Genomic DNA, 57,671 nt, shown 5'->3' on the forward strand with positions numbered 1-57,671 from the left:
CCCCGGTGCCCGGCCCCCGGCCGGGCCCGCGAGAGCGCGAGAACACCGAAGGAACCCACCGTGAGCCCATCACGTCCCACCCGGGTGTCCGTCCAGGCCCCCGCCACCAGCGCCAACCTGGGACCGGGCTTCGACGCCCTGGGCCTGGCACTGCGCCTGTACAACACGTTCGAGGCGTCCCTCCGAGAGGACGGCGAGCTGCGCGTGCGCGTCGAGGGGGAGGGCGCCGGTGAGGTCCCCCTCGACGAGCGCCACCTCGTGGTGCGCGCCATGCGCGAGACCTTCGAACGGGCCGGGGAACAACTGCCCGGGCTCGACCTGACCTGCGTCAACGGAGTCCCGCACGCGCGCGGTCTGGGCTCCTCCTCCTCGGCGATCGTCGGCGGCGTGGCCGCCGCCAGCGCCCTGCTGGGGCGCACCGGCCCCGACGGCGGACCGGACCGCGACGGCGTCTACCAGATCGCCGCGGACATCGAGGGCCACCCCGACAACGTGGCCCCCTGCGTCTACGGCGGCTACACGGTCGCCTACCGCGACGGCGACCGCTGGGGCGCGGTGTCCCTGGCCCCGGACCCCCGCGTCCTGCCGGTGCTGTGCGTGCCCGAGTGGCGGCTGTCCACCGAGCGGGCCCGCGGGCTGCTGCCCGAACGGGTGCCCCACGGCGACGCCGCGTTCAACGCCGGGCGCGCCGCGCTGATGACCGCGGCCGTTTGTGGCCATCCCGAGGCCCTGTACGCGGCCACGCGGGATCGGCTACACGAGTCCTACCGCGCCCCGGCCATGCCGGACACCCTCGACCTCATCCGTGACCTGCGGCAACACGAGAAACTGCCCGCGGTGGTCTCCGGGGCGGGGCCGACGGTCCTGGTCCTGTGCTCCACGGGTGCGGGGGAGGCGTCCGCGGATTCGCCGGAAATCGCGGACCAGGTTGATTCGATCCGCCGGAGGGCGGGTAAGAATTGGGACATACGCCCCCTGCTCGTGGAGCTGGCGGGGGTGCGGTCCCCATCTCCCCATCCGTAGCACCTGTGTCGAGGAATAGCCGTGGCCTGTGGTGGTGTTAGGCTAGGTGAAGCACCAGATGCCCCGTTGCGGGGCGAGTGCTCATCCGCCACAACGGCCTTCGCGTCCCATACTCCGGTGGTCCGGTCCCACGACCAACCGGAAGCGGCGGCCGACGTGTCGAGTCCGCGGTTCTCCCGCGACTGTCGCCAACGTCATCGCAGCCCGCTCCTCCTCGGATGAGCGTGTCTCCACGATGGACGGGCAACACCACCGAGCCATCCGCCCCGACGTCTGGCTGTACCCAGAGCCCGTCGCGATTGGGTACGGGACCGCCTTCACGCCGGTTTCCGAACATCCACGTGGGGCACGCCCTACCCGGCCCTGCCGGTTCGCACCACCGGGCCGGCCGCTCCAGCACCCGCTGACGGCCGACGCCCGCTCCTTGGGAAGGACCCTTAGTGAGCGACACCACCGAACTCCGAACGGACGCGGCGGTCGAAGACAAAGCCACCACCGGCGTTTCCGTGACGGAGGCTGGCGATGGCGCGCCGACAGCCACGCCCTCGCGGTCCCGCACGGCGTCGCGCGGCACCGGTCTCGCGGCCCTGAAGCTCCCCGAGCTCCAGAAGCTCGCGTCCAGCCTGGGTATCACCGGTACGGGGCGCATGCGCAAGAGCGACGTCATCGCCGCGATCGAGGCCAAGCAGGGCGGCCCGGTCGGCGGCCCCACGAAGGCCAAAACAGCAAAGAGCGCAGAGACGGCGTCCAAGGCCGGTAAGGTCGAGGCAACCGACGGCCGGGCCGAGGCTCCCGAGACGCCGGGCTCGGACGAGGCCCCGCGCAAGCGCGCGGACAAGCAGCCGTCGGACCAGGCCGTGACCGACCCCCAGGGCGGACGGGGCGACAAGCCCTCCCGCGGTCGTCGTTCGTCCCGCCGACGCGGTGACGAGCCCGGCGACCAGCCCCGGGCGGTGGACGGCGCCGAATCCTCTACCTCCGCGAGCAGCGTGACCAAGACATCCAGCACCCCCCAGAAGAACGGCCCCGACTCCGCCGAGGACCGTGACAACAGGTCCGGGCAGGGTCGCGAGCGCCAGCGCAACCGCCGCAACCGCAACCGCGGCGGTGACGACCAGAACGCGAACAGCAACGCCCAGCAGGGTGGTGGCGGCCAGAACCAGGGCCGCGGCTCCGGTGGTGGCGGTGGTGGCGACGACGACGACTTCGGCGGACGCCGCCGCGGGCGCCGCCGGGACCGCCGGGACCGCCGCGGACGCGGCGGGGGCCAGGAGCCGGAGCCGGTGATCGGCGAGGACGACGTCCTGCTGCCGGTCGCGGGCATCCTCGACATCCTGGACAACTACGCCTTCGTGCGCACCACCGGCTACCTCCCCGGCCAGAGCGACGTCTACGTCTCCCTGGCCCAGGTCCGCAAGCACGGCCTGCGCAAGGGCGACCACATCATCGGCGCGGTCCGCCAGCCCAAGGACGGCGAGCGCAGGGAGAAGTTCAACGCCCTGGTGCGCCTGGACTCGGTCAACGGCATGTCGCCCGACCAGGCCCGGGGCCGCCAGGAGTTCTCCAAGCTGGTCCCCCTGTACCCCCAGGAGCGCCTGCGCCTGGAGACCGAGCCGCAGATCCTCACCACGCGCATCATCGACCTGGTGGCGCCGATCGGCAAGGGCCAGCGCGGGCTGATCGTCTCCCCGCCCAAGGCGGGCAAGACGATGGTGGTGCAGGCGATCGCCAACGCCATCACCGAGAACAACCCCGAGTGCTACCTGATGGTGATCCTGGTCGACGAGCGGCCCGAGGAAGTCACCGACATGCAGCGCACGGTCAAGGGCGAGGTCATCCACTCGACCTTCGACCGGCCCGCCGAGGACCACACGGTCGTCGCCGACCTGGCCATCGAGCGGGCCAAGCGGCTCGTGGAGATGGGCATGGACGTCGTCGTCCTGCTGGACTCCATCACCCGCCTGGGCCGCGCCTACAACCTGGCCGCCCCGGCCAGCGGGCGCATCATGTCCGGCGGTGTGGACTCCACGGCGCTCTACCCGCCCAAGCGCTTCTTCGGCGCGGCCCGCAACATCGAGGGCGGCGGCTCGCTGACCATCCTGGCCACGGCGCTGGTCGAGACCGGCTCGCGCGCCGACGAGGTGATCTTCGAGGAGTTCAAGGGCACCGGCAACATGGAGCTCAAGCTCAACCGGAGCCTGGCCGACAAGCGGATCTTCCCGGCGGTGGACGTGGACGCGTCCAGCACCCGCAAGGAGGAGATCCTCATGTCGTCCGAGGAGCTCAACGTGGTCTGGAAGCTGCGCCGGGTGCTGCACGCGCTCGACACCCAGCAGGCCATCGAGCTGCTCCTGGACAAGATGAAGGAGTCCAAGAGCAACGCCGAGTTCCTGCTCCAGATCCAGAAGACCACCGTGGGCCCCGAGCGCTGACCCGCGACCCCCGGTCGAAGCAAGGCCCCTCTCCCGTTCCGGGAGGGGGGCTTCGTCGTGTCCGCGTGGAACAACGCGCCCGCCCCGGGCGGAGTCCCGCGCGGGCCCGCGCCCGACCGGTCGCTTCCGCCACCGCTCTCCTTTCGAATCGCGGAAGAACGAGCCCGTGAGGCGAAAAAGATCACTACTGTGTTGCGGATCACAGAAGGGTGTATCCCGCGGCAGGAAAACGATCTAGGGTCGCGCCGTCGAGTAGTCCCCGCACCAGGGAGCCGCCCGGATGGACAACCTCGCCCTACTCAGCCTCCTCGCGCTCGCCCCGATCGTCCTCGTCGGCGTCCTGCTCGTCGGGTTCCGCCTCCCGGCCATGTACGCGATGCCCGCCGGATACGTTGTCGTGGTCGCCGTCGCCGTCCTCTTCTGGCGGACCGACTGGGTCGCGATCGCGGCCTCCACCGTCCAGGGACTCATCCTCGCGATCGGTCTGCTCTACATCATCTTCGGCGCGCTCCTGCTGCTGTCCACCCTCACCAAGAGCGGCGCCGTCGCCACCATCCGCGCCACCTTCACCGACATCAGCCCCGACCGCCGCGTCCAGGCGATCATCATCGGCTGGCTGTTCGGCAGCTTCATCGAGGGCGCCTCCGGCTTCGGCACCCCCGCGGCCGTGGCCGCGCCGCTCCTGCTCGCCCTGGGCTTCCCCGCGATGGCCGCCGTCATGGTCGGCCTGGTCATCCAGAGCACGCCGGTCAGCTTCGGCGCGGTGGGCACACCCATCCTCGTCGGCGTCTCCGGAGGGCTGGAGGGCTCGTCCGCGGTCGCCGCGCGCGCCGCCGAACTCGGCCTGGACGTGCCCGGGTTCGTCAGCCTCATCGGGTTCCAGACCGTCCTGCTGCACGCCGTCGCCGGAGCCCTCGTCCCGCTCTTCATCTGCTGCATGCTCTGCGGCTTCTACGGCGGGAACCGGCGCTTCTCCGACGGCCTCGGGGTGTGGAGGTTCGCGCTGTTCGCGGCCTTCGCCATGACCGTCCCCTCGGTCCTGTACAACCACTTCCTCGGCGTGGAGTTCACCAGCCTCCTCGGCGGTCTCACCGGCCTGGTCATCGTCGTCCTGGCCGCGCGCAAGGGCTTCCTCATGCCCAAGCGGACCTGGGACTTCCCGCCCCGCGAGGACTGGCTGGCCCGCTGGAGCGGCACGCTCTCCCCGGGGGACGGCGAGACCGCTCCCGCCGACGGCAGGCGCGTCGGCTTCCTGGCCGCCTGGGCGCCCTACCTCATGGTCGCCGCGCTGCTGGTGGCCACCCGCACCGTCACGCCCCTGGAGAACTGGCTGACCGGCGTCACAGTCGGAGCCACCGACATCTTCGGCACCCCCGTCTCCCAGCTCGTCGAACCCCTCTACTCTCCCGGCGCGACCTTCATCCTCGTCTGCCTGCTCACCTACGGCCTGCACCGCATGACGCGCCGCCAGATCCTCGACTCCTGGCGGATGGCCGGATCGCAGCTGGCCGGGGCGGCCGTCGCCCTGCTCTTCGCCGTCCCGCTCGTCCGCGTCTTCATCAACACCGGAGGCGACTTCGGCGACACCGCCATGGAGAGCATGCCGCTCACCCTCGCCGCCGGAGCCGCCGAACTGGGCGGGACCACCTGGCCGCTCTACGCCCCCTGGATCGGCGCCCTGGGCGCCTTCGTCGCGGGCTCCAACACCGTGTCCAACCTGATGTTCTCCCTCTTCCAGTTCTCCACCGCCGAACGCATCGGCATTCCGCCCGAGACCGTCGTGGCCACCCAGGCCGTGGGCGGCGCCGCAGGCAACATGATCACCGTGCACAACGTGGTCGCCGCCTCCGCGGTGGTCGGCCTGGCCGGGCGCGAGGGCGACCTCATCCGCCAGAGCCTCCTGCCCATGACCTACTACGTGCTGCTGGCGGGATCGGTGAGCTACGTCTTCGTCTACGGGTTCGGTCCCAACGCCGGCACCGTCATGCTCCTCCTGGTCCTCGCCGCGCTCGCCTCCCTCGTCCTCCTCATGCGCAGGGCCGACGCGAACAGGCCCCCCTCCCGCACCGCCGGAACCGCCCCGGAGGCAGGCCGCCGGAAGGGGGAGGAATAGGTACTGGTCCCGGCAACGTTGTGGGTCTGGCAAACTGGTAGCGGGGAGTGGCCCGCCCCTGCTTCGGCGGGGCCCGCCGCCCCGTTACCCGGATCGCCGCGACACCGGTTCGCGCATGGCCCACGACGACCGACCCGCCCCCCGGCGGCCCGGCCAGTCATGCGTCCGGCGGTCGCGCCCCTGATGAGGAGACACACATGAAGGCCGACATCCACCCCGAGTACGTCGCTACCGAGGTGACCTGCACCTGCGGTGCCCACTTCACCACCCGCAGCACCGTCACCGAGGGCAAGATCCGCGCCGAGGTGTGCTCCGAGTGCCACCCGTTCTACACGGGCAAGCAGAAGATCCTGGACACCGGCGGCCGCGTCGCCCGCTTCGAGAAGCGCTTCGGCAAGCGCAAGTAGCGCCGCCCGCCGTCCCGCGGGGCCCTCATCCGGCTCCGCGGGACCAGGCTGACCCCCGAGGGGGAGACGGACAGGCGAGGCAGGCACAACACGACGGGGGCGGGCGAACGTGAAGCTGGACGACCTACTGGGGGAGTACTACGAGCTGGAACAGCAGCTCGCCGACCCCGAGGTGCACGCAGACCAGGCCAGGGCGCGCACGCTGGGCAAACGCTACGCGCAGCTCACCCCCATCATCGAGACCTACCGTGCGCTCAAGGAGGTCGAGAGCGACATCGACGCCGCGCGCGAGCTCGCCGCCGAGGACTCCTCCTTCGCCGAGGAGGCCGAGCGCCTGACCGAGGAGGCCGAGCGCCTCACCGAGCGCCTGCGCGTCCTGCTCATCCCCCGCGACCCCGCCGACGACAAGAACCTCATCATGGAGGTCAAGGCGGGCGAGGGCGGTGAGGAGTCCGCCCTCTTCGCCGGCGACCTGGTGCGCATGTACCTGCGCTACGCCGAGCGCCAGGGCTGGAAGACCGAGGTCATCGACTCCACCCACTCCGACCTCGGCGGGTACAAGGACATCACGATCGCCTTCAAGAACAAGGGCACCCCCGAGCCCGGTTCGGGCGTGTGGCCGATGCTCAAGTTCGAGGGCGGCGTGCACCGCGTGCAGCGCGTCCCCGTCACCGAGTCCCAGGGCCGCATCCACACCTCCGCCGCCGGTGTGCTGGTGGTTCCCGAGGCCGAGGACATCGAGGTCGAGATCCACGAGAAGGACCTTCGCGTGGACGTCTACCGCTCCTCCGGGCCCGGCGGCCAGAGCGTCAACACCACCGACTCCGCCGTGCGCATCACCCACCTGCCGACCGGCATCGTCGCCTCGTGCCAGAACGAGAAGAGCCAGCTCCAGAACAAGGAGCAGGCCATGCGCATCCTGCGCGCCCGCATCTACGCAGAGGCCCAGGCCAGCGCGGACGCCGAGGCCGCCGCCGAGCGCAAGAGCCAGGTCCGTACGGTGGACCGGTCCGAGCGCGTGCGCACCTACAATTTCCCCGAGAACCGCATCTCCGACCACCGGGTCGGCTACAAGGCCTACAACCTCGACCAGGTCCTCGACGGGGAACTCGGCGGGGTCGTCAAGGCCCTGGTGGACGCGGACACCAAGGAAAGGCTCGAAGCGGCTCAGTCGTCATGAACGTCCTGCTCGACGAGGTCGCCCGCGCGACGCGCAGACTCGCGGAGGCGGGCGTGGCCTCACCTCGCGCCGACGCCGAGGAACTCGCGGCGTTCGTGCACGGTGTCCGTCGAGGGGAGCTGCACACGGTCGCCGACTCCGACTTCGACGCCCGCTACTGGGAGTGCGTCTCCCGGCGCGAGGCCCGCGAACCCCTCCAGCACATCACCGGCCGCGCCTACTTCCGCTACCTCGAACTCCGCGTCGGACCCGGGGTCTTCGTGCCCCGCCCCGAGACCGAGATCATGGTGGACTGGGCCATCCAGACCCTGCGCGCCATGGACGTCGCCGACCCCTTGGTGGTCGACCTCGGCACCGGCTCGGGAGCCATCGCCATCTCCATCGCGCAGGAGGTGCCGCGCTCGCGCGTGCACACGGTGGAGGTCGACCCCGACGCCCTGGCCTGGGCCCGGCGCAACATCGACGCCAGCGGCCACGCCGACCGGGTCACCTCCCACCACGGCGACATGCGCACCGCCCTTCCCCAGCTCAACGGGCGCGTGGACCTGCTCATCAGCAACCCCCCCTACGTCCCCACCCGCGAGGCCGGAGCCATCCCGCCCGAGGTGCGCGACTACGACCCCGCCCCCGCGCTGTGGTCCGGTGAGGACGGCCTGGACATGATCCGCGCGCTGGAGGCGGTCGGCCGCAGGCTGCTGCGCCCCGGCGGCGCGATGGCCGTGGAGCACCACGACGGCCAGGGCATCGACATCCCCTGGCTCTTCCCCGAGGACAGGGGCTGGCGCGACGTCCTCAACCGCAAGGACCTGGCCCGGCGCGACCGCTTCGTGGTCATGCGCCGCGCCGACGGGGACGGCTGATCGCGTTGTCCGGTTCGCTTCGCCCACGCGCTCTGGCGCCCGAAGGGCGGGAACGGGTCGCGGGAAACACAGCGGCGTCTCCCGTGCCCGGCTCCTTCGTCGCTGGCGGCACGTCCGACTCCTCCAGAACCCCGCCGGCGCCCGAGCGTCACTGGCGCCCCCCCGTATCCCGGTCCGACCGTGAACCCGGTGGACTCCGTCAAAGAGTGAGGTAACGGGATCCCGGCCTTAAGGCCGAGTTGCCAGCCCACGTGGTTGACAGCCGCCGTTACCAGACCCAGCCATCATCCATGGAGGAGGTGACTTTGATGGCTACGTTCCGTGTAGGACAGAAGACCCACCAGGCCGTGCTTCCTCAGCGGCCTGCTCTGGAATCCGCGTCAGCAGACACTCCCCGGATCGGGAACGAAACGGGGCGCGGACACCACACACGTGTGGTAACCGGCACGGAACATGGTCGAGGGGAGACCGCCAGCGGTTCACCTGCCGTGGGCGGCGTCACCCCCGTGCCCTCCGGGGCAGGGGAGCCGGGCCGTGAGGCCCACACCGTTCAACAAGTCCATTCGTCCGTGTTCGTCCTGGACAAACACGGCACCCCGTTGCAACCCTGTTCGCCCGCGCGGGCTCGCATGCTCTTGGCGAAGGGGCGCGCCGTCGTCGCACACCACACCCCTTTCGTAATCCGTTTGAAGGACCGTGTTGCCGCCGATTCGGAGATCGATGGGGTCGAACTGGGCGTCGACCCTGGCAGCAAGCACACCGGTATCGCCGTGTTCACCCAGGAAACCGGAGAACGGCGGGGCCGGTACTCGATCCAGCTCGACCATCGGGGTGCCCAGGTCCGTAGGAAGGTGCAGCAGCGCGCCGCGTACCGACGTGGACGTCGTACACGGAACCTGCGTTACCGGTCCCCCCGGTTCGCCAACCGCGTTCGCCCGAAGGGATGGTTGCCCCCGTCACTTCGGCACCGTGTGGATACCACCATCTCCTGGGTGAATCGTCTGGCCCGGTGGTCACCCGTCAGGGGCGTGTATGTGGAGAGGGTGGCGTTCGACACCCACGTCCTCTCCATTGGTCGGACGCTGGAGGGAGTCGAATACCAATACGGCACTCTGTGCGGATTCGAGGTACGCGAGTACCTGCTTGCCAAGTTCAGCCGAACCTGTGTCTACTGCGGCGTGACCGGGGTGCCGGTCAACGTCGACCACGTCCACCCCCGCTCCAGGGGAGGCACGGACCGTGTCTCCAATCTGGTCCTGGCATGTGTGCCCTGCAATCAGGCCAAGGGCGACCGGCCGGTGGAGGAGTTCGTGAACAGCCCGAAGATCCTGGCCCGAATCAGGTCCCGGACCAAGGCGCCGCTGCGAGACGCCGCCGCTGTACAGTCGATCCGGTGGGTGCTGTGGCGCCTTCTTGATGAGCGCCTACCCACCCGCGTCGCGACGGGCGGGCGTACCAAGTGGAACCGTATGCGTAATCACCTACCAAAGACCCACACGTTGGACGCGCTCTCCGTCGGCAAGGTAGCCACCATCACCGAGGCGGTCAGTACCGCCTTGACTGTGAGCTGCTCGGGACGCGGGTCGTATGCCAGGACGACCCCGGACCGGTACGGGTTTCCCCAGTTGCGGCGGGATCGGGCCAAACGCCACTACGGCTTCACCACTGGGGACCTGGTGCACGCCGTTGTCCCTGCCGGAAAGAGGCGGGGCACCCACACCGGCCGAGTCCTGGTCCGCGCCAAGGGTAACTTCGACATCATGACCGCGAACGGCCGTCAGCCGGGCATCAATCACAGGTACGTCCGCCTGCTCCAACGTGCGGATGGCTACGCCTACACCTTCAGGAAGGAGACGGGCGTTCCCTCCCCGGCCTGAAGGCCAGAGCTTCCACGCCCGACGATCATATGAGCCGCATCTACGACTGCGCGGACGAGACCGCCCGCAAGGACGGCATCGCCGACGCCGCGTCCGCGGTACGCCGAGGCGACCTTGTGGTGCTGCCCACGGACACCGTGTACGGCATCGGCACCGACGCCTTCAGCCCGACCGCGGTGGCCAGGCTGCTCGCCACCAAGGGCCGGGGCCGCGAGATGCCCCCGCCAGTGCTGGTCGGCTCGATGCGCGCCGCCAACGCCCTCGTCGACGACCTGGGCAACCACGGCCGCGACCTCATGGAGGAGTTCTGGCCCGGCCCGCTCACCCTGGTCTGCACCGCCACCCCCAGCCTGTCCTGGGACCTGGGCGACACCAAGGGCACCGTGGGCGTGCGCATGCCGATGGACCCGGTCGCCCTGGACCTGCTCAAGGAGGTCGGGCCGATGGCGGTGAGCAGCGCCAACAAGTCCGGCCAGCCCTCCGCGACCCGCGTGGAGGAGGCCGTCGAGCAGCTCGGTGACGAGGACGTCGCCGTCTACCTGGACGGCGGCGAGACCGAGTCCCGCGTCTCCTCCACCATCGTCGACCTGACCTACGCCGTCCCGCGCGTGCTGCGCGCGGGCGCCATCTCCATCGAACAGCTGCGCGCGGTGTGCGGCACCGTGATCGGCGAGCTGCGCAAGGGGCCGCGCAAGCCCGCGCGGCCGGAGGGCGCCGAGGCCGAGGACGCGGGGGAGGCCCCGGCTCCGGAGCCGCAGGCCCCGCGCGAGGAGGGCCGGGGCGCTCCCGGGACCGCCCCCGACGGCGACAAGAACTAGAGGGGCCAGGACGTGCGTGAGTACGCGCTCACCTTCGTCATCGCCGCCGCGGTGACCTACCTGCTCGTTCCGCTGGTGCGCCGGTTCGCCATCGCCTTCGGCGCCACGCCGCCGGTGCGCGACCGCGACGTGCACACCGAGCCCATCCCGCGACTGGGCGGGCTGGCCATCTACGGGGGGTTCGCCGCCGCCCTGCTGATCTCGGCCCAGCTGCCCCACCTCCAGGACGTCTTCCTCGCCGACACCTGGATGGGCCTGCTGCTCGCGGGCGGGCTCATCACCATCGTCGGCGTCATCGACGACCGCTGGGGCATGGACGCGCTGAGCAAGCTCGCCGGGCAGACCGCCGCCGCGGGCATCCTGGTCTGGCAGGGGGTGCAGCTGCTGTGGCTGCCGCTGCCCGGCACCCAGCTCTCCCTCGGGCCGTGGCTGGGCGCGATGATCTCGATCCTGCTGATCGTGGTGACCATCAACGCGGTCAACTTCGCCGACGGCCTCGACGGCCTGGCGGCGGGCATCGTCGCCATCTCCTCCCTGGCCTTCTTCGCCTACTACTACGTCGTCGCGGTGGAGCAGGGTTTCGTGCGCCAGTCCTATCCGGCGATGATCGCGATCATCCTCGCGGGCACGTGCGCCGGTTTCCTCTGCCACAACTTCCACCCGGCCAAGGTGTTCATGGGCGACACCGGGGCCATGCTGCTGGGCCTGCTGCTGACCTCGATCACCATCACGGTGACCGGGCAGTTCGACGCCAACACCGCGCGCGAGGGGTTCAACTCCGGGCTGGTGGTGTTCCTGCCGATCGCGCTGCCGCTGCTGGTGATCGCCCTTCCGCTGGCCGACCTGGTGCTGGCCGTCGTGCGCAGGACCCTGGCGGGCAAGTCCCCGTTCGCGCCGGACCGGGGCCACCTGCACCACCGCCTGCTGGACATGGGCCACAGCCACGTGCGCGCGGTCCTGCTGATGTACCTGTGGGCGGGGATCGTCGCCTTCGCCGCCGTCGCCCTGTCGGTGTTCGACTCCTGGGTCATCGTGCTGGCGGTGACCGCGCTGGTGGCCATGTGTGCGGTTGGCCTCATCGCCCTGCCCCGCCTGCGACGGCGCGGACGGCTGTTCCCGCGGCGCAAGGAAAGCGTCAAGACGGCCCCAGGTCACGATTCGCCAACTGATGGCTGACCGGGTCCTCGCGTGCCTTACTTTGGGGACGAAAGAAGGCGCTTCTGACCTGCGGATACGGTGGTCGGACAGGTGTGGCGAAGGCGACACGGGCGCGGAAGACCGCCTGGATCGGGCACTTCGTGGACCGTTAAGGTCGCGTTAAGGAACCCCCGGATTCAGCACCAAAAACCTTGTGATAGCTTTCACGAGCAGGCAACCACGACCCCAGACGGAGCTTCGCCATGCAGGAAAACGACGCCTGGAGGGCCTTCCGCGGTGCCGCGCTTCCGGGTGTGGCGTGCGCCCTTCTGGCCTTGGCGGTATCGGCGCTTCTCGCCGGCACGCCGGGCCTGGCCGGCTCCGCGCTGGCCTCGGTGGTCGTTCTCGGCTGCTTCGGTCTGGGACAGGCGGGCGTCATCCTCGTCACCCGCCGGAACAAGGACCTCTTCCTCGCGGCGAACCTCGTGGGCTTCGTCCTCAAGATGGCGGTGCTCGGCGTTGTCCTGGTCACCCTGGGCAACAGCTCGTTCGTGGCCAGCCTGAACAGCTCGGCCTTCGTGTACAGCGCGTTGGCCGTCGTCCTGGCCTGGCTGGGCGGCCAGACCTGGACGATCTCCAGGACGAAGACGCTCCACGTGGACCCGGTCGAGAGCGCGGAGAACGGGTGATGGAGTCCCCCGGCCGTGCCCCTCGAAGCGGGCGTAATACGATGCTCCCCGACGGCTGGGACTCAGAGTCCCCGTCCGAGCTCACATGCTATATTCCGGAGCGAGATGAGCAGCGAACCGACCAGGAAGACAGACGCGCACGAGGATTCGGTGCCGCGTCAGTCCGACGGGTGGGCCCTCTTCTCCACTCTGCTCTCGGGCGTGCTCGTCTGGAGCGCGATCGGCTGGGCCGCGGACGAGCTGTTGGGTTTCCAGGCACTGTTCCTGCCCATCGGGGCGGTTCTGGGAATGGCGGGCGCGATCTACCTGATCGTCGCCAAGTCCCGTCGCTCCTGAGTCCCCCAACCAGTCCGGCGTCGCGGTTCGCGCGACAACGCTCCGCAACAACCATCAACGAGGCTTTCTTGCGTCACGACGAAAGGATTCGCCGTGAGTGCTGACGTGCGCATTCTCGCGGCCGAACCGAATTGCCACTTGTTCGGTGACAACGGGTGCGGTTTCACGCCGCCCACTATCGGGATGTTCTTCCCCGAACCGTGGTACACCAACGTTCCCGGCAGCGCGGGTATCGACCTCTACCTGGTCCTGCTGCTCGTCGCGGTCGGTGCCGTCCTGCTTCTGTGGTCGTGGTTCAGCCGCAAGCTGAGCCTCGTCCCCGGGCGCAGGCAGAGCGTCGGAGAGATGCTGGTCCTCTTCGTGCGCGACCAGATCACCCGTCCCACGATGGGCGCCAAGGGCGACCGTTTCCTGCCGTTCATGACGGCGGTGTTCACGCTCATCCTGGCCATGAACTTCACCGGCCTGATCCCCGGTATGTTGCCGGTCAACAGCAACCTGGCCTTCACGGCCATGCTGGCGGCGGTCATCTACGTCATGACCATCGTGATCGGCGTCCGCAACCAGGGCGGCTGGGGCTACTTCCGCAACCAGATCTTCCCCCCGGGGATGCCCAAGGTGATCTACATCCTGGTCACCCCCATCGAAATCCTCTCGGTGTTCCTCATCCGGCCGGTGACGCACGCCCTCCGTCTCTTCGCGACCATGTTCGCGGGCAGCCTGCTGCTCGCCGTGTTCGCCTACGGCGGCTGGTACATGCTGAACCTGACGGCCGGACCGGTCCTGAGTACGGTTTCGGTGCTCTTCTCCGGTGCCGCTCTGCTCGGCTACCTGGCCTTCTTCCTCTTCGAGATCCTGATCATGGCCGTCCAGGCGTTCATCTTCACGCTCCTGGCCAGCCTGTACATCAACCAGTCCCTCGAAGCGGCCCACTGATCCCCGCACACCCCCCGGTCCCCCCGGGCCGGGCAGGATTGCGGGAAGCCACAGATCCGTCCACACCGGCGAACTGACCCACTTGCGAAGCGCAACGCCGGACGTCGAGTAAAAGGAAACATCAATGGACATCGCTGCGATCACCGGCAACATCAACACCATCGGTTACGGCATCAGCGTCATCGGCGCCGGTATCGGTGTCGGTATCGTCTTCGGTCTCGGCATGCAGGCCATCGCCCGCCAGCCCGAGGCGCGCGGTCCGCTCCAGACCAACATCTACCTGGGCTTCGCCCTGATCGAGGCCCTGGCCATCCTGGGCTTCGTTCTCGCCTTCGCCGCCCCCACCGGTTCCTGACCCAGGTTCGCCGGCGGAATCTGATGGCAACTGACGCGAAGGAGGGCTGACCATGTTGGTGGAGTTGGCAGCCGATTACAACATTCTGCGGATCGACTGGGTGAAGTTCACCTTCGGTGCGATCGCGCTCGCCGTGGTCTACTTCTTTGTCGCCCGTAAGGCGGTGCCGAAGGTCATGGCGGTCCTCGACGAGCGTCACGACGCCATCGAGGGCGGCATCGAGCGCGCCAAGAAGGCCGAGGCCGAGGCCGAGGGGATCCGCCAGCAGTACCGGGAGAAGCTCGAGGAGGCGCACCGCGAGTACGCCCAGGAGCTGGAGAAGGCCAAGGAGCAGCGGGCCGCGATCGTCGCCGAGGCGCGCGAGGAGGCTCAGGCCGAGGCGCGTCGCATCGTCGAGGCGGCCCACGTCCAGATCGAGGCCGACCGCCAGCAGGCCCTGGTGCAGCTGCGCAACGAGGTCGGTGCGCTCTCCACCGAGCTGGCGAGCCGCATCGTCGGTGAGACCCTCAGCGACAGCGCCGCCCAGAACCGCGTCATCGACCGGTTCCTGGACGAGCTGGAACAGAGCAACAGCACGCAGCAGGCAGAGGTGCGCTGATGCGTGGTATCAGCCGCACGTCGCTGGCCGAGGTGACCCGGCGCCTGGACGAGAACGTCCTGGCGTCGGCGGGCACCCCGCAGAGCGGTGTCTCCCTGGGCAGCGAGCTCTTCGAGGTCGTCGCCCTGCTGGGAGGCGAGCACTCGCTGCGCCGCTGGCTCGCCGACCAGGCGAACCCGGCCGAGGCCAAGACCGGCCTCATCGGGCAGCTCCTGGAGACCAGGGTGTCGCCGTCCGCGGTCCTCGTGGCCGGCGACGTGGTCTCGGCCAGGTGGTCGGGCCCGCGCGACCTGATGGACGCTATGGAGCGGATGGCGGTCTACGCGACCGCCGCCCAGCTCCAGAGCGCCTCGGGGCTCGGCGAGCTGGAGGACGAGCTCTTCCGCTTCCAGCGGATCGTCATCGCCCAGCCCGAGCTCCGCGAGGCCCTCACCCGCGACGGGGCCGCCCCCGAGCTGCGCCTCTCCCTCGTGGAGAACCTGCTCTCGGGCAAGGTGCACCCCGCGACTCTGGTGCTGGTCGGCGAAGCGGTCGCCCGCCCCAGGGGCCGTACCCTGGAGCAGGCGCTGGACAACTACGGACAGCTCGTCGCCGAGCGCGCCAAGCGCTACGTCGCCGTCGTCCGCAGCGCCGTCGCCCTGAGCGAGCAACAGCAGTCCCGGCTCGGAGCCGCGCTCTCGCGCGCCTACGGCCGCGACATCCACCTCAACATCGAGGTCGCCCCCGAGATCGTGGGTGGCCTGTCCATCCAGGTGGGTGACGAGGTCATCGACGGGACCATCGCCGGGCGTATCGCCGAGGCCCAGCGCCGCCTCGCCGGCTGACAGAACGCAAGGCAAGCACGCACGGCGCCAGCCCGGCGCCATTTGAGAGCAAGGACAACGTAGAGATGGCGGAGCTGACGATCCGGCCGGACGAGATCCGGGACGCGCTACAGCGCTTCGTCCAGTCGTACGAGCCTGAAGCCACCCGCGCGGAAGAGGTCGGTACCGTCACCTACTCCGGTGACGGCATCGCCCGCGTCGGTGGCCTTCCCTCGGCGATGGCGAACGAGCTGCTCCAGTTCGAGGACGGCACCCTGGGCCTGGCCCAGAACCTCGAGATCGGTGAGATCGGTGTCGTCGTGCTGGGTGACTTCACCAGCATCGAGGAGGGCCAGAAGGTGCGCCGCACCGGCCAGCTCCTCTCGGTGCCGGTGGGTGACAACTTCCTCGGCCGCGTGGTGGACCCCCTGGGTGCCCCCATCGACGGCAAGGGCGAGATCGAGTCGACCGAGCGCCGCGAGCTGGAGCTCCAGGCTGCCTCCGTGATGGAGCGCAAGCCCGTCCACGAGCCGCTCCAGACCGGCATCAAGGCGATCGACTCGATGACCCCGATCGGCCGCGGCCAGCGCCAGCTGGTCATCGGCGACCGGCAGACCGGCAAGACCGCGGTCTGCATCGACGCGATCATCAACCAGAAGGCCAACTGGGAGTCGGGCGACCCCGACAAGCAGGTGCGCTGCATCTACGTCGCGATCGGCCAGAAGGGCTCGACCATCGCCGGTGTGCGTGGCGCCCTCGAAGAGGCCGGCGCGATGGAGTACACCACCATCGTCGCCGCCCCGGCGTCCGAGGCGGCCGGCTTCAAGTACCTGGCCCCCTACACCGGTTCGGCCCTGGGCCAGCACTGGATGTACGAGGGCAAGCACGTCCTCATCGTCTTCGACGACCTCACCAAGCAGGCCGAGGCCTACCGTGCGGTGTCGCTGCTGCTGCGCCGCCCGCCGGGCCGCGAGGCCTACCCCGGTGACGTCTTCTACCTGCACTCCCGGCTGCTGGAGCGCTGCGCCAAGCTCTCCGACGAGATGGGCAAGGGGTCGATGACCGCCCTGCCGATCATCGAGACCAAGGCGGGCGACGTCTCGGCGTACATCCCCACCAACGTCATCTCCATCACCGACGGCCAGGTCTTCCTGGAGTCCGACCTGTTCAACCAGGGCCAGCGCCCGGCGATCAACGTCGGTGTGTCGGTCTCCCGTGTCGGTGGCGCCGCGCAGACCAAGGCGATGAAGAAGGTCTCGGGCACCCTGCGGCTGGGCCTGGCCCAGTACCGCGAGCTGGAGGCGTTCTCCGCCTTCGGTTCGGACCTGGACGCCGTCTCCAAGCAGCAGCTGGAGCGCGGTGCCCGTCTGATGGAGCTCCTCAAGCAGGGCCAGTACTCGCCGTTCTCCATGGAGAAGCAGGTCGTCTCGATCTGGGCCGGCACCACCGGCCGCGTCGACGACGTCCCGGTCGAGGACGTGCGCCGCTTCGAGGAGGACTTCCTGGACCACCTGAGCCGCGAGCACTCGGGCATCCTCGACACCATCCGCGAGAGCGGCAAGTTCGAGGCCGAGACCGAGAAGTCCCTCGACTCGGCGCTGGAGAAGTTCAAGCAGGGCTTCCAGACCTCCGCCGGAACCCTCCTGGGCACCGAGGCCGAGGCCGAGGCGCTGGACGAGGAGAAGGTCGGCCAGGAGACCATCAAGGTCGCCAAGGGCGGGAAGTAACCCATGGGTGCACAGCTTCGCGTCTATCGCCGGAGGATCCGCTCGACGAAGTCGATGGCGAAGATCACCCGCGCGATGGAGCTCATCGCCACGACGCGCATCACCAAGGCGCAGCGTGCGGCGGAGGCTGCTGGGCCCTACGCGCGGGAGATCACCCGGGCGGTCTCGGCCCTGGCCAGCCGGGTGACCGATCACCCGCTGCTGACCGAGGCCGAGAACCCCACCCGCGCCGCCGTCCTGGTCATCACCAGCGACAAGGGCCTGGCGGGCGCCTTCTCGACCAACGTGCTCAAGGAGGCGGACTCCCTCACCCAGCTCCTGCGTGAGCAGGGCAAGGAGGTCCTCACCTACATGGTGGGCCGCAAGGGCGTGGGCTTCTACAAGTTCCGCGACCGCCCCCTGGAGGCGCAGTGGGAGGGCTTCACCGAGCGCCCCACCTACGCGCACGCCCAGGAGATCGGCTCCGCCCTCATGGAGAAGTTCTCCGCCGACTCCGCCGAGGGCGGCGTCGACGAGATCCACGTGGTCTCCACGGAGTTCGTCTCGATGCTGACCCAGCGCGCCGGGGCCGTCCGGGCCCTGCCGCTGGAGGTGGAGGAGGTCGACAGCTCCGAGCTGGAGGCCGCGCACGGGGGCGAGCCGCTGCCGCTGTACGAGTTCGAGCCCTCGGCGGAGGAGGTCCTGGACCAGCTGCTGCCGCAGTACGTCGTCAACAGGATCTACTTCTCGCTCCTGGAGTCGTCCGCCTCCCAGCAGGCCTCCCGCCGCGCCGCCATGAAGGCGGCCACGGACAACGCCGAGGAACTCGCCAAGAACCTGACCCGTCTGGCCAACCAGGCACGTCAGGCTGAGATCACCAATGAGCTCAGTGAGATTGTCGGCGGTGCCGACGCGCTCGCTGCTGCCAGCGCGGGAAGTGAGTAACAAAAGTGACTGCGACAGTTGAAGGGACGGCTGGGGCTGGCACCGCCACCGGCCGGATCTCCCGGGTCACCGGCCCGGTCGTCGACGTGGAGTTCCCCGTCGGCTCCCTGCCTGCCATCTACAACGCCCTGCACACCGACGTGACCATCGGCGGCAAGGCCAAGACCATCACGATGGAGGTCGCCCAGCACCTGGGTGACAACCTCGTGCGCACGGTCTCCCTGGCCCCCCAGGACGGCCTCGTCCGCGGCGCCGAGGTGCGCGACACCGGCGAGCCCATCAGCGTGCCCGTCGGTGACGTCGTCAAGGGCCACGTGTTCAACACCCTGGGCGAGTCCCTGGACGTGCCGACCGCGGAGCTGGGCGTCACCGAGCGCTGGCCGATCCACCGCAAGGCCCCGGCCTTCGACCAGCTCGAGTCCAAGACCGAGATGATGGTCACGGGCATCAAGGTCATCGACCTGCTCACCCCGTACGTGCGCGGTGGCAAGATCGGCCTGTTCGGCGGCGCCGGTGTGGGCAAGACCGTGCTCATCCAGGAGATGATCACGCGTATCGCCCGCAACTTCGGTGGTGTGTCCGTGTTCGCCGGTGTCGGCGAGCGCACCCGTGAGGGTACGGACCTCTTCCTGGAGATGGACGAGATGGAAGTCCTCCAGGACACCGCCCTCGTCTTCGGCCAGATGGACGAGCCCCCGGGCACCCGTCTGCGGGTGGCCCTGTCCGCTCTGACGATGGCGGAGTACTTCCGCGACGTCCAGAAGCAGGACGTGCTGCTGTTCATCGACAACATCTTCCGTTTCACCCAGGCGGGTTCGGAGGTCTCCACGCTGCTGGGCCGTATGCCCTCGGCCGTGGGCTACCAGCCCAACCTGGCGGACGAGATGGGCCAGCTCCAGGAGCGGATCACCTCGACCCGCGGCCACTCGATCACCTCGATGCAGGCGATCTACGTGCCCGCGGACGACTACACCGACCCGGCTCCGGCGACCACCTTCGCCCACCTGGACGCGACGACCGAGCTCTCCCGCCCGATTTCGCAGAAGGGCATCTACCCGGCGGTCGACCCGCTGACCTCCACCTCCCGCATCCTCGACCCGCAGTACGTGGGCGAGGAGCACTACCAGGTGGCCCAGCGCGTCAAGGAGATCCTCCAGCGCAACAACGACCTCCAGGACCAGATCGCCATCCTCGGTATGGACGAGCTGTCCGAGGAGGACAAGATCGTCGTCAACCGGGCCCGCCGGATCGAGCGCTTCCTGTCGCAGAACATGTTCGTGGCGGAGAAGTTCACCGGTACCCCGGGCGTGTTCGTCCCCCTGGAGGAGACCATCTCCTCCTTCAAGGGCCTGTGCGACGGTGAGTACGACCACCTGCCCGAGCAGGCGTTCCTCGACGTCGGCAACATCGACATGGCCGTCGAGAAGGCCAAGAAGCTGCAGGGTTAGTTCTCCGGCCGGGCCGGTCCCCGACAGCGGTCGGGGACCGGCCCGGCCGAATCACCCGCTAGCCGAGGAGTTTGTGGCAGTGTCGAAGAAGCTTTTCGTCGAGATCGTCTCGCCCGAACGTGAGATTTGGGCGGGCGAGGGCGACATGGTCATCGCGAAGACCGTCGAGGGTGAGATGGGCGTCCAGCCCGGGCACGTCCCGGTGCTGTCGCTGCTCGCCCACGACGCGGTCGTCCGCGTGCTGGGCGCGCGGGAGACCGGCGAGGTCCGGGCCGCCGCGCACGGCGGGTTCGTCTCGGTCTCGGGTGAGGGACGCGTCTCCATCCTCGCCGAGACCGCCGAGCTCGCCGAGGACATCGATGTGGACCGCGCGCGCACGGCGCTGAAGAGCGCGGCCGAGTCCGGCGACAACGTCGCCCTGGGCCGTGCCCGCAGCCGTCTGCGGGCCGCGGGCGAGGAAGTCGCCTAGCGTAGGACGGCGGGACGAGTGGTGGGCATGCAGAGGCTCCGGCCCGGAGCACCCTGGTGGGAGTCCGCGCTGTGGGTGTTCCTCGCCCTGCTCGTCGTCCTCCTGGCGCTGGTGCTCGCCGTCACCCTGCGCCGCTGGATCCTGGTACGGCGCGGCGGCGCGGTGGAGTGCTACCTGCGCGCCGTCGGGGCGCCGGGCCGCCGGGGCTCCTGGCGCATCGGCTTCGGCCGGTACGGCACGGAGAACCTGGGCTGGTTCCCGGTCTTCTCCCTCAGGCCGCGGCCGACAGCGAGGCTGTCGCGCCGCGGTCTCGTCGTCGTCGGGCGGCGCGCCCCCGCCGGGGGCGAGGACCTGCCCGCCGACCTCACCGTGCTCCAGGTGGGCTGGCTGCTCGCCGACGGCTCCGACCCCCGCGAGGCGGCCTACGAGATCGCCATGGGCGAGGGCGCCCAGACCGGCTTCCTGTCGTGGCTGGAGTCGATGCCCCCCGGAACGCACTGGGAGAGCTGAGATTCCGCGTGGGTGGTTCCCCCGCGCGCCCCAGTGTGCCTAGCATGGCCGACATGAGTACGATCGTCGCTTTCTCCGTCTCCCCTCTCGGAACCGGTGAGTCCGTCGCCCCCGCCGTCGCCCGCGCGGTGAAGGTGGTCCGGGAGAGCGGACTGCCCAACGAGACCTCCGCCATGTTCACCAGCGTCGAGGGTGAGTGGGACGAGGTCATGGACGTCGTCAAGCGCGCCGTGCAGGCCGCGGGGGAGGGCGCCGCGCGCGTCAGCCTCACCCTCAAGGCCGACGTCCGCGAGGGCGTCACCGACGGCCTGCGCAGCAAGGTCGAGGCCGTCGAACGCGAACTCGGCGACGCCTGAGACCCGGCCCTCCACGGGGCGCGGCGCGGCCGTGCCCCGTGTCCCCTTCCCCTGGGCGGCCGGACACGGCAGGATGCGGTTCCATGTTCGCCTCGCGACTTCCCCGGCTCCTGGGCCCCGCCCTCCTCATCCCCCTGCTCGCCGCCTGCCAGCTCTCGGGCGGCCACGTCGGCGCCGTGGCCACGGGCCACTTCACCGCCGCGCACCAGTTCCCCGTGCTGGTCGTGGCCTGGTGCGGTGACGCCTCCCCGCGCCAGATCGACCTGACCGGCGGCGGACAGCGGATCCACCTGATCGCCACCCGCGACTTCGACGGCAACCGGACCGAGGTGGACCTGGCCGCCCCCGGCGACGCCTGGCGGATCACCGACGGCGACGGACGGCAGGTCTACCGCCTGGTCCCCGAGTCCGAGCGCGAGGAGTACACCGTCGGGATCGGCTCGCGGGAGGCCCCGCCGGGGGAGGAGACCGAGCACGACATCGGCACGGTCGCGTTCACGACCGGGGTGCTGGCCGAGGAGGAGGGCGTGTACGCCGCCTCCGGGGGGTCTGCCGAGGCGGAGTTCGTCCCGCAGGAGGAGTTCCCGCCCGAGTGCTGAGGGGCCGGGGCTCCCCGGTCCGAAGGGCCGCGCCGTTTCCCTCCCGGCCCCGGCCGCGAGCGCGCCGCGTGCGCGCCTCCCGTGCCCGCGTGTCTGCCGCCGTGCCGTGCCGACCACGCGTAGTGTGCCCACGGCCGGAGCGGCGCCGCTCCGCGGAACGAGGGGGACATGGAAGGCGGCGTCGCGCAGACACTGGGCATGCTGCTGCTGATCCTCGTGGCGGCCTTCCTCGCCCCGCTGGTCACCGACCGGCTGGCCGCGTTCGTGGTCATCCCCTCGGTGGTGCTGGAGATCGTCTTCGGCATCGTCCTGGGCCCCTCCCTCCTCGGACTGGTCCGCGAGACCGGGACGGTGGCGATGCTGGCCGACCTCGGACTCGCGCTGCTCATGTTCATGGCCGGGTACGAGGTCGACTTCGCGCGGATCAGGGGCAGGCCGCTGCGGCGGGCGGCACTGGCCTGGCTGTGCTCGGTCGCCCTCGGACTGGGGGCGGGGTGGGCCCTGTTCGGCGCCTCCCAGACGGCCCTGGTCGTCGGCCTGGCCCTGATCACCACCGCGTTGGGCACGGTGCTGCCCATCCTGCGGGACTCCGGAGGGCTGGAGGGGGCCTTCGGGGCCCGCTTCATGGCGTCCGGGACGACGGGGGAGTTCGGGCCGATCGTGCTGATCACCCTGCTGCTCAGCGGTTACCGCCCATTGGAGGCGACGCTGCTGCTGGTCGGGTTCCTCGCCCTCGCGGGCCTCGCGGCCTGGCGCGCGACCCGCCCGCCCTCGGAGCGGCTGACACGGCTCATCCGGGCCACCCTCGGCTCCAGCACCCAGGTGGCCGTGCGCCTGTGCATCCTGGTGATCGTGCTGTTCGTGTGGCTGGCGGCGAGTCTGCGGCTGGACGCGCTGCTGGGCGCCTTTGCGGCGGGGATCATCGTGCGGCTGATGTTCACCACCAACCATCCGGGCGCGGTCGAACGGGTGGAGTCGAAGATGGACGCCGTCGGTTTCGGCTTCCTGATACCGGTGTTCTTCGTGGTGACGGGGGTGCGCTTCGACCTGTCGGCTCTGCTGGCCGACCCGGTGGCGTTGCTGCTGGTCCCCCTGCTGCTGGCGGCCTTCCTGCTCGTGCGGGGCGGCCCCGAGTACCTGCTGTCGCGGGGCGACGTCCCCGAGCGCCAGCGGTTCCCCCTGGTGCTGTTCTCGGCGACCGCGCTGCCCCTGGTCGCGGTCCTGTCGGAGATCGGGACCGAGACTGGCGCCCTCGACGGCGCCTCCGCCGCCGCGCTCCTGGGCGCGGGCATGCTGAGCGTGCTCGTCCTGCCCCAGGTGGGCGGCGCCCTGCTGCGCCGCGCCCGGCCCGCTACGGAGGGGGCGGCGCGGCGTTAGCCGGTGCCTGCGGGCCGTCGCGGACCCACGGCGGTCCGCAGGGCCCTCCGCGCCGGCCGAGCGGTGCGGACAGGGGCGCGCCCGGCCCGTGGGAGGGTGCCGGGCCGGGCGCGGTCAGGGGGCGGTCAGCCGACCTGCGGGTGGGCGTGTCCGGACGGGACCGCGGCGCCGGAGAAGTACTCCCTGGCGGTCGCGGTGTTGGCCAGGGCCGCCACGGTGACGGCGAAGAGCGCCGCGACGATCTCGGGGACCCCGCTGACCGGGGTGAGCAGCAGGGCCAGGATCACGACGGCGTAGACCGCGTTGACCGCGGTCACCGAGGTGCGGACGCCGCCGCGGTTCCGGTTGACCATGACGGCCAGGACGGCCGACAGCGCGCCGTAGACCAAGCCGACGGCCGCGCCGGTCAGCACGGCCCAGGCGGGCACCTGCGCGCTCTCGGCGACCATCGGGACGGTGGCCATGGCGGTGGCTCCGACGAGGGCCAGCAGGCTCATGACGATCTGGTAGACCGCGATCAGGACCAGCAGCACGAAGACCGCCGTGACGGTCGCCGGTCTGGTTCCGGTGGTCATCTGCGTTCCTTCCTTCGTCCGTTCCTGTGTCCAGAACCCATAACCCCAGCGCCGCGGAAGACACGCGTCCCACCGGACTATTTCCGTCCGCGCAGGTCGCGAACGCCCACCGGGACGGCGTTCCGGGGCGCGGGCGGTCCCGTGGAGGCGTCGGGAGCGCGAAGGGGCCCCGCTCACGCGGAGCGGGACCCCCGAAGGTGCGCACGGACGGCCGGACGCGGCCCGGAGAGCGCGGCGGGCGGCGGAGCGCTAGCGTTCGCCGCCGGGCTTCCACAGGACCTCGTCGCCCTCCCGGGCGACGTACCGGCCGAGGATGAACAGCAGGTCGGAGAGCCGGTTGAGGTACTGGGCGGTGAGCGGGTTGACGGTCTGGCCGTGCTCCTCGACGGCCGCCCACACGCTGCGCTCGGCCCGCCGGACCACGATCCGGGCGGTGTGCACGAGCGCCACGGTGGGGGAGCCCCCGGGCAGGATGAAGCTGCGCAGGGTGGGCAGGTCGGCGTTGTAGGTGTCGCAGGCCTCCTCCAACCGCGTGACGTACTCGGGCAGGACCCGCAGCGGCGGGTACTCCGGGTCGGGCACGATCGGCGTGGACAGGTCGGCGCCCAGGTCGAACAGTTCGTTCTGGATCCGTCCGAGCAGGTCCCGGACGTCGTCGGGGAGCTCGCCCAGAGCCAGGGCGGTGCCGATCGCGGCGTTGGCCTCCTCGGTGTCGGCGTAGCCCACCAGGCGCGTGTCGTTCTTGCCGGTCCGGCTCATGTCGCCGAGCGCCGTCGTCCCGGCGTCGCCGGTGCGCGTGTAGATCTTCGACAGCACGACCGGCTTGTCGGTGTCCCGTTTGGTCATGCCCTCCACCCTAGGGTTCGGCCGCGCTCCGGCGGCTGCGGCGGTGGCCCGGAGCCCAACCGTGACGGAGGATAACTGTTTCGTATCAGCGTGTGAAGGTGATGCAACTCACTGATACATTGGGAAACCAGGGGGCTACCGAAAGTAGTTTCCCGCGGTGTCCATGTGCGGTACCCGGATGCGAGAGGGGGTCATCCGGGAACCGCGGAGGGGGAGACGCCGCGGCGGGCGGCGTGGAACCGGGGGGTTCACGCCGCCCGCCCTGTCGTGCATGCGGATCCCTCACACGGACCGTGCGCGGACTACCTCAGCCAGCCGTCGCCCAGGCGCGGGAAGTCGGGCGCGGCCGTCGTGCGCAGCACCCCGTTCACCGGCAGGGTGCTCTCGGCGAAGAACTCCACGCCGTGGGCACCGGCCGCCGACAGCTCGGCCACCGAGTCCCAGTTGACGTTCTCCATGGTGTCGTCGGCGGTGTGGTAGTACGGGTCGAACTGCTCGCCCGCCGTACCGCCGTACCACTCGACCTGCTCCTCGGTCTTGACGCCGTCGGCGCCGCTGAACAGGCCGCCCGAGGGGATGCCCGCGGTCATGAAGGCCTGGTAGTCGCTGCGCCCGCTCAGCACGCCGGGCTCGCTGACCTGGTCCCGGGCGGCGAAGTAGTCCTCGAAGACCTTCGCGATCGCGCCGGAGCCCGACGGGGCGGCCACGGACCCGGGCAGCTCCATCCGGCCGTCCAGCACGAACCGGCCGTAGTTGTGCGAGCCGATCATGTCGAAGTTGAGGTAGAGGGCGATGTCCTCGACCTCCTGCGCGGTCAGGTCCTCCACGTACCGGGTGGAGCCGACCAGGCCCTCCTCCTCGGTACCCCAGAAGGCGAACCGCACCTTGTTGTCGGGCTCCTCCTGCTCGGCCAGCTGGATCGCGGTCTCCAGCAGGAAGGCCGTGCCGCTGCCGTTGTCGTTGATGCCGGGGCCGTCCTCGACGCTGTCGAGGTGGCCGCCCACGACCACCACGTTGTCGTCCCGACCGCCCGGGGTCTCGGCCAGCACGCTGTAGGAGGTCTCGTTGCTGACCTCGGCGTCCACGCTCACCCGCAGCTCCAGGCCCTCGGCGGCCAGCAGCTCGGTGCCCAGCGTCCCGGACACGCCCAGGGCGGGGATGGCCGAGTGCTCGCCCACGGTGCCCAGGAAGACCTCGTCCTCGTTGTTGACCACCAGGGTGGCCGCGGCCCCCGCGGCGGCGGCGTTGTCCACCTTGTCCGAGAACGGGCAGGTGCCGCGCACGGTGATCGCGATCGCGCCCTCGGGGAAGCCGGCGAAGTCGTCGGCGGAGCAGCCGCTCGCGGCGCTGTCGGCGTTGACGGCCACCGCCGGGGCGGTGACGTCGCCCGATCCGGAGTAGCTCATGGTCGCGTAGTCGGTGTCGACCTCGTAGGCGGCCTGCTCCGGGGCGGTCTGGGCGAGGACGGCCGGGGAGTTCTCCCGCCACAGCTCGTACTCGTACTCGTGCCGGTAGGGCTCGTATCCGGCGCGCTCCAGCTGGTCCTCGACGTAGAGGGCGGCGACGTCGTAGCCGGGGGTGTTCGTGGCCCGGTTGCCGCCGTTGTACTCGGCGATGGTGTCGAGGTTCTCCAGGTGCTCGCGGATGGCCTCCGCGTCCACCCGCTCCGACAGCGGCGGGTCCTCGCCCGGCCTGCCCGCGTGCGCGGGCGGACCCGCGTGGTCGGGGGCCCCGGAGTGCTCCGGGGGCCCGGCGTGCCCGGGCGGCCCGGGCTCGGCGTGGGCGGGGGAGGACGCCAGGGCGGCGACAGTCATCAGGACTGCCGCGGCACCGGCCGTGGCGGCACGGCGCCGGGAGGCGGGGACGGCCGCTCCGCGCGGCGGCTTCCCTTCGGAACTGGTGCGCAAGGATCTTCCTCCGGAGTGCGGGGGTCCACCGCTCCTGGGAGTCGGGGGATGGACACCTTGGGTAGGCGAAGTACCGGTGCAGCCTGACACCGCGGAGGTGCTCACGGCAAGGACCGATGACCACAATTGCCACAATCAGCCACAGACCTTACGCATGGGGTGGCAGTGTGGTTCCATGGACGGCCCCGCCTGAGCAGAACGTCTCGTCGGGGGACCCGCGTCCGACCGGGGAGGCCGGCCTACTCCTCGTCCTGGTGCTTGCGCGGCTTGTACTCGATGCCCACCCCGCCCATCACGGCGATGCCCCGCACGTGCACGATCGGCGCGTCCGGATCCACCACGCTGGGGGTGTTCTCGGAGATGCCGAAGCCGCCCATGAGCGGCAGGCCGTGCACCCGCACCTGCACGTCGTCGGGCACCGTGATGCCCACCCCGCCCAGGACGGCGCAGACCCAGACGGTGGTCTCGCGCTGGGTGAACCGGGCCTCGCGCAGGTCCAGGTCGATCCCGCCCAGCACCGCGAAGGCGGTGAAGGCGCCCGGCAGGACCCAGTTGCCCGACCGGCTCGCACCGCCCAGGACGACGACCGCGGCCCGGCTGGTGGGCTCCTGGTCCACGATCCGGCCGCCGCCGTAGAGCGGCCGGGGCGAACGGAAGTCGGTGGGGGCCACGGAGGCGCCGGGACCGTTCGGCGCCGGGAGGTCCTCGGTGAGGGGGACCAGCTCGCCGACGGTCTTGGCCCGGTACACCGCGTCGAGCCGCTCGCTGTGCTCGTCCGGGTCCAGGCGCCCCTCGGCGAGGGCTTCACGCAGGCGGTGCGCGACGGAGTCACGGTCGGCGTCGGAGGCGCGCATCCGACCGTGCTCGGGGGGAGTGATCTCGCTCATTGCTTCCACCATAGAACCATTCTTCCGGCGCCACACGGTGTGCCGCATCGGGGAGAACCCCCGAGAGGCCCCTGAGACCCTGCCCCGCGCCCCGGGGTCAGTCCTCGGGGAGCAGCCCGCGGCGGATCGCCTGGCTCACCGCCGCGGTCCGGTCGCCCACGCCGAGCTTGTCGTAGACCCGCATCAGGTGGGTCTTGACCGTGGTCGCACTGATGTGCAGGGCGCGCCCGATCGCCGCGTTGGTGTGCCCCTCGGAGGCCAGGCGCAGCACCTCCACCTCGCGGGGAGACAGCACCGCGGCGGGCTCTCCGCGCCGGCGCATGCCGGTGAACAGCCTGCCCGCCAACCGCCCGGTCAGGACGGTCTCCCCGCGCGCCGCGGCGCGCACGGCCTCGGCCAGCTCCGCGCGCGGGGTGTCCTTGAGCAGGTACCCGGTGGCGCCCGCCTCGACCGCGCGCAGGATGTCGTCGTCGGTGTCGTAGGTGGTGAGCACCAGCACGTGCGTGCCGGGCCGTCCGGCGCTGATGCGCCCGGTGGCCTCCACACCGTCGCCGCCGGGCATGCGCAGGTCCATCAGCACCACGTCCGGCTCCAGTTCGGCCGTCCGCACGACAGCCTCGGGGCCGGAGGCGGCCTCGCCCACGACGGTGAGGTCGGACTCGGCGGCGAGCATGCCGCGGATGCCCTCGCGGACCACCGGGTGGTCGTCGACCAGCAGGACACGGATCACGGTGCGCACTCCTCGTCGCCTCGCGGGGTCTGCGGGGGCGGGGGCACGGGCAGGGGCAGCGACATCCGGACGCGGGTGCCGTGCCCGGGGGTGCTGACCACCTCCACCGCGCCTCCCGCGTCGTGCGCCCGGCGCCGCATGTTCACCAGCCCGTTCCCGGGTGCGGTCCGCCCGGGGTCGAAGCCGACGCCGTCGTCGGCGACGTTCAGCTCCACCGGACCGGGGCTCCCGTCGGGGGCCCGCGTGTACTCCAGGGCCACCCGCACGTGCCCGGCCCGGGCGTGCCTGCGGACGTTGGCCAGGGCCTCCTGCGCGGTGCGCAACAGGCAGATCTGGAGGTCGTTGGACAGGGCCGCCGGGGCGCCGAGCACCGCGGTGTCCACGGGGACGCCGAGTTCGTCGCCCAGGCGTGAGGCGATCCTGTCCAGGGCGGCCTCCAGGGTCTGGCTGTCCAGACCCACCGGCTGGCGGGCGGCCACCATGGCCCGCGCCTCGGCCAGGTTCTCGGCGGCGGTCTCGCGCATCAGGGCGAGGTGGCGCCGGGCCAGCTCCGGGTCGGAGTCCATCTCCGACTCCACCGCCTGGGTCAGCGCGACGATGCTGGTGAAGCCCTGGGCCAGGGTGTCGTGCATCTCGCGCGCCAGGCGCTCGCGCTCGGCCATGGCCCCGGTCTCCTCCGACAACCGCACGACCTCCAGGCGGCTCTCGCGCAGCTCCCTGATCAGGTTGGCCCGCTCGTAGCTCTGCTCGATGATCCGTCCCAGCCAGCTGCCGAACCAGAACGTGTAGCCCACCATCACGCCGTTGATCAGGATGTTGACGGCGATGTCGTCCCACTCGCTCAGCCCGAGCAGGCCGCGCAGCGGCATCGGGACCAGCAGGATCGCGCCCACCGTCGAGATGGCGACCGGGATCGGGGCGGTGATGAAGCACAGCGGGGCCACCGCCACGACGAGGAAGGTCAGGACGGGGTTGACCGTCACCGCGGGCAGGCACAGCACCAGCAGGACGGCCATGAGGACCGTCGGGCGGATCCGCTCCTCGTTCATCACCAACTGCCTGGCGAACAGGTAGTACACGGCCGTCACCGCGGCCATGAGGCCCACGAGCGGCCACCGCCAGAAGGGGTCGCTGGTGATCAGCGCGATGGCCGCCATGGCCGCCATCACGGAGGTGAAGTACACGTCCCACCACACGCCCAGGTCCCAGGCGTGCCGTTCGTCGTGCTGCTTCCCACCCGGTTGGGCGCCTTCCCCGGACGGGGAGCCGCCGGGCCCGGGGAACGGTGCGGGCGGGGCGTGGCCGCCCCCCGGAGCCCGTGCGGCCACGGCGATCACCCGTCCTTCCGCGTCTTCCACCTGAACGTCAGCACTACCAGCGTCAAGCCCACCACACACCACACGCCCAGCGCGAGGGCGACCGAGGGCAGGTCCCACGAACCGCCGGGTTCGAGGGCGGCCATCTCGGCGGGGAAGAACGCCGCGCGCAGGCCCTGCGCCATCCACATCAGCGGGAAGAGCGCGGCGGCGTCGAGCACCCAGTCGGGCAGGGCGACGACCGGCACGAAGATGCCCGAGATGAACTGCAGGATCAGGAAGGGCACGACCACGATGCCGGAGGCGGAGCGGACGTTGCGGGCCAGGGAGCTGATCGCGATGCCCAGCAGCGAGCAGGAGACGGTACCCAGCACGAACACCCAGGCCAGCGTCGCCCAGGCGGCCGGGTCGTCGGGCATGCGCGCGCCGAAGGCCAGGGCGCCCACGCCCAGCAGCAGGACCAGCTGGCCCAGGGCCAGGAACAGCACCACCACGGTCTTGCCCACGAAGTAGGCGGTCGGCGGCATCGGGGTGCCGCGCAGGCGGCGCAGACCGCCCCGCTCGCGCTCGTTGGCGATGTTCAGGCCCAGCTGCTGGAAGCTGACCGACATCAGGCCCATCGCCACCAGGCCCGGCAGGTAGTAGTCCACGGCGGGCATGCCCATGTCGAACACGCCGTCGAAGATCGACGAGAACATGACCAGGATCAGCGCGGGCAGGGAGAAGGTGAAGATCACGCTCTCCCACTCGTGCGCGAACTCGCGGATCTCCAGCCAGCCCCGGGACAGCCCGACGCGCAGCGCGCCGGGCAGGCGTCCGCTGGAGGCCGGTGCGGCGGGGGCGTCGGGGGTGCGTTCGGTCGCGGTGCTCACGCGGACACCTTCCTCGCGGCGGGACGGCCGTCCCTGTCGTCGCCTTCCCCGCCCTCCTCGTCCTCCCCGCCGATCAGGCCCAGGTAGACGTCCTCCAGCGTGGGGCGGTGCACGCTCAGCCCCGGAACCTCACCGGAGAACAGGGAGGACAGCTCGCCCACCACCCGGGCGGGCTCGTCGGTGCGGGTCTCGCGGCGCCGCCCGTCGACCGTCCAGCCGACGGTGGCCTGGGCCGAGGCGCGTCCGCCCAGGGTGGCGGGGGAGCCCAGTGCGCGCACCCTGCCGCGCGCGACCACGCACACCCGGTCGGCGAGCGCCTCGGCCTCCTCCAGGTAGTGCGTGGTCAGGACGATGGTGGTGCCGCCCCGGGCCAGGTCGCCGACCAGCGTCCAGAAGTCGCGCCGGGCCCCGGGGTCGAAGCCGGTGGTGGGCTCGTCCAGGAACAGCAGCTCCGGCCTGCCGACGATGCCCAGGGCCACGTCCAGGCGGCGGCGCTGACCGCCGGACAGGGAAGTGATCCGCGCCCGGGACTTCTCGCCCAGGCCGACCAGGTCGACCACCGCGTCGGGGTCGCGCGGGTCGGGATAGTAGCCCGCGAAGTGGCGGACCACCTCGCGCACGGACAACTGCGGGATCAGCGTCTCCCCCTGCCACACCACCCCGATGCGCGAGCGCCACCGGCGGCCGGCGGCGCCGGGGTCCTCGCCCAGCACGCGGACGGTGCCCCCGTCGCGGTGGCGGAAGCCCTCCAGGATCTCGACCGTGGTGGACTTGCCCGCGCCGTTGGGGCCCAGGAGGGAGAAGACCTCGCCGCGCCGGACGCTCAGGTCGACTCCGGCGACGGCCTCGTTGCCGCCGTACTTCTTGCGGAGGCCGTGGACCTCGATCGCTGTCTCGCTCATGCCACCGACTCTCCCGCGAGCGCGGCCCCCGGGGTATCGGCCGCCGGGCCGCACCCGTGTCCTCCGGACGGAGGACGCCACCCGACCAAGGGAGGGGGCGCCCCGGGGCGCGGGAGCCCCGGCACGGACACGGACGGGCCCCGGGCGCGAGTGCGCGCCCGGGGCCCGTCGGGAGGGTCGTTCAGAACAGGCGGAGCACGTCCGGCTCGATCCCGCGCAGTTCGTCGTAGTCCAGCACTACACAGGCGATGCCGCGGTCCTCGGCGAGCACACGGGCCTGCGGCTTGATCTCCTGGGCGGCGAACACGCCGCGCACCGGCGCGAGCTGCGGGTCCCGGTTGAGCAGCTCCAGGTAGCGGGTGAGCTGTTCGACGCCGTCGATGTCGCCGCGGCGCTTGAGCTCCACCGCGACGGTGGCGTTGGCGCCGTCCCGGCACAGGATGTCCACCGGGCCGATCGCCGTGGGGTACTCGCGGCGGACGAGGGTGTAGCCGTCACCGAGGGTGGTGATGTGCTCGGCCAGCAGCTCCTGGAGGTGGGCCTCCACGCCGTCCTTCTGCAGGCCGGGGTCCTTGCCCAGCTCGTGCGAGGAGTCGTGCAGGACCTCCTCGACGGTCAGCACCAGCTTCTCGCCGGACTTGCCGTGGGTGACCGTCCACACGTCGGGCCCGTCGGCGACGGTCTCCTCGCGCAGTCTGCAGGGCGGGTTCATCCAGTTCAGCGGTTTGAACGCCCGGTCGTCGGCGTGGATGGACACACTCCCGTCGGCCTTGAAAAGGATCAGGCGGGGAGCCATGGGCAGGTGGGCGGTGAGACGGCCGACGTAGTCGACACTGCACCGAGCGATGACGAGACGCACGAAACGTCACGTTACCGCCTCCGCCGGGCGCGCGGGGCGCGACCGCGTATCGCCCGTCCGCCCCGTTCGGCGTTGACGACCGCGTCCACAGGGGTGTGCCTCCGGGGGAAGGCAGGTGTGTCCCCCCGGTGCCATGACGGGGCGCGGCCCGGCCCCTAACGTCGCCAGGGGCGCGCGGATGCGCGCGCCCGCGACGACGAAGGGACTCCCATGTCGCTGACGGTCTCTCCCGACCTGCTGGAGAAGGCGAAGCACGGCCCGGTCGAGGACGCCGACTTCATCGCCTGCATCAAGGACTCCCTGCCCTACGCCTGGGAGGTGGTCAGCGGGCTGGCCGAGGGCGCCCGGACCGCCGAGTCCGGCTTCGAGGCCAACGAGGTGCCCCCGCCCGGCGAACAGGAGAGGGGACAGCTGCTGCGCCTGCTCGCCAGCGACGCCATGCGCGGCGCGGTTGAGCGGCACTTCGGCCTGCGCCTGGCCTTCCAGAACTGCCACCGCGTCGCCCTCTTCGCGCCCGGGGCCGAGGCGGCCCACGCCGAGTTCACCTCCCCGCGCGCCCAGCTGCTCAACCAGTCGCCCGAGCTCGTCGACTGCTAGGGACGGTCCCCGCACGCGTGGTCGCGCCCCCGGGGAGGGGCGGTGCCGCCCCGCCGCGGCCGGGGCGCGGCGGCACCGTCACCGCCGCACCGGATGGCACCGAGTGCCCGACTCGGGCATCCCGTGCGCGGGACGGCTCGGCCGGGCCCGTAGTCTGGGCGTATGGTGCAGGAATTTGACAAGGTCGGTGTCGTCGGACTCGGCGCGATGGGCGCGGGTATCGCCGAGGTGTTCGCCCGCGCGGGGTTCAACGTCACCGGGGTCGAGATCGACCAGGCCGCCGTCGACCGCGGCCGCGCCCACGTGGACCGGTCCCTCTCTAAGGCGGTGGACAAGGGCAAGCTCACCGAGGACGAACGCACCGGGATCAACGCCCGGCTGACGTTCACCACCTCGCGCGAGGACCTCGCCGACGCGGACTTCGTCGTCGAGGCCGTCCCCGAACGGATGGACGTCAAGAAGGACGTCTTCGCGGACCTGGACCGGATCTGCCCGCCCGGCACGATCCTGGCCACCAACACGTCCTCGCTGTCGGTCACCGAGATCGCCGCGCTCACCGGCCGCTCGGACAAGGTCGTGGGGCTGCACTTCTTCAACCCCGCCCCGGTCATGAAGCTGGTCGAGGTCATCACCACGGTCTCCACCAGCGCCGAGACCGTCGACGTGGTCACCGAGGTGGCCAAGCGCATCGGCAAGACCCCCGTGGCGGTCGGCGACCGCGCCGGGTTCGTGGCCAACGCCCTGCTCGTGCCCTACATCAACGACGCGATCCGCCTGTACGAGCGCAAGGTGGCCACGCGCGAGGAGATCGACGCCTCGGTGCAGAAGGCCGCGGGACTGCCCATGGGCCCGCTGACCCTCGCCGACCTGGTCGGCCTCGACGTCTGCCTGGCCGTCATGGACGTCCTGTGGGAGGAGTACCGCGACCGGCGCTACGCCGCCTCGCCGCTGCTGCGCCGCATGGTGGCCGCGGGACGACTGGGCCGCAAGTCCGGCCAGGGCTTCTACGCCGGCACCGACGAGGCCCCCGAGCCCCGCCCCACCGGCCGCTACGCGCAGATGATCCAGGAGGAGGAGACCCTGGACCTGGGCGAGGTCCTCCTCGCGCCGCAGATCGACGACGCGCTGCGCATGATCGGCGACGGTTACGCCTCCGCCAGGGACGTCGACACCGCCATGCGCTTCGGCTGCGGCTACCCCAAGGGCCCCACCGAACTGCTGGAGGAGCGCGGCGCCGAGTCCGTGGTCACCACCCTGGTCGCGATGGGCGAGTACGGCCTCACCGACATCCCGGTGCCCGCCCCGCTGCTGATGGACCAGCTGCCCGACGCCCCGGAGGGCGAGGGCCACGGCGGCTGCGCCTGCCACGCCTGACCCGCCGACCGGAGGCGTCGCCGTCGCGGGGCGCGGTTCCCCGATCCGCGGCGACGCCTCCGCGCCGGCCCCGCGCCCGGCACGGGAGCGCCACGGCGCACGAGACGGCTCCGGCCGCCGCGCCGGGCCTCCCGTCGCACGGGGAGGCGGAGCTCGCCGCCGCCGAGCGTGTGGCGGCGGCCACTGCCGGTCCTCTTCTACCCTGGACGGTGTGAGCCCGCGCCGTAACTCTCCCCGCCGCACATCCGCCCGGGGCCGCAAGGCCCCCGGCGGCGCCCCCGACGACGAGGACGCCCTCATGCTGCGCGTCACCGGCGGACAGCGCCGCGAGACCGGCCCCGACGGCGAGTGGGTCACGCGCCGCATCCCCGGCGCCGCCGCCACCAAGGTCTACCGCTGCCCCGGCTGCGCCCAGGAGATCCCGACCGGCATGGCGCACGTCGTGGCCTGGCGCCCCTACGGCGACGGCGACGACCGGCGCCACTGGCACTCCTCCTGCTGGGACCGGCGCTCCCACCGCGCGCCGCGCTCCCCCCGCCGCTGAGCCCCGGCCACCCACCCCGCACACGAGGAGCCATGGAGATCCGAGCCACCACGGTGCTGCCCGCCGTGAGACGACCCGTCACCCTGCACACCGCCGACGGCCTGGAACTGGTCGGCGAGCTGGCCCTGCCCGAGGGCCGCGACCCCAAGGCCACCCTGGTGTGCCTGCACCCCCTGCCCACCGCCGAGGGCATGATGGACAGCCACGTCCTGCGCAAGGCGTCGTTCCGGCTGCCCGCGCTGGCCGACATCGCGGTGCTGCGGTTCAACACCCGCGGTACCGGTTCGCGGCACGGCACCAGCCAGGGCGAGTTCGGGGAGGGCGAGACCGAGAAGCACGACGTGCTCGCCGCCATCGAGTTCACCGAGTTCGAGGGCCTGCCCGAACCCTGGCTGCTGGGCTGGTCCTTCGGCACCGAGCTGGCCCTCAAGTGGGGCGCGGACCCGCAGGTCAAGGGCGCGATCCTGCTGTCGCCGCCGCTGCACCGCGCCGACGAGGCCGACATGGCGGTGTGGGCGCGCACGGGCAAGCCGGTGGTCGCCCTGGTCCCCGAGCACGACGACTACCTGCGCCCCGACGAGGCCAGGGAGCGCTTCGAACCGCTCTCCCAGTGCGAGGTCGTCGGAGTCGAGGGCGCCAAGCACCTGTGGGTGGGCGAGCCCTACGTGCGCCGCGTGCTGGACGAGATCGTCAAGCGGGTCAACCCCGAGGCCTACCCCCTCCCCGTGGAGTGGGACGGTCCGTACGAGAAGGACGTCCAGACCCTCGGTTAGCCCCGCGCGGGTCCGACCGTCGCGCCGCCGCCGCTGTCCCCTGCCGTCCCCGCTGACGGTGCGGCGCCGCCGCGCCCGGCCCCCGGACCCGCGGTGGGAGGCGCCGTCCCGTGTCCGACACGACGAAGGAACCGCCCTCCCCGGCGTCAGCCGGGGAGGGCGGTTCCTCGCACGTGGGGGGAGGGTGTCAGCCCCGAACGGGCCGGGACCCTACTCCTGCCACCAGTCCTCGTCGTCGGCGCCCTTGCCGGAGTGCACCGGCTGCCGGGTCTCCTCGGCGGCCGGAGCGGGCTCCTGCGGGATCGCGGCCGGGGCCGGAGCGGCGGCGACCGGCGCGGCGGGAGCCGGGGCCGGGGCGGCCGGGCCGCCACCGCCGAGCAGCTGGCGCAGCTGCTGGAGGTGCGACTGGATGCTGTCGCGCTGGCGGTTGAGCTCGTCGACCTCCTTCTTGGCGGCCGTCATGATCCGGTTGGCCTCGGACTTGGCGTCCCCGAGCTGGTGCTCGGCCTTGGACTTGGCCTCGGCCTCGATCTGGGCGGCGTTCTTCTTGGCGTTGCCGACCAGCTGCTTGGCGTGGTTCTCGGCGTCGCGGCGGGTCTGCTCGGCCTGCTGGCTCGCCTTGGTGGCGCGCTGCTCGGCGCTGGCGGCCCGCTCCTCCGCCTCGTTGACCATCTTCTGCGTGGCGGCCTGGGCGGCGGCGAGGCGCTCGGCGTCCTGGCGCTCGGCCTCGGCGCGGCGGTCGGCCAGCTGGAGCTCGAACTGGTCCTCGGCCTCGGTGCGCCGGGCCTCGGACTCGGCGTAGGCGCGCTCGGCGTTCTTGCGCAGCTCCTCGGCCTGGCTCTTGGCCGACTGGATGGTCTCGTCGCGCTCGCGCTTGGCCGCGGCGCGGGCCTGGGCGCACTCGCGCTCGGTGGTGGTGCGCAGCTTGGCGATCTCGCCCTCGAAGGTCGCCCGCTTCTCGGCGATCTCGTGGTCGACCGCGGAACGCTTCTTCTGCACCTCGCGCTCGGTGGTGGAGGCGAGCTCGTCGGCCTCGCGTCGGGCGGTGGTGGAGATCTCCTCCGCCTCCGACTCGGCGGTCTGGCGGGCCTCGTCGGCCTCGCGCTGGGCGAAGGTGCGCACCTCGGTGGCCTCGGACTCGGCGGCCGCGCGCATGTCGGCGGCCTCGATCTTGGCGGCCGAGCGGATGTCGTTGGCGTCGATCTGCGCGCTCTGGACCAGCTCGTTGGCCTGCTCCTCGGCCAGGCGCAGCAGCTCCTCGATGCGCGAGCCCAGACCGGAGTAGGAGGGGCGCTCGCGCTCCTGGAGCTGGCGGTTCTTGGCGTTGAGCTCGGCCTTGAGCTTCTCGGTCTGCTTCGAGTACTGCTTGAGGTCGTTGCGCAGGCTGGCCGCGTAGTCATCCACCTGGGTGCGGTCATACCCACGCAGCACCACGTCGAATTCGTGCGGGGTGTTGTCCTCGTCGAAGATGTTGTTGAGCTGGGTGTCGATGTTGTTTGACGGCATGTGGCGGAATCCTGAACGGGTGCGAGACGGCTACTTGCAAGGGGCCGGGGACGGCGGGGAGGGCGGCAGCGCTGTCCCCGGGGACGGGTCCGGTCGCGAGCCGGGGGATGGGGCGGGCGACGACGGGCTGGTGAGCCCCTGACCGCCTCCGATGTCGTCCGTGTGCGCCACGTCATCCGACACGGCGGTACGGCCGACCCGACTCGGCTACCGGACTGCAAGACATGGACCAACGCCGGAATAGCGCATCCGGCAGCTAGCCGACTTTATCAAGCGCGGAACACCTGGGAAGGGGGTTTGGGGTAACTTCCGGTGGGCTCCGAGGCTGACCACGCCAGTGGCGTTCAACCTGTGACTTGTCCGGAACGCCCCCGTGACGCTATCCGGAAATTCCGGGACGGTCGTCGTCCCTTTCCCCGTGCGCCCCATCCGGGCTCTGGACCAGCTCGGTCAGCACGCCGCCGCAGTCCTTGGGGTGCAGGAAGACGATCCTCGACCCCGCCGTCCCCCGCCGCGGCTCGGCGTCCAGCACGCGCACGCCGCTCCCGCCGACGCCCGCCGCGGTGGCGGCCACGTCCGCGGTACCGAAGGCGACGTGGTGGACGCCCTCGCCGTTGCGCTCCAGGAACTTGGCCACCGGGGAGTCCGCGCGGGTGGGTTCGAGCAGCTGGAGGTAGGTGGCGCCGCCGTCGTCGGTGCCGTTGACCCGGAGCATGGCCTCGCGCACGCCCTGCTCCTCGTTCACCTCCTCGTGCTCCACCTCGAACCCGTACGTGGACCGGTAGAAGGCCACCGAGGCGTCCAGGTCGCGGCAGGCGATGCCCACGTGGTCGAGCCGGGTCAGGCCGGAGAACGGGACGGCGGGTGCGGACGGGGCCGGAGGAACGGAGGGGGAGGAGGAGGCGGAGGAGGAGGGCGGGGTGATGAACTCGCTGGCCGAGTGCGGTGCGTCACTCATGGGGTGAACCTCCCGGGGATCGCTGACGGCGGTGTGGGTATCGTTGCAGACCAGGTGCGTCACCCATGCATTTGGAGGCCAGTTACGATGCCCGGTTCCGTCATCGTCGGTGGGGCACGGACCCCCACCGGCAGACTCCTCGGCTCCCTCGCCGGGTTCTCCGCCGCCGACCTCGGGGGCTTCGCGATCAAGGCCGCCCTGGAACGCGCCGGCGTCACCGGCGAACAGGTCGGATACGTGGTCATGGGACAGGTGCTCCAGGCGGGCGCCGGCCAGATCCCCTCCCGCCAGGCCGCCGTCAAGGCGGGCATCCCCATGAACGTGCCGTCGGTGACGATCAACAAGGTCTGCCTGTCCGGCCTGGACGCGATCGCCCTCGCCGACCAGCTCATCACCGCGGGCGAGTTCGACGTGGTCGTGGCCGGGGGCATGGAGTCCATGACCAACGCGCCGCACCTGCTGCCCAAGTCGCGCAAGGGCTACAAGTACGGGTCGGTCGAGGTCCTGGACGCGACCGCGCACGACGGCCTGACCGACGCCTTCGAGGGCGACTCCATGGGTGCCTCCACCGAGCGCCACAACGGCAAGCTCGGCATCGGGCGCGAGGAGCAGGACGCCTTCGCGGCCCGCTCCCACCAGCGCGCGGCCGCCGCGGCCGCCGCCGGGTACTTCGACGCCGAGATCGTCCCCGTCCGGATCCCGCAGCGCAAGGGCGACCCCGTTGTCTTCTCCGCGGACGAGGGCGTGCGGGCCGACACCACCGCCGAGAGCCTGGCCCGGCTGCGCCCCGCCTTCGACAGCGAGGGCACCATCACCGCGGGCTCCTCCTCGCAGATCTCCGACGGCGCCGCCGCGGTGGTCGTGATGAGCCGCGCCAAGGCGGAGGAACTGGGCGCCACGGTCCTGGCCGAGATCGGCGCGCACGGCAACGTCGCCGGCCCGGACAACTCGCTGCACTCCCAGCCCTCCAACGCCATCCGGCACGCGCTGGGCAAGGCGGGCCGCTCGGTCGAGGACCTGGACCTGATCGAGATCAACGAGGCCTTCGCCGCGGTGGGCCTCCAGTCCACCCGCGACCTGGGCGTCTCGGAGGACATCGTCAACGTCAACGGCGGCGCCATCGCGCTCGGCCACCCGATCGGCGCCTCCGGGGCCCGCATCGCCCTGCACCTGGTCCACGAGCTGCGCCGCCGCGGCGGCGGGTTCGGCGCGGCCGCCCTGTGCGGCGGCGGCGGCCAGGGCGACGCCCTGCTGTTCACGGTCCCCGCCGAGTAGCGCCGCTCGACGGGCTCTGCTCAGCGGTGCCGTTGACGGCGACCGCCGAGCAGCGCCGCTCAGGGCCCCGTCGAGCGGCGTCGCTGACGGGCCCTGTCCGGCGGACCGCTCAGGGTGCTCCCGGCGACACCGCCCGCGGACACCGGGAGATCCCCGGGCGCCCGCGTGGCGGACCGCGCGGAGGACCCGGTCCGAAGACACTGTGACTCGAAGACACCGTGTACCCGGGAGAGCCCCGGGGACACGACGCACCTGACAGCCGCGGGGCGGGGGCCACGAGCCCTCGCCCCGTCCTGCTCCGCCCACACCGAGGAGTTCCATGGACGCCCCCCAACTGGTCGAACGGGTCCGCGAGGGCGACCGCCGGGCACTGGCCCGCGCGATCACCCTGGTCGAGAACGGTTCCGCGGCCCTGCGCGAGATCATGGCGGGCCTGGCCCCGCACACCGGACGTGCCCGGGTGGTGGGTTTCACCGGTTCCCCGGGGGTGGGCAAGTCCACCACCACCAACGCCGTCGTGCGCGCCGCCCGGGCGAAGGGGCTGACCGTCGCCGTGCTGGCCGTGGACCCGTCCTCGCCGTTCACCGGCGGCGCCCTGCTCGGCGACCGCGTGCGGATGCAGGAGCACGCCACCGACCCGGGGGTGTTCATCCGCTCCATGGCCAACCGCGGGCACCTGGGCGGACTGTCCTGGGCCACGCCGCACGCCCTGCGGGTGCTCGACGCGGCCGGGTTCGACGTGATCCTGGTGGAGACGGTGGGCGTGGGCCAGGCCGAGGTGGAGATCGCCGGACAGGCCGACACCACCGTGGTGCTGTGCGCCCCGGGCATGGGCGACTCGGTGCAGGCCGCCAAGGCGGGCGTGCTGGAGGTCGCCGACGTCTTCGCGATCAACAAGGCCGACCGGGAGGGCGCCAAGTCCACCCTGCGCGAACTGCGCCAGATGATCGCCATGAAGGACCGCACCGACCAGGAGTGGAAGCCGCCGATCGTGATGACGGTCGCCTCCAGGGACGAGGGCGTCGAGGAGCTGTGGGAGCGGATGGACCAGCACTTCGCCCACCTGGAGGCGAGTGGCGACCTGACCGGCCGCCGCCGCGCCCGCGCCCGGGACGAGGTGCAGGCGATCGTGCTGGACCTGCTGCGCTCGCGGATGGGCGGGGCGGGCGACGACACCGGCCTGGACGCACTGGCCGAGGACGTGGCGGAGGGGCGGAGGGACCCCTACGCCGCCGCTGACGTGGTGCTGAAGGAACTGGGCGCCGACCTGGGGTGAGGGTGGTGTCGGTAGCTGGTGCTGGTGGTGTTGGCGGTGCTGGTGGTGCTGGTGGTGTTGGTGGTTCTGGCAGTGATGGGGGTTCTGGCGGTTCTGGCGGTGGTGTCGGTGCCGGTGGCAGTCGTGTTTTTCGCGGGTGGCCGGGTTTTCCACAGGCAGGAGTTGGGGCTGGTCGTGGGTGGTGTGGTGATGGTTTCCTGGAAATAGGGGGGATCCCACCCAGGGGGCGTTTTGGTGTGCCCTAAAGCGCCTCGCCGGGCATAAAGAAATGAGGGGCAGGAAGGGGCCGTCCACAGGGCCCCTCCCTACGCTATTCCTGCTGGGGGTTTCTGGCGGCAACGAAAGCGCGCCAGCTGCCGCGAAAGGGTGCGGGCGGCGGGGAACGGCGGGCGCCGGGTGGGGGCGTGGGCGACCGACGAAAAGCGGCACCAAAGGCGGGAGCGGCTACAGGCGGGCGACCAACGCCCGGGGTGTGGGGGTGGTCGGGCTCTGCTGCGTCGGCACCAACGGCCAGCAGGCCCTCCGGTCTCGGGCAACGATCCTGGCCCCTGTGGTCGGGGGGCGGCATCGCCGAGGTCAATATGGCATTCTGGGCGCACCTTTTTCGGACACCTTTTAACCCGACCCCATTGCATCCGACGAAACAAAGTGGCCTCCACAAAGAAAGTCGGCAATTGATGCCGAGAATAGTGGAGAAAGGGCGATCGGCGGCCTATAATAAGAAGTATGGAGATGATGACCGCAGCGCCCGAGACGGCCCCCGGGGAATGTTCCCCGGCCGTGGCCGCGCTGGCCGGTGCGCGCGAGATCATCGACCAGACGTTGAACGCCGACGTGCCGCCCGGGGCGGACGAGAGCGCCGCTGAGGAGGTCGCGGCGCTGTGGGCGCAACTGGACCAGATCCGGTACCAGGCGTTGGCGCGGATGGCGCGTTTGTACGCGCGGGGTGCGGTGGCCCGCTACAGCGGTTATTCCACGTTGGACAAGTGGTTGGTGCACCACGGCAAGCTGCCCACCTCCCAGGCCAAGGACTTGGCGCGGCTGGCCCAGCACGTGCACGAGGAGACCCTGCCCGCCACAGTGGAAGCGGTGGAGACGGGCGCGGTGGGGTTGGGTGAGGCGGTGGTGATCGCCAAGGTCACCGACAAAGCCGTCCAGACCCGCGACACCGAGCATTTCCCCGATCAGGCGCAGTACCGGCAGGGCTTCGAAGCGGCTCTGGTGGCGGCCAAGCAGGAGCGGCCTGCGTTGTCGGTCAACCAACTCCAGTCGGTGGCCCGCCAGGTCGCGCATCGTTTGGACCCCCACCGCCTGGACCGCGACCACGAGGCCGCTCACGCCTCGCGTGGCCTGGTCGTGCATGACACGTTCCAGGGCAGCTACCAGCTCCAGGCGTGGGGCGGCAGTGGGGATGCGTTGATCGTGCGCGCGGCCATCGACACCTTCACCACCCCACCCTCGGACGAGGACACGCGGTCGCGGTCGCAGCGGGAGCACGACGCGCTCATCGCGGCGCTGCGCTTTGCCACCACCCACACCGGATGCGCCAACGCCCCCGCTCCACTGGCGCAGATCCGCATCGTGGTGCCGGTGCAGACCTACCTGGACACCCAAGGCCAGGAAGTTCCGGCGCTGGACGAGCGCGGCCGGGTGGTACCGGTCGGGGTGGTGCACGAGTTGGCCGCCGACTCTGAGGTGGTGCGGATGCTCACCGCCCCGCCCACCGGGCAGGTCCTGGATGTGGGCCACAGCCGCCGCCTGGCCTCAGCCCGCCAGCGCACCGCCGCCTTCCACGGACACACCACCTGCGCCCACCCGCAAGGGTGCGAAGTGCCAGTGGCCCTCTGCCAGGCCGACCACGTGCAGTCGTTCTCTCGGGGCGGGCGCACCGTGGTGGCGAACCTGCAACCCTTGTGTGGGCCGCACAACCGGGCCAAGTACCAACGCGAACTCCGCACACACCAACAGCAGGGACACGGGTGGGGACGAGACCATCCGCCCGGCAGAGTTGCGGTTCCACCGCCCCGGGAGTGACCCCTGGCCGGGCCGGGCCCCGGCATGCCCGCGCCCGCCAGGCGGCCCGGACCCGTGCTCGCCGTCGTCGCTGCCACCGTCGCCCACCCCCGCCACAGGGGCCGGTCGCGCTGCCCCAGGCCCGCCACTCCCGCTGCCTTTGGTGCCAACGCAGCAAAGCCCCACCACCCCACCAACACCAAGCGTTCGTCGCCCTCCCGCACCACCTCGCGGCAGCAGGCGCCGCCACCTCCGGCCACCACCCGCAACGAAGGCGTTGGACGGCGCCCCCAACCACCCGCCGCCTTTGGTGCCAACGCAGCAAAGCCCCACCACCCCCGAACGCCAACCGTTGGTCGCCCTCCTGCGCCACTTCGCGGCAGCAGGCGCCGCCGGAGCGAGCGGCCATCCCCGAACCCCGACCGTTGACCGCCCTCCCGCACCACTTCGCAGCAGCTTGTGCGCGCTCTCCATCGCCAGCCCCTTCCTCCTGGTGTTCGTCCGGAGCAAGGGCCCTGGGAGAACCCGACGCAGAAGCGGCCGGTGCGGACCACGACGGTCCACACCGGTCTACTCCCGGACAGGCCCATTTCCAGCCGGGCCTACTTCCAGCCAGCCCCACTTCCAACCAGGCCAATTTCGAACCGGGCCTACTTCCAGCCAGACCCACCTTCGGTCCGGCCTGCCACCAGCCCGGCCTGTCCCCGGCCCGGCCTGTCCCCGGCCCGGCCTGTCCCCGGCCCGGCGCACGCCGGACCGGAGACCGGACTACTCGGCCAGCGCCGTGTCGATGGCGTTCATGAGGCTGCCGTTGGCGTCGTCGCCGTCAACGGACCAGATCATGACGCCGCCCAGGCCTTGGGCCTGCGCCCAGTCGGTCTTCTGGGTCATGGAGATCTCGTCGTCGTAGGTCCAGAAGGTGTCGCCGTTGTACAGCCAGGCGGTGCCCAGCGCGTCGTCGCGGTACAGCTCGTAGCCGCCGGTGCCCACCAGGTTCTTCAGGACCTTCCAGTCGTCGATCCCCGCCTCGTAGCTACCGGGGGCGGGTCCGGTAGCGCTCTGGAAGAGACCGTCGCCGTTCGGGCCGGGCTCCACGCCGGTCCAGCCGCGGCCGTAGAACGGCACGCCGAGCACCATGTCGGCGGGGGCGACGCCGCGGTCGAGGTAGGCCTGGACCGTGGTCTCGGTGGAGTACAGGTCCGGGCCGGGGTCGGCCGGGTCCAGGAGCAGGTTGGACTGGTGGTTGGCGGTGGTCTCCCAGCCGCCGTGGTAGTCGTAGCCCTGCACCGTGATGAAGTCGAAGTCGGTCATGAGCTGCGGCATCTCGAAACCGAGCTCGATCTTCTCCGGGTCGGCGGGCAGGAAGGCGGTCAGCTCGTACTGGCGGCTCGTCTCGGCCTCCAGGGCGTCCAACTGGTCGCGGAACTCCTGCACCAGGGCGGTGAAGTTCTCCTTGTCCTCGGGGCGGATGGTGTTGTGCGGGTGACCCGCCGATCCCGGCCACTCCCAGTCCAGGTCGATGCCGTCGAAGACCCCGTAGGCGGAGCCGGGGCCGCCCGCGCCGTCGAACACGGGCAGGTTGCCGCGCAGGAACTGGTCGATGCACGAGGAGACCATGCGCTCGCGGGACTCGGCGGTCAGCGCCGCGTCGGAGAAGTGCTCGGACCAGGTCCAGCCACCCAGGGAGATGTTGACCTTGAGGCCGGGGTACATCTCCTTGAGCTCGCGCAGCTGGTTGAAGTTGCCGCGCAGGTCCTGGTCCCAGGTGTCGCCGACCCCGTCGACGCTGTCGGCGGCACCGAAGGAGCGGCCGTAGTCGGCCCAGGCGTCGCCCTGGCCGAGCTGGTTGGCCATGAAGCACTCGCCGTTCGCGTTGATGTTGCCGAAGGCGTAGTTGATGTGGGTGAGCTTCTCGGCGGTGCCCGAGGTGACCAGGTCGTTCACCAGGTAGTCGCGGCCGTAGATGCCCCACTGGGTGAAGTAGGCGACCCGGCGTTCCTGGGGCGGTTCGGTGGGGCCGCCGCCGTCCGCGTCGGTGGTGGCGGTGACGGCGCCGCTCTCGGGACCCCTGTTGTTGGAGGTGTCGTAGGCGCGCACGGTGAACGTGTGCTCGGTCTGGGGCGCCAGCCCGGTGACGGTGGCGGTGGTGCCGGTGATCGCGCGGACGACCTCGCCGCCGGAGAGGACCTCGTAGCCCGCGACCCCCGCGTTGTCGCCCGCCGCGCCCCACTCCAGGGCCACGGTGGTCGAGGTGGTGCCGGTGACGGCCAGGCCGGTCGGCGCGGTCGGCGGCTCGGTGTCCTCCCCGCCGGGCCCGCCCGAGCAGCTGCCGCCGTTGACCGTGCAGTCCACGGGAGCGGTGTCGCCGCCGCCGTGGGTGCCGTTGAACCCGATGGAGTAGCTGCCGCCCGCCGGGACGGAGGCGCCCCACGAGGGCGGGGTGATGGTGTAGGCGTCACCGGAGCGGCTGAGGGTGGCGTTCCACAGGCTGGTGATCGCGGTGCCCGAGGGGAGCCGGAAGCCGACGCTCCAGTCGGTCAGCGCCGACCCCGAGCCGTTGGCGATGGTCAGCTGCCCGCCGTAGCCGGTCTCCCAGCGGCTGGTCTCCACGTAGGTGACGGTGACGCCCGCGGTGTCGGCCGACGCGGCCGGGACGGGTGCCAGTGCGAGGGGTAGGACGACCGCGGCGGCCAGTGCCGCGATTCGTTGGCGAAGTCGTGCTCTCACGGTTGCTCCTGGTGCGTGAGCGGTGTGGGGGTTGGCCTTCCGCCGCCGGGGCGGAGGGCTGCGGGGTGTGCGCCCAGGGAGTGCGGTGTCGCGAGCTGACCGGTGGCGGTCTCGGCGGTGCGCGTGAGAGGTGGCGTGTGCGCGGCAGGGGCATGGCGGGCCTCCGACCTGGGGGAGGAAGGGGGAGGGCGGTGTGGTGGCCGGTGCGGACCGTCGCACATCGGTCCGCACCGGCCGTGGCGGCGGTGCTCCCCGGATCAGAGCACCGACGCCGCTCGGTCCCGGTCCGGGATCGCCGGACCGGAAGTCTGTCGGCTGCGTTCGCGGGGCGCGTTCCGGCTGTCCGGGCCGCGCACGGAGCCCGTCCCCGCCGCAACCGCGCCCCCGGAGGGCGCGCGGTCGCGGCGGGGCGGACGGTTCCTAGTCGCTCAGCGCCGTGTCGATGGCGGCCATGAGGCTGCCCTCGGCGTCGTCGCCGTCGATGGACCAGACCATGACCCCGCCGAGGCCGTTGTCCTGGGCCCAGTCGGTCTTCTGCGTCATGGCGGTCTCGTCGTCGTAGTTCCAGAGAGTGCTGCCGTCGTAGATCCAGGCGGTACCGGCCTCGTCGTTGCGGAAGAGCTCGAACTCGCCGGACGCGACCTTCTCCTCAAGGACCTTCCAGTCCTCGGTGCCCGCCGCGTACGTCCCCTGCGCGGGGCCCGTCGCGGTCTGGAAGAGGCCGTCGCCGTCGGGGCCGGGCTCCACGCCCGTCCACCCCTGTCCGTAGAACGGCACGCCCAGGACGAGCTTGCCGGGGTCCACGCCCCGGTCCAGGTAGGCCTGGACGATGAGTTCGGTGGAGATCACCGGCTGGGGGTCGCGGGTGTCCACGACCAGGTTGGACTGGTGGTTGGTCGTGCTCTCCCAGGTGCCGTGGTAGTCGTAGCCCTGCACCGTGACGAAGTCGAAGTCGGTCATGAGCTCGTCCAGCTCGTACCCGGCGTCCAGGCGCCAGCCTCCCGCGGGCATGAACGCGGTCAGCTCGTAGTGGCGGTCGGTCTCCTCGCCGAGCGCGTCCAGCTGGTCGCGGAACTCCTGCACCAGGGCGGTGAAGTTCTCCTTGTCCTCGGGCCGGACGGTGTTGTGCGGGTGGCCGTCGGAGCCGGGCCACTCCCAGTCCAGGTCGATGCCGTCGAAGACCCCGTAGGCGGCGCCCTCGCCGCCCGCGCCGTCGACCTCGGGCAGGTCGCCCCGCAGGTACAGGTCGACGCAGGAGCTGACCAGCCTTTCGCGGGACTCCTCGGTCAGGGCCGCGTCGGAGAAGTACCGGGACCACTCCCAGCCGCCGAGGGAGATGTTGACCTTGAGGTCGGGGTACATCTCCTTGAGCTCGCGCAGCTGGTTGAAGTTGCCGCGCAGCTCCTGGCCGGGGTCGTCGGCGGTTCCGTCGACGCTCTCCGCGGCGGGCACGGGGTGCGCGTAGTCGGCGACGGCGCCCTCCTGGCTGGCCCCCTCGTCCGTGGCGCACACGCCCTCGGCGGTGACGTTGCCGAACGCGTAGTTGATGTGCGTGAGCTTCTCCGCGCTGCCGCTGTCGACCAGGTCGCGGACGTGGTAGCCGCGTTCCCCGGCGCTCCACTGGGTGTAGTAGGCGACGCTGTAGCTGTCGTGGGAGGGGCCGCTTCCGTCGTCCCCGGCGCAGGGGGAGCCGTTGACCAGGCAGTCCACAAGGTCGGTGGCGCCGTCGGAGTGCAGTCCGTTGAAGCCGAACGAGTAGCTGCCGCCCGCCGGGACGCTGGCGCCCCAGTGCGGCGGGGTGATCGTGTATCCGCCGGGGGTGCCCGCGAGGGTGGCGTTCCACAACTCGTGGATGCGGCTGCCGTCGGGGAGCGAGAACTCGACGGCCCAGTCGTCGACGGGGGCGTCCGAGGCGTTGTGGACGGTGATCTGGCCGGTGTAGCCGGTGTTCCACCGGGCCGACTCCGTGTAGGTGACCGTCAGGTCGGCGGGGGCGGTCTCCTCGGCGGCCGCGGCCGGGACCGCGGTCGCCGCGAGCGGGGCGAGCAGCACGGCGGCCGCGGCGGCCGCGAGGCGGGTACTGAAACGTCGTGCTCTCACGTCGTGGCATCTCCTGGTGCGGGGGCGGGGGCGGGGGCGGGGGCGGGGGTCGGGGGGACGGACGACCGTGCTCCTGGAGCGGATGACCCTGCTCCCAAAGCGCGTGGACCCTGCTCTCGGAGCGTGTGGGATGGGCTGCGGTCGTGTGCGGGGGATCGCGGGGAGAGCCGCGGTCCGTCAGCGGGGTTCGGCGGCCTCCCTGGGGGTGGTCCACGGGCCAAGTGAGGACAGGTCGTCACCTTGAGCCTCTGACGTGGGGGGATAAATTTTTAGGAAACTTAACTAATAATTCCGCGCTCCGTCAAGACCCGGTGGGGACTCTCCGCTCGCCCCCGCGTGCGCGGTGGCGGGCCCCACGCGCCCTTCGCCGGAAGACCGGCGGATTTGCCGAGTTGGCGGGGTGGACCAGTTCCGGGCGCGGAACCTGTCCCTTTGTGGCCACGGAAAAGTCTTGTCTTCTTTCCTGTCCGCTGTTATGGGCTCTGTGTGGTTCTTGCTCCGGGCCCCCTCCCGGCCCCGTGAACCCCCCATGTCACGCCCGCCTCGGAGCGCTGGTTCCGTCACTTCGGTTGGCCGGGGCGGACGCTCGTGCCGTGCCCGGCGCGGCGTCCGGCGGCCGGGCCGCGCGGGGAGCGGGGACGGGCCCCCTTCCGGTCGGGCGGGCGGGCCCTTCCCGCTGGCTAGAGTGAACCCGTGGGTAACCCGTTGAATCTCCCGTTCGACCCGATCGAGCGGGCACACGACAACTGGACGCGCAGATGGGGGCCCTCGCCCGCCATGGCGGCGGTCACCTCGGTCATGCGCGCGCAGCAGATCCTGATCGGGGAGCTGGACGGCGCCCTCAAACCGTTCGGCCTGACCTTCGCCCGCTACGAGGCGCTCGTCCTGCTCACCTTCAGCGGTTCCGGCTCGCTGCCCCTGGGCAAGATCGGTGAGCGCCTCATGGTGCACCCGACCAGCGTCACCAACACCATCGACCGGCTGGAGGGGCAGGGCTTCGTGCGCCGCCTCCCCAACCCGAGCGACGGTCGCGGCGTGCTGGCCGAGATCACCGACGCCGGGCGCCGGGTCACCGAGGAGGCGACCGGGGCACTGCTGTCCATGGACTTCGGCCTGGGCTGCTACTCCGACGAGGAGCTGTGGCGCATGCACGAGATGTTCACCCGGCTCAGGGTGGACTTCGGTGACTTCCCCGAGCCCGTCGCGGAGGCCGCCGAGGGCCGCTGACCGCCCGCCGCGCCCCGGCGCCGCGGGCTTCCTCCCTGTACATCATTAGTTGGACGTCCTACTATCTCGGTATGGCGAACACCACGAGCGGTCCCAGCGGCGGCGGGGCCCAGGAGATCGAGGCCGGACGCGAGCGCTGGCAGCGCCGCTACGACTCGGCGCGCACGCGCGACGCCGACTTCACCTCCCTGTCCGGGCGCACCCTGGAACCCATCTACGGCCCCCGTCCCGGCGCCGAGGTCCCCGGTTTCGAGCGCATCGGCTGGCCGGGGGAGTACCCCTACACCCGCGGCCTCCACGCCACCGGCTACCGGGGACGGGCGTGGACCATCCGCCAGTTCGCCGGGTTCGGCAACGCGCGCCAGACCAACGAGCGCTACAAGATGATCCTGGCCTCGGGCGGGGGCGGGCTCTCGGTCGCCTTCGACATGCCCACCCTCATGGGCCACGACTCCGACTCCCCCCACGCGCTGGGCGAGGTCGGCCACTGCGGCGTGGCCATCGACTCCGTCGCCGACATGGACCTGCTCTTCGACGGGATCCCGCTCGGCGAGACCACCACCTCCATGACCATCAGCGGTCCGGCCGTCCCGGCCTTCTGCATGTACCTGGTGGCGGCCGAGCGCCAGGGGGTGGACATCCGCACCCTCAACGGCACGCTCCAGACCGACATCTTCAAGGAGTACATCGCCCAGAAGGAGTGGCTCTACCCGCCTGAGCCGCAACTGCGGCTGATCGGCGATCTCATGGAGTACTGCGCGGCCGAAATCCCCGCGTACAAGCCGCTGTCGGTGTCGGGCTACCACATCCGCGAGGCCGGGGCCACGGCCGCCCAGGAGCTCGCCTTCACCCTCGCCGACGGCTTCGGCTACGTCGAACTCGGTCTCTCCCGCGGACTGGACGTCGACACCTTCGCGCCGGGGCTGTCCTTCTTCTTCGACGCGCACATCGACTTCTTCGAGGAGATCGCCAAGTTCCGCGCCGCCCGCCGCATCTGGGCGCGCTGGCTCCGGGACGTCTACGGCGCCAGGACCGAGAAGGCGCAGTGGCTGCGGTTCCACACCCAGACCGCCGGGGTCTCCCTGACCGCCCAGCAGCCCTACAACAACGTCGTGCGCACCGCCGTGGAGGCGCTCTCGGCGGTCCTGGGCGGTACGAACTCGCTGCACACCAACGCCCTGGACGAGACCCTGGCGCTGCCGACCGAGCAGTCCGCCGAGATCGCCCTGCGCACTCAGCAGGTCCTCATGGAGGAGACCGGGATCGTCAACGTCGCCGACCCGCTCGGCGGTTCCTGGTACCTGGAGTCGCTCACCGACGAACTGGAGGCGGAGGCGGAGCGGATCTTCGCGCACGTCCTGCGCATGGGCGGGGGCGAGGGCGTCGAGCACGCGATCGGCCCGATGACCTCCGGCATCCTCGCCGGGATCGAGAACGGCTACTTCAGCGCCGAGATCGCCGAGTCCGCCTTCCAGTACCAGCAGGCACTGGAGAAGGGCGACAAGAGGATCGTGGGCGTCAACTGCCACACCAACACCGTCTCCGGTGAACTGGACATCCTCCGGATCAGCCACGAGGTCGAGCACGAGCAGAAGCGCGCGCTCGCCGAGCGCCGCGCCGCCCGCGACGGCGCCGCCGTGGACCGGGCCCTGGCCGCCCTGCTGGCGGGCGTGCGCTCGGACGGGGGCAACCTCATCCCGCTGATCATGGACGCGGCCCGCGCCGAGGCCACGCTCGGCGAGATCTGCGCGACCATGGGGGAGGAGTTCGGGACCTACACCGAGGACCCGCGCTTCTGATCCGGGTGGGGCGGCCCGGAGCGTGGTCCCTGACACGCCTCCCCGGGACGCCCGGGCGGTGTCCCCGGCCTCCCCGCCCGCGGACGCCCCGCGACGCGGGGAACCGGAACCCGCGCGCGTCCGCACGGACTCGTCCACAGGCGGTCCACGTCCTGCCCGCGCATACGGCAGGATGGAGGCATGCAGCCTTCGGACTTTTCACCGAACAGTGCCGTGGACCTCGGCGCGCGCAAGGCGGCCATGGAACGCGAGGCCAAACAGCGCGCGGCGGAGTCGGCGGGTCGATCCAACCCCTACGCCGTCAACGTCGACGAGGCCACCTTCCAGGCCCAGGTCCTGGAGCGGTCGATGTCGACCCCGGTCGTGCTGGCCGTCCTCGCGGGCTGGTCCGAGCAGTCCAAGCAGGTCGAGGACGCCCTGGACAGGATCTCCGCGGCCTCCGGCGGCACCTGGTTCCTGGCCAAGGTCGACAGCGAGGCCAGCCCGCAGCTGGTCCAGGCCCTGCGGGTGCCCACCACCCCGATGATCGTCGTGGTGATCCAGGGCCAGCTCCTGCCCGGACCGGCGGGCCCGGCCACCGAGGAGCAGCTCACCGCCTGGCTGGTCGAGGCGTTCGCCGCCCTCAAGGAACAGGGCGCGCTGCCCCCGGGCCACCCCGGCACCATCACCGGTGAGCCCGGCGCCGAGGGTGCGCAGGGCGCGCAGGCGGCCCAGCCCGAGGAGCCCCAGGGCCGTCCCGTGGACGTCGAGGCCCAGGAGGCCCTGGACCGCGGCGACTTCGAGGCCGCCGCGGCCGTCTACGCCAAGGCCGTGGAGGCCGACCCCGGCGACACCGAGTCCAGGGCCAAGCTCGCCCAGGTCCGGCTGGTCGGCCGCCTCCAGGAAGTGGACGCGGGCGCCGCCCTCCAGGCCGCGGCCGACCGGCCCGAGGACGTCGCCGCCCAGGCCACCGCGGCCGACGTCGAGATGTACGGCGGCAGGTTCGAGGACGCCTTCGGCCGCCTCGTCGACACGGTCAGGCGCACCGCCGACGAGGACCGCGACAGGGCGCGCACCCACCTGCTCGGCCTGTTCGAGCTGCTGCCCCCGGGCGACCCGCGGGTCAACGCCGCCCGCCGCAAGCTCACCTCCGCGCTGTTCTAGGGACCGTGGTCGGCGGGAGAGCCGCCGACCACGGCTCTCCCGCCGGCCACGGGACATAACCCGCGCACAGCGGGTACAACCCGGTCAGGAGACGGGCTCACGGCCCGTCGCGGAACTGGCAGGTTTACCCCATGGCGACCGACGACACCCCCGACAGACGCGGCGAACCCCTGGTCACGATCTCGGCCACCTACGGCGCGGGAGGCAGCGCGGTGGGCCCCGCCGTCGCGGCCCGGCTCGGCGTGGCCTTCCTCGACCGGGCCGTGCCCAGCGCGGTGGCCGCCCGTATCGGCTGCTCGCTCGACGAGGCGCTCCAACGCGACGACCGCGCCCCCGGCAGGCTCGAACGCCTGCTCTCCAGCGCCGCGCGCCTGCCCACCGTCACCCTCGGCAGCGTGGACACCGCCCTCATCGGCAGCACCGACGAGGAGGGCCGCCTCCTCTACGACCACGAGTTCGTGGAGCAGACCGAACGGGTCCTGGGCGAGGTGGCCCGGCAGGGCGGCGTCGTCCTCGGCCGTGCCGGGGCCGTGGTCCTGCGCGACCGTCCCGGCGCCCTGCACGTGCGCCTGGACGGCGACCCCGACGCACGCCTGCGCCGGGCGCACAGGCTCTGGGAGTCCGGCGACCACGGCGAGTGGACGGGCGCCGACTCCGACGAGCCGCCCAACGCGCGCCTGCTCGACGACAACGACCGCGCCAGGGCGGCCTACGTGCGGCGCTTCTACCGAGCCGACCCCGCCGACCCCCACCACTACCACCTGGTGCTGGATGCGGTGTCGCTCTCGCTGGAGGCCTGCGTGGACCTCGTCGTGCGCGCCGCCCGCGACCGCGCGGCCGCCCCTCCCGAGGGCACCTGAGACGCCGCCGAGCCGCCGCGCATTGCCCGCCGCGACACCCGCGCGCTGGCGTAATTTATGCGATTTTTTACCAGCGCGGTAATTGTCACCTTGTGCTGACGGTTGGGGCTTGACTCAGGTAAGGTAAGGCGACTCGGTCACGGGTCAGCCCCCGCCCGGAACCGGGGTCCGAGTGACGGTGCGCGAGCACCGCGCCCACAGGACACACGGCACCCCCCATCCCGCGCACGCGCGCAGGCGGCGCCGTGCACCGGCGAGCGCCCCGGCGGGGCGCCCCGGACGCACCACACCAGCCAGAGCCAAGGAGCAACACGTGGCCACCCTTCCCAGCGTTTCCTACTCCATCACCGTCCGCCTCGAACTGGACGCTGGGGGCAGTGCGGTCGGCAGTCTCACCAACGCCGTCGAGCAGGTGGGCGGCATGATCACCGCGCTGGACGTGGCCGCCGCCGGACACGAGCGCATCCGTATCGACGTCACCTGCGCCGCCCGCGACACCGAGCACGCCCAGGCCATCGTCGACGCCCTGGGTGCCGTCGAGGGCGTGGTCGTGCACAAGGTCAGCGACCGCACCTTCCTCATGCACCTGGGCGGCAAGATCGAGATGAAGTCCAAGGTGCCGCTGCGCAACCGCGACGAGCTCTCCATGGCCTACACCCCCGGCGTCGCCCGCGTCTCCCAGGCCATCGCCGCCAACAAGGACGACGCCCGGCGCCTGACCATCAAGCGCAACAGCGTCGCCGTGGTCACCGACGGCTCCGCGGTCCTGGGCCTGGGCAACATCGGCCCCGAGGCCGCCATGCCCGTCATGGAGGGCAAGGCCGCCCTGTTCAAACGCTTCGCCGACATCGACGCCTGGCCCATCGCCCTGGACACCCAGGACGTGGACGAGATCGTGCGCACCGTGCAGGTGCTGGCCCCCGGGTTCGGCGGCATCAACCTGGAGGACATCTCCGCCCCTCGCTGCTTCGAGGTCGAGGCCCGCCTGCGCGAGCTGCTCGACATCCCCGTCTTCCACGACGACCAGCACGGCACCGCCATCGTCGTGCTCGCCGCCCTGCGCAACGCCCTGCGCGTGGTGGGCAAGAAGCTCGGCGAGGTCCGCATCGCCATGTCCGGCGCGGGCGCTGCCGGAACCGCCATCCTCAAGCTGCTCATGCACGCCGGGGTGCGCGACGTCATCGTCAGCGACGTGCACGGCGCCGTGCACGCCGGGCGCGAAGACCTGGACGCCAACCTGCGGTGGATCGCCGAGCACACCAACCCCGAGGGCTACAGCGGCGACCTGCGCGGCGCCGTGGCCGGGGCGGACGTCTTCATCGGCGTCTCGGCCCCCAACCTCCTCGACGGCGACGACATCGCCGAGATGAACGAGGACGCCATCATCTTCGCGCTGGCCAACCCCGACCCCGAGGTCGACCCGGACGTGGCCCACCTGCACGCCTCCGTCGTGGCCACCGGCCGCAGCGACTACCCCAACCAGATCAACAACGTGCTGGTCTTCCCCGGCTTCTTCCGCGGTCTGCTGGACGCCCAGAGCCACGACGTCACCTCGGACATGATGGTCGCCGCGGCGGAGGCCCTGGCCGACGTCGTCACCGAGGACGAGCTGGGCCCCAACTACATCATCCCCAGCGTGTTCCACTCCGACCTGTCCACCCACGTGGCCACGGCCGTGCGCGAGGTCGCCCAGCGCGGACAGGCGGCCGCACAGGCATAACGGCCCGGAAACACCGGCGGTCCGCCCGTCGTTCCGGGGTAGGTGGGAGGGCATGGACCAGCCGATGACCGGGCGCCTCCTGGTGGCCGCCCCCATGCTCCAGGAGGACTCCTTCCGCCGCTCGGTGGTGTTCGTCGTGGACGACGCCGCCGACGGCACCCTCGGGGTGATCCTCAACCGCCCCCTGGGTATGGCCGTGGACGAGGTCGTCACCGGCTGGGGCGCCTACGCCAGCGAACCGGCGGTGGTGTTCTCCGGGGGTCCCGTGGGCCTGGACTCCGGCATCGCCCTGGGGGAGGCCGGTTCCGGAGAGCCCCCTCCCGGCTGGTCCCCGCTGGAGGGCCTGGACCCGGAGCTGGGCCTGGACGGGATCGGCGTGGTCGACCTCGACGGCCCCGCCCGGGTGCTCGGCGGCGCGCTCGGCGCGTTCCGCGTCTTCGCAGGTTACGCGGGGTGGAACTCGGGCCAGCTGGCCGGGGAGGTCGAGGAGGGGGCCTGGTACGTCGTCGACGCGGTCGCCGACGACGTCTTCACCACCGCGCCCGAGGGGCTGTGGTCGCGGGTGCTGCGCCGCCAGGGCGGGGACATGGCGCTCCTGTCCACCTTCCCCGACGACCCCACCATGAACTGAGCAGCCGGGGCTGGGCGCGGCACCCTATACCGTGGAACGCAGACGTCGAAAGGTGTGAGGCACGATGGCGATGGACATCCTCAACAAGGTCCTCCCGGACAGCGAGACCAAACCGGACATCTCCCACGACGGCGGGGACCGGGAGCGGTTCGCCCACTACGTGCAGAAGGACAAGATCACCGCGAGCGCCGTGACCGGCGACCCCGTGATCGCCCTGTGCGGCAAGGTGTGGGTGCCCAACCGCGACCCCAAGAAGTTCCCCGTGTGCCCCGAGTGCAAGAAGGTCTACGAGGAGATGATGAAGTAGCCCTCCCGCCCGGACGGCCGACGCCCCCCGGGGGGGAAGCGGCCGCGTGTCCGGCGCGGACCCCGCCGTGCCCGGTCACCGCGCGCGGCGGGCACGACGAAGGCCTTGACACACCGTGTGTGCCAAGGCCCTCGTGTCGCCCGGGGAGCCGACCGGTCCCGAGGCGGGGCCCGCGGACCCCGCCCCGCACGGGAACCGGTCAGGCGGCTAGGCCGCGGACTCCTCGTCCCCCTCGGGGGCGGAACCGTGCCTGCGGGCCGCGTACACCGCCGCGCCGCCCGCGCCGACGGCCACCGCGGCCGCGGTCAGCAGACCGGCCAGCGCGACACCGGTGTTGGGCAGGCCAGGAGTGCCGCCGCCGTCCCCGTCACCGGGACCGGGCGTGGGACCGCCGTCTCCGTCTCCGTCACCGCCTCCGCCCGGAACCTGGACCTCCTCGTCCACGCTCACGGTCAGCGAGACCGGGTCCAACTGCTCCCCGGCGGCGTAGAAGTCCGCGAACGCGGGCACGCCCTCGGCGGTCAGGGCCGCGGGGATCGGCTCCCAGCTCAGGACGCCCTCCTCCAGCGTGTAGTCCACACCGGTCAGGTCCAGCTCGGCCAGCGCCACGTCCTCGTAGACCGCCGTGTCCTCCCCGCTCAGCGGCTTGCTCGTCACGTCGGCGTACAGCACGCCCGCCGCGCCGTCGATCGTCACGCGCGGGTCGCTGACCGTCATGCTCAGCAGCGGGTCGGCGCCGTCGTGGACGTGGCCCTCGAAGAGCACCGTGCCCTCGAACGCGATGTCGGCGGTGGACGCGGACAGGTCCACCTCACCGCTGCCGTCGGTGAACGCGAAGGTCCCGTCCTCGTTCTGGCCGGCGCCGTCGCTCGGGGTGATCTCGCCCCGGGCGATGTTGCCGGTGATGTAGTCGCGGAAGGACTCCTTGACGCCCCAGTCCGCGCGGCCGTTGTGGACGGTGAGCGGCCCCTCGGCGGGGTCGGTCGGCTCGTCGGTCGGGTCGGTCGGGTCCGTGGGCTTCTGGGTGGGCTCCTCCACGGCGGTGAAGGAGACCGGCGTCCACACGTCCTGGTCGCGGTTGGCGATGTCGGTGTGGTCGTTGAACACCGCCACGTAGCACTGCGTCCGCGCGCAGTCGTGGACGGTGCCGTCCGCCTCGTAGGAGCCGGTCACCTGGAGTTCGGTGCTGAAGGAACCGTCCTCGCCGGGGGCGTCGGCCCCGCGCAGCCACACCGCGCCGGTGTGGTGGGCCGGGTAGGAGTCGGCGGACTGCGGGGCGGCGGTCAGGGCCGCGTAGACGCCCTGGCCGGGGCGGAAGCCCGTGCCCTCGACGGTGACGGTGTCGCCAGCGGGGTCCAGGTCGCTGGCCGGGGCCACCGTGACGCGCGGGTCGTGCACCGGCTCACCGGGGCCGCCCGGGTCGGTGACGTCGTCGATCCCGGCGGTGAAGGAGAGCGGGTCCATCGGGGCGCCCGCGGCGTAGAAGCCCGCGAACGGCTCCACCGCGTCGGCGTGCAGCGCGCCCGCCGTGGAGGTGAAGGTGATCTCCTCGCCCTCCACGGCCACCTCGGCGCCGGTCAGCTCGGTGACCGCGACCTCGCCGTACTCGACCAGGTCGCCCGGGGGCAGGTTGGGGTTGGCCCCGCCGAACTCGCGGCTGGTGACCTCGGCGAAGACCGTGGCGGTGTCGCCCTCGAACACCACCCGGGGGTCGGAGACGCGCACCTCCAGAACGGGGCCCTGACCGTAGTCGTGGCCGGTGAAGACGACCGTCCCGGAGAAGCTCACGTCACCGGAGGCGTCCTCCTTGGAGACCGTGCCCCCGGCGGTGGGGAAGTCGACGGTGCCGTCGGCCAGGAGGGTCGCCCCGTCGGAGGCCTCGTAGCCGCCGTGCGCGATCGGGCTGCCCACGTAGTTGCGGAAGGACTCCTTCACGCCCCAGGAGGCGGAGCCCCCGGCGAGGGGGAGCACCTCATCGGCCGAGGCGGCCGGGGCGGCGGCCACGGCGAACGTGCCGCCCAGGGCGGCCGCGCCCGCGTAGGCGCTGAGGAGGCGCAGCGCCCGGCGGAGTCCGCCCGGTGCCGTGCTCCCTCGGGTCGGGGTGGTGGTCATCGTCGGTCCAATCAGTGAGGGGGATGGTGAGGGTGGGTTCCCGGCGACTGCCGGGACCTGTGGTGCGGCGGACCCCTGCGGAGCGGGTGCGGTGGGGTGTGCCTGGGGTGCGGGGGGTGGGTGGGGCGCCGCGGCGGCGTGCCGAACGGGGGTTCGGCACGGGCGCCGCGGGTTCCCGCCGTGCCCGCCGGGGGACGGGCGGGCACGGCGGTCTGGGGGCCGGAACCCCGTACGGAGGACCGGCCGCGGGTTCAGTCCGTGTCCGCGGGGGCTCCCCGGGTTCGGCGGCGGGTGGCGACCAGTGCCGCCGCGCCGGTCAGGACGGCCACAGCGGCGGCCAGGACCAGGCCGTACAGAGCGCCGCCGGTGCGGGGCAGGGGGCCGGAACCGCTGCCCGGGCCCCCGCCGCCCGCGGCGTCACCGCTACCGCCCGATCCGCCGCCGGACCCGCTGTCTCCCGAGCCCCTGGAGCCCCCGGAGTCTCCTGAGCCGCCGGAGTCCCCTCCGTTCCCGGAGCCGCCGCCGAAGGAGACGGGGACGAACACGTCCTGGCCGCGGTCGCTGGAGCGGGTGTGGTCGTTGCGCGTGACCACCGCGCACTCGGTTCCGGGGTCGGCGCAGTCGGTGTTCTCGTCGCTGGCCCTGACCCTCAGTTCGACGCTGAACCCGCCGTCGGCGCCGCCGCCCGTGTAGGGGACGGCCAGCCCCTCCCCGTAGGGCGGCGGGTTGCTGGAGACCCAGACCGAGGCGCCGCTCGACCCCTCCATGTCCACGCCGCCGATGCAGGGGCTGGGCGCCTGGTCGGGACCGGCGCCGCTGGTGTCGCACAAGGCCACGTAGATCCCCTTGGCAGTGTCGTAC

Annotated in this window: 53 protein-coding genes (1 of these 53 cut by a window edge); 38 read left to right on the top strand and 15 right to left on the bottom strand. The window is 71.6% G+C overall.

The genetic code is table 11. The features are described from left to right. The first annotated feature begins 84 nt into the window (after positions 1-84). From thrB to AC0VX6_RS05265, 23 genes are all read left to right on the top strand, one after another. Positions 85-1,023 carry a homoserine kinase gene (gene thrB, locus AC0VX6_RS05155; protein ID WP_274978056.1) on the top strand — a complete coding sequence of 313 codons (939 nt, stop codon included), beginning with the start codon at positions 85-87 and terminating at the stop codon, positions 1,021-1,023. A gap of 440 nt (positions 1,024-1,463) precedes the next feature. After that, on the top strand, positions 1,464-3,455 hold the full coding sequence (rho, locus tag AC0VX6_RS05160; RefSeq protein WP_274976428.1) for a transcription termination factor Rho: 1,992 nt from the start codon (positions 1,464-1,466) through the stop codon (positions 3,453-3,455). A gap of 280 nt (positions 3,456-3,735) precedes the next feature. Further along, on the top strand, positions 3,736-5,568 hold the full coding sequence (locus tag AC0VX6_RS05165; protein ID WP_475467514.1) for an L-lactate permease: 1,833 nt from the start codon (positions 3,736-3,738) through the stop codon (positions 5,566-5,568). A gap of 197 nt (positions 5,569-5,765) precedes the next feature. Then, on the top strand, positions 5,766-5,975 hold the full coding sequence (gene rpmE, locus AC0VX6_RS05170) for a 50S ribosomal protein L31 (RefSeq protein ID WP_013151378.1): 210 nt from the start codon (positions 5,766-5,768) through the stop codon (positions 5,973-5,975). 109 nt (positions 5,976-6,084) lie between these two features. Further along, positions 6,085-7,155: a peptide chain release factor 1 gene (prfA, locus tag AC0VX6_RS05175; protein ID WP_475467516.1), complete on the top strand. Its 1,071-nt coding sequence runs from the start codon at positions 6,085-6,087 to the stop codon at positions 7,153-7,155. Then, positions 7,152-8,015, top strand: a complete 864-nt coding sequence (gene prmC, locus AC0VX6_RS05180; RefSeq protein ID WP_212641312.1) for a peptide chain release factor N(5)-glutamine methyltransferase — start codon at positions 7,152-7,154, stop codon at positions 8,013-8,015. The genes prfA and prmC overlap by 4 nt, the downstream gene beginning before the upstream one ends. Positions 8,016-8,584: 569 nt before the next feature. Beyond that, on the top strand, positions 8,585-9,892 hold the full coding sequence (gene iscB / locus AC0VX6_RS05185) for an RNA-guided endonuclease IscB (protein ID WP_475467517.1): 1,308 nt from the start codon (positions 8,585-8,587) through the stop codon (positions 9,890-9,892). Positions 9,893-9,921: 29 nt separating this feature from the next. Then, positions 9,922-10,710: an L-threonylcarbamoyladenylate synthase gene (locus AC0VX6_RS05190; protein ID WP_475467518.1), complete on the top strand. Its 789-nt coding sequence runs from the start codon at positions 9,922-9,924 to the stop codon at positions 10,708-10,710. A gap of 12 nt (positions 10,711-10,722) precedes the next feature. Continuing rightward, on the top strand, positions 10,723-11,886 hold the full coding sequence (locus tag AC0VX6_RS05195) for an MraY family glycosyltransferase (RefSeq protein ID WP_274976432.1): 1,164 nt from the start codon (positions 10,723-10,725) through the stop codon (positions 11,884-11,886). 224 nt (positions 11,887-12,110) lie between these two features. Further along, on the top strand, positions 12,111-12,536 hold the full coding sequence (locus tag AC0VX6_RS05200; protein WP_274976433.1) for a Cg1360 family ATP-synthase-associated protein: 426 nt from the start codon (positions 12,111-12,113) through the stop codon (positions 12,534-12,536). 105 nt (positions 12,537-12,641) lie between these two features. Beyond that, positions 12,642-12,872, top strand: a complete 231-nt coding sequence (locus AC0VX6_RS05205) for an AtpZ/AtpI family protein (protein WP_019608761.1) — start codon at positions 12,642-12,644, stop codon at positions 12,870-12,872. 105 nt (positions 12,873-12,977) lie between these two features. Next, entirely contained in the window at positions 12,978-13,808 is an 831-nt protein-coding gene (gene atpB, locus AC0VX6_RS05210; protein WP_047868486.1) for a F0F1 ATP synthase subunit A, read from the top strand. Between the two features lie 124 nt (positions 13,809-13,932). Then, complete coding sequence (atpE, locus tag AC0VX6_RS05215) at positions 13,933-14,163, top strand: ATP synthase F0 subunit C (RefSeq protein WP_013151386.1); 231 nt, start codon at positions 13,933-13,935, stop codon at positions 14,161-14,163. Between the two features lie 55 nt (positions 14,164-14,218). After that, positions 14,219-14,761, top strand: coding sequence for a F0F1 ATP synthase subunit B (locus AC0VX6_RS05220; RefSeq protein ID WP_200904054.1), 543 nt, complete (start codon positions 14,219-14,221; stop codon positions 14,759-14,761). Further along, positions 14,761-15,585, top strand: a complete 825-nt coding sequence (locus AC0VX6_RS05225) for a F0F1 ATP synthase subunit delta (protein ID WP_248773723.1) — start codon at positions 14,761-14,763, stop codon at positions 15,583-15,585. Before AC0VX6_RS05220 ends, AC0VX6_RS05225 begins: the two co-directional genes overlap by 1 nt. Positions 15,586-15,650: 65 nt before the next feature. Next, a complete protein-coding gene (gene atpA / locus AC0VX6_RS05230; protein ID WP_274976435.1) occupies positions 15,651-17,291 on the top strand; it encodes a F0F1 ATP synthase subunit alpha in 1,641 nt (546 codons plus the stop codon). Positions 17,292-17,294: 3 nt separating this feature from the next. Then, complete coding sequence (locus AC0VX6_RS05235) at positions 17,295-18,215, top strand: F0F1 ATP synthase subunit gamma (protein WP_274976436.1); 921 nt, start codon at positions 17,295-17,297, stop codon at positions 18,213-18,215. 5 nt (positions 18,216-18,220) lie between these two features. Then, complete coding sequence (gene atpD / locus AC0VX6_RS05240) at positions 18,221-19,663, top strand: F0F1 ATP synthase subunit beta (RefSeq protein WP_026338248.1); 1,443 nt, start codon at positions 18,221-18,223, stop codon at positions 19,661-19,663. A 79-nt stretch (positions 19,664-19,742) separates the two neighbouring features. Beyond that, the gene (locus tag AC0VX6_RS05245) at positions 19,743-20,132 is read left to right on the top strand and encodes a F0F1 ATP synthase subunit epsilon (protein ID WP_212641305.1); all 390 of its coding nucleotides are present in this window, start codon (positions 19,743-19,745) and stop codon (positions 20,130-20,132) included. A 27-nt stretch (positions 20,133-20,159) separates the two neighbouring features. Continuing rightward, positions 20,160-20,642 carry a DUF2550 domain-containing protein gene (locus AC0VX6_RS05250; protein ID WP_475467520.1) on the top strand — a complete coding sequence of 161 codons (483 nt, stop codon included), beginning with the start codon at positions 20,160-20,162 and terminating at the stop codon, positions 20,640-20,642. A 44-nt stretch (positions 20,643-20,686) separates the two neighbouring features. Then, positions 20,687-20,998: an MTH1187 family thiamine-binding protein gene (locus AC0VX6_RS05255; protein ID WP_475467522.1), complete on the top strand. Its 312-nt coding sequence runs from the start codon at positions 20,687-20,689 to the stop codon at positions 20,996-20,998. Positions 20,999-21,081: 83 nt separating this feature from the next. After that, positions 21,082-21,597: a hypothetical protein gene (locus AC0VX6_RS05260; RefSeq protein ID WP_475467524.1), complete on the top strand. Its 516-nt coding sequence runs from the start codon at positions 21,082-21,084 to the stop codon at positions 21,595-21,597. 168 nt (positions 21,598-21,765) lie between these two features. After that, positions 21,766-22,974, top strand: coding sequence for a cation:proton antiporter (locus tag AC0VX6_RS05265; protein ID WP_475467526.1), 1,209 nt, complete (start codon positions 21,766-21,768; stop codon positions 22,972-22,974). A gap of 125 nt (positions 22,975-23,099) precedes the next feature. Here the strand turns inward: AC0VX6_RS05265 and AC0VX6_RS05270 are convergent, their stop codons facing one another. From AC0VX6_RS05270 to nucS, 9 genes are all read right to left on the bottom strand, one after another. Continuing rightward, entirely contained in the window at positions 23,100-23,549 is a 450-nt protein-coding gene (locus AC0VX6_RS05270; protein ID WP_475467528.1) for a hypothetical protein, read from the bottom strand. A 249-nt stretch (positions 23,550-23,798) separates the two neighbouring features. Beyond that, positions 23,799-24,395 carry a cob(I)yrinic acid a,c-diamide adenosyltransferase gene (locus tag AC0VX6_RS05275; RefSeq protein WP_416025868.1) on the bottom strand — a complete coding sequence of 199 codons (597 nt, stop codon included), beginning with the start codon at positions 24,393-24,395 and terminating at the stop codon, positions 23,799-23,801. Between the two features lie 302 nt (positions 24,396-24,697). After that, the gene (locus tag AC0VX6_RS05280) at positions 24,698-26,302 is read right to left on the bottom strand and encodes a M28 family peptidase (protein ID WP_475467530.1); all 1,605 of its coding nucleotides are present in this window, start codon (positions 26,300-26,302) and stop codon (positions 24,698-24,700) included. A gap of 239 nt (positions 26,303-26,541) precedes the next feature. Continuing rightward, positions 26,542-27,201 (bottom strand): DUF1707 SHOCT-like domain-containing protein, encoded by a 660-nt coding sequence (locus AC0VX6_RS05285; protein ID WP_274976443.1) that lies wholly within the window; start codon positions 27,199-27,201, stop codon positions 26,542-26,544. Between the two features lie 85 nt (positions 27,202-27,286). Further along, positions 27,287-27,919, bottom strand: coding sequence for a response regulator (locus AC0VX6_RS05290; RefSeq protein WP_475467532.1), 633 nt, complete (start codon positions 27,917-27,919; stop codon positions 27,287-27,289). Then, positions 27,916-29,256 (bottom strand): sensor histidine kinase, encoded by a 1,341-nt coding sequence (locus AC0VX6_RS05295; protein ID WP_475469261.1) that lies wholly within the window; start codon positions 29,254-29,256, stop codon positions 27,916-27,918. The genes AC0VX6_RS05290 and AC0VX6_RS05295 overlap by 4 nt, the downstream gene beginning before the upstream one ends. Then, positions 29,253-30,107, bottom strand: a complete 855-nt coding sequence (locus AC0VX6_RS05300) for an ABC transporter permease (protein ID WP_274976446.1) — start codon at positions 30,105-30,107, stop codon at positions 29,253-29,255. The genes AC0VX6_RS05295 and AC0VX6_RS05300 overlap by 4 nt, the downstream gene beginning before the upstream one ends. Further along, positions 30,104-31,009 (bottom strand): ABC transporter ATP-binding protein, encoded by a 906-nt coding sequence (locus AC0VX6_RS05305; RefSeq protein ID WP_475467534.1) that lies wholly within the window; start codon positions 31,007-31,009, stop codon positions 30,104-30,106. The genes AC0VX6_RS05300 and AC0VX6_RS05305 overlap by 4 nt, the downstream gene beginning before the upstream one ends. 181 nt (positions 31,010-31,190) lie before the next feature. Further along, positions 31,191-31,868, bottom strand: a complete 678-nt coding sequence (gene nucS / locus AC0VX6_RS05310; protein ID WP_274976448.1) for an endonuclease NucS — start codon at positions 31,866-31,868, stop codon at positions 31,191-31,193. Positions 31,869-32,078: 210 nt separating this feature from the next. Here nucS and AC0VX6_RS05315 point away from each other — a divergent pair, with 210 nt between their 5' ends. The 4 genes from AC0VX6_RS05315 (at position 32,079) to AC0VX6_RS05330 (ending at position 35,156) form a co-directional block, all read left to right on the top strand. Beyond that, the gene (locus AC0VX6_RS05315; RefSeq protein WP_274976449.1) at positions 32,079-32,465 is read left to right on the top strand and encodes an SCO5389 family protein; all 387 of its coding nucleotides are present in this window, start codon (positions 32,079-32,081) and stop codon (positions 32,463-32,465) included. Positions 32,466-32,627: 162 nt separating this feature from the next. Further along, positions 32,628-33,839 carry a 3-hydroxyacyl-CoA dehydrogenase gene (locus AC0VX6_RS05320; protein WP_274976450.1) on the top strand — a complete coding sequence of 404 codons (1,212 nt, stop codon included), beginning with the start codon at positions 32,628-32,630 and terminating at the stop codon, positions 33,837-33,839. A gap of 211 nt (positions 33,840-34,050) precedes the next feature. Then, a complete protein-coding gene (locus AC0VX6_RS05325; protein ID WP_013151408.1) occupies positions 34,051-34,383 on the top strand; it encodes a hypothetical protein in 333 nt (110 codons plus the stop codon). A 32-nt stretch (positions 34,384-34,415) separates the two neighbouring features. After that, on the top strand, positions 34,416-35,156 hold the full coding sequence (locus AC0VX6_RS05330) for an alpha/beta hydrolase (protein WP_248773738.1): 741 nt from the start codon (positions 34,416-34,418) through the stop codon (positions 35,154-35,156). 210 nt (positions 35,157-35,366) lie between these two features. Here AC0VX6_RS05330 and AC0VX6_RS05335 read toward each other — a convergent pair whose 3' ends face one another. Both AC0VX6_RS05335 and mce read right to left on the bottom strand, forming a co-directional pair. After that, entirely contained in the window at positions 35,367-36,662 is a 1,296-nt protein-coding gene (locus tag AC0VX6_RS05335; protein WP_274976451.1) for a DivIVA domain-containing protein, read from the bottom strand. A gap of 379 nt (positions 36,663-37,041) precedes the next feature. After that, positions 37,042-37,620 carry a methylmalonyl-CoA epimerase gene (mce, locus tag AC0VX6_RS05340; protein WP_475467537.1) on the bottom strand — a complete coding sequence of 193 codons (579 nt, stop codon included), beginning with the start codon at positions 37,618-37,620 and terminating at the stop codon, positions 37,042-37,044. A gap of 87 nt (positions 37,621-37,707) precedes the next feature. Between mce and AC0VX6_RS05345 the strand changes: the two genes are divergently transcribed. The 4 genes from AC0VX6_RS05345 to AC0VX6_RS05360 all read left to right on the top strand — a co-directional run bounded on the left by AC0VX6_RS05345 (position 37,708) and on the right by AC0VX6_RS05360 (position 42,205). Then, positions 37,708-38,895: an acetyl-CoA C-acetyltransferase gene (locus tag AC0VX6_RS05345; RefSeq protein ID WP_274976453.1), complete on the top strand. Its 1,188-nt coding sequence runs from the start codon at positions 37,708-37,710 to the stop codon at positions 38,893-38,895. 319 nt (positions 38,896-39,214) lie between these two features. Beyond that, positions 39,215-40,171: a methylmalonyl Co-A mutase-associated GTPase MeaB gene (meaB, locus tag AC0VX6_RS05350; protein WP_274976454.1), complete on the top strand. Its 957-nt coding sequence runs from the start codon at positions 39,215-39,217 to the stop codon at positions 40,169-40,171. 18 nt (positions 40,172-40,189) lie between these two features. Beyond that, positions 40,190-40,378, top strand: a complete 189-nt coding sequence (locus AC0VX6_RS05355; RefSeq protein ID WP_475467539.1) for a hypothetical protein — start codon at positions 40,190-40,192, stop codon at positions 40,376-40,378. Between the two features lie 528 nt (positions 40,379-40,906). Further along, on the top strand, positions 40,907-42,205 hold the full coding sequence (locus AC0VX6_RS05360) for an HNH endonuclease signature motif containing protein (RefSeq protein WP_475469263.1): 1,299 nt from the start codon (positions 40,907-40,909) through the stop codon (positions 42,203-42,205). Between the two features lie 747 nt (positions 42,206-42,952). On the opposite strand, the gene AC0VX6_RS05365 is transcribed toward AC0VX6_RS05360, so the two are convergent. Together AC0VX6_RS05365 and AC0VX6_RS05370 are read right to left on the bottom strand one after the other, a co-directional pair. Next, positions 42,953-44,911: a glycosyl hydrolase family 18 protein gene (locus AC0VX6_RS05365; protein ID WP_475467541.1), complete on the bottom strand. Its 1,959-nt coding sequence runs from the start codon at positions 44,909-44,911 to the stop codon at positions 42,953-42,955. 420 nt (positions 44,912-45,331) lie between these two features. Then, complete coding sequence (locus AC0VX6_RS05370) at positions 45,332-47,011, bottom strand: glycosyl hydrolase family 18 protein (RefSeq protein WP_274976457.1); 1,680 nt, start codon at positions 47,009-47,011, stop codon at positions 45,332-45,334. A 705-nt stretch (positions 47,012-47,716) separates the two neighbouring features. Between AC0VX6_RS05370 and AC0VX6_RS05375 the strand changes: the two genes are divergently transcribed. From AC0VX6_RS05375 to AC0VX6_RS05405, 7 genes are all read left to right on the top strand, one after another. Further along, positions 47,717-48,238 (top strand): MarR family winged helix-turn-helix transcriptional regulator, encoded by a 522-nt coding sequence (locus tag AC0VX6_RS05375; RefSeq protein WP_026115238.1) that lies wholly within the window; start codon positions 47,717-47,719, stop codon positions 48,236-48,238. A 71-nt stretch (positions 48,239-48,309) separates the two neighbouring features. Further along, entirely contained in the window at positions 48,310-50,037 is a 1,728-nt protein-coding gene (locus tag AC0VX6_RS05380; RefSeq protein WP_475467543.1) for an acyl-CoA mutase large subunit family protein, read from the top strand. A gap of 180 nt (positions 50,038-50,217) precedes the next feature. Next, the gene (locus AC0VX6_RS05385) at positions 50,218-51,180 is read left to right on the top strand and encodes a tetratricopeptide repeat protein (protein WP_274976459.1); all 963 of its coding nucleotides are present in this window, start codon (positions 50,218-50,220) and stop codon (positions 51,178-51,180) included. 131 nt (positions 51,181-51,311) lie between these two features. Next, the gene (locus tag AC0VX6_RS05390) at positions 51,312-52,040 is read left to right on the top strand and encodes a cytidylate kinase-like family protein (protein WP_274976460.1); all 729 of its coding nucleotides are present in this window, start codon (positions 51,312-51,314) and stop codon (positions 52,038-52,040) included. Positions 52,041-52,353: 313 nt separating this feature from the next. Then, positions 52,354-53,760 (top strand): NAD-dependent malic enzyme, encoded by a 1,407-nt coding sequence (locus tag AC0VX6_RS05395; RefSeq protein WP_475467545.1) that lies wholly within the window; start codon positions 52,354-52,356, stop codon positions 53,758-53,760. Positions 53,761-53,812: 52 nt separating this feature from the next. Continuing rightward, on the top strand, positions 53,813-54,391 hold the full coding sequence (locus AC0VX6_RS05400) for a YqgE/AlgH family protein (protein ID WP_475467546.1): 579 nt from the start codon (positions 53,813-53,815) through the stop codon (positions 54,389-54,391). A 64-nt stretch (positions 54,392-54,455) separates the two neighbouring features. Continuing rightward, a complete protein-coding gene (locus AC0VX6_RS05405; RefSeq protein WP_019611444.1) occupies positions 54,456-54,698 on the top strand; it encodes a DUF3039 domain-containing protein in 243 nt (80 codons plus the stop codon). Between the two features lie 207 nt (positions 54,699-54,905). Here AC0VX6_RS05405 and AC0VX6_RS05410 read toward each other — a convergent pair whose 3' ends face one another. Further along, entirely contained in the window at positions 54,906-56,810 is a 1,905-nt protein-coding gene (locus AC0VX6_RS05410; protein ID WP_475467548.1) for an HtaA domain-containing protein, read from the bottom strand. Positions 56,811-57,061: 251 nt separating this feature from the next. After that, positions 57,062-57,671: the 3' end of a cell wall protein gene (locus tag AC0VX6_RS05415; RefSeq protein ID WP_475467549.1), read on the bottom strand. It continues 884 nt past the right edge of the window; 610 of the gene's 1,494 nt are visible here — the last part of the coding sequence; its start codon lies beyond the right edge, outside the window; its stop codon occupies positions 57,062-57,064.

It is taken from the genome of Nocardiopsis sp. iso_25, assembly GCF_056173305.1.

Coding starts and splice junctions, on each gene's coding strand:
- AC0VX6_RS05250 (WP_475467520.1), top strand. CDS start 20,160: ATGCAGAGGCTCCGGCCCGGAGCACCCTGGTGGGAGTCCGCGCTGTGG.
- AC0VX6_RS05385 (WP_274976459.1), top strand. CDS start 50,218: ATGCAGCCTTCGGACTTTTCACCGAACAGTGCCGTGGACCTCGGCGCG.
- AC0VX6_RS05285 (WP_274976443.1), bottom strand. CDS start 27,201: ATGGTGGAAGCAATGAGCGAGATCACTCCCCCCGAGCACGGTCGGATG.
- AC0VX6_RS05190 (WP_475467518.1), top strand. CDS start 9,922: ATGAGCCGCATCTACGACTGCGCGGACGAGACCGCCCGCAAGGACGGC.
- AC0VX6_RS05235 (WP_274976436.1), top strand. CDS start 17,295: ATGGGTGCACAGCTTCGCGTCTATCGCCGGAGGATCCGCTCGACGAAG.
- AC0VX6_RS05410 (WP_475467548.1), bottom strand. CDS start 56,810: ATGACCACCACCCCGACCCGAGGGAGCACGGCACCGGGCGGACTCCGC.
- rpmE (WP_013151378.1), top strand. CDS start 5,766: ATGAAGGCCGACATCCACCCCGAGTACGTCGCTACCGAGGTGACCTGC.
- AC0VX6_RS05315 (WP_274976449.1), top strand. CDS start 32,079: ATGTCGCTGACGGTCTCTCCCGACCTGCTGGAGAAGGCGAAGCACGGC.
- AC0VX6_RS05330 (WP_248773738.1), top strand. CDS start 34,416: ATGGAGATCCGAGCCACCACGGTGCTGCCCGCCGTGAGACGACCCGTC.
- AC0VX6_RS05270 (WP_475467528.1), bottom strand. CDS start 23,549: ATGACCACCGGAACCAGACCGGCGACCGTCACGGCGGTCTTCGTGCTG.
- AC0VX6_RS05335 (WP_274976451.1), bottom strand. CDS start 36,662: ATGCCGTCAAACAACATCGACACCCAGCTCAACAACATCTTCGACGAG.
- AC0VX6_RS05405 (WP_019611444.1), top strand. CDS start 54,456: ATGGCGATGGACATCCTCAACAAGGTCCTCCCGGACAGCGAGACCAAA.
- AC0VX6_RS05400 (WP_475467546.1), top strand. CDS start 53,813: ATGGACCAGCCGATGACCGGGCGCCTCCTGGTGGCCGCCCCCATGCTC.
- meaB (WP_274976454.1), top strand. CDS start 39,215: ATGGACGCCCCCCAACTGGTCGAACGGGTCCGCGAGGGCGACCGCCGG.
- AC0VX6_RS05345 (WP_274976453.1), top strand. CDS start 37,708: ATGCCCGGTTCCGTCATCGTCGGTGGGGCACGGACCCCCACCGGCAGA.
- AC0VX6_RS05200 (WP_274976433.1), top strand. CDS start 12,111: ATGCAGGAAAACGACGCCTGGAGGGCCTTCCGCGGTGCCGCGCTTCCG.
- mce (WP_475467537.1), bottom strand. CDS start 37,620: ATGAGTGACGCACCGCACTCGGCCAGCGAGTTCATCACCCCGCCCTCC.
- AC0VX6_RS05360 (WP_475469263.1), top strand. CDS start 40,907: ATGACCGCAGCGCCCGAGACGGCCCCCGGGGAATGTTCCCCGGCCGTG.
- prmC (WP_212641312.1), top strand. CDS start 7,152: ATGAACGTCCTGCTCGACGAGGTCGCCCGCGCGACGCGCAGACTCGCG.
- AC0VX6_RS05260 (WP_475467524.1), top strand. CDS start 21,082: ATGTTCGCCTCGCGACTTCCCCGGCTCCTGGGCCCCGCCCTCCTCATC.
- AC0VX6_RS05390 (WP_274976460.1), top strand. CDS start 51,312: ATGGCGACCGACGACACCCCCGACAGACGCGGCGAACCCCTGGTCACG.
- AC0VX6_RS05225 (WP_248773723.1), top strand. CDS start 14,761: ATGCGTGGTATCAGCCGCACGTCGCTGGCCGAGGTGACCCGGCGCCTG.
- AC0VX6_RS05305 (WP_475467534.1), bottom strand. CDS start 31,009: ATGAGCGAGACAGCGATCGAGGTCCACGGCCTCCGCAAGAAGTACGGC.
- AC0VX6_RS05380 (WP_475467543.1), top strand. CDS start 48,310: ATGGCGAACACCACGAGCGGTCCCAGCGGCGGCGGGGCCCAGGAGATC.
- AC0VX6_RS05320 (WP_274976450.1), top strand. CDS start 32,628: ATGGTGCAGGAATTTGACAAGGTCGGTGTCGTCGGACTCGGCGCGATG.
- AC0VX6_RS05265 (WP_475467526.1), top strand. CDS start 21,766: ATGGAAGGCGGCGTCGCGCAGACACTGGGCATGCTGCTGCTGATCCTC.
- AC0VX6_RS05165 (WP_475467514.1), top strand. CDS start 3,736: ATGGACAACCTCGCCCTACTCAGCCTCCTCGCGCTCGCCCCGATCGTC.
- atpA (WP_274976435.1), top strand. CDS start 15,651: ATGGCGGAGCTGACGATCCGGCCGGACGAGATCCGGGACGCGCTACAG.
- AC0VX6_RS05275 (WP_416025868.1), bottom strand. CDS start 24,395: ATGACCAAACGGGACACCGACAAGCCGGTCGTGCTGTCGAAGATCTAC.
- AC0VX6_RS05205 (WP_019608761.1), top strand. CDS start 12,642: ATGAGCAGCGAACCGACCAGGAAGACAGACGCGCACGAGGATTCGGTG.
- AC0VX6_RS05255 (WP_475467522.1), top strand. CDS start 20,687: ATGGCCGACATGAGTACGATCGTCGCTTTCTCCGTCTCCCCTCTCGGA.
- atpE (WP_013151386.1), top strand. CDS start 13,933: ATGGACATCGCTGCGATCACCGGCAACATCAACACCATCGGTTACGGC.